At 73.2% G+C, this 41,216-nt stretch carries 43 protein-coding genes; 25 read left to right on the top strand and 18 right to left on the bottom strand.

Translation table 11 applies throughout. The annotated features are described in order from the left end of the window. Positions 1-7: 7 nt before the first annotated feature. The 3 genes from HF577_RS18555 to HF577_RS18545 all read right to left on the bottom strand — a co-directional run bounded on the left by HF577_RS18555 (position 8) and on the right by HF577_RS18545 (position 4,109). On the bottom strand, positions 8-1,399 hold the full coding sequence (locus HF577_RS18555; RefSeq protein ID WP_169397153.1) for a WS/DGAT/MGAT family O-acyltransferase: 1,392 nt from the start codon (positions 1,397-1,399) through the stop codon (positions 8-10). An 83-nt stretch (positions 1,400-1,482) separates the two neighbouring features. Further along, positions 1,483-2,712 carry a class I SAM-dependent methyltransferase gene (locus HF577_RS18550; protein ID WP_169397152.1) on the bottom strand — a complete coding sequence of 410 codons (1,230 nt, stop codon included), beginning with the start codon at positions 2,710-2,712 and terminating at the stop codon, positions 1,483-1,485. Beyond that, positions 2,712-4,109, bottom strand: coding sequence for an FAD-binding oxidoreductase (locus tag HF577_RS18545; RefSeq protein WP_169397148.1), 1,398 nt, complete (start codon positions 4,107-4,109; stop codon positions 2,712-2,714). Before HF577_RS18545 ends, HF577_RS18550 begins: the two co-directional genes overlap by 1 nt. Before the next feature lie 158 nt (positions 4,110-4,267). On the opposite strand from HF577_RS18545, the gene HF577_RS18540 reads away from it, so the two are divergent. The 4 genes from HF577_RS18540 to HF577_RS18525 are packed head-to-tail and all read left to right on the top strand — an operon-like array spanning position 4,268 to position 7,834. Further along, positions 4,268-4,963 (top strand): dienelactone hydrolase family protein, encoded by a 696-nt coding sequence (locus HF577_RS18540; protein ID WP_169397147.1) that lies wholly within the window; start codon positions 4,268-4,270, stop codon positions 4,961-4,963. A 57-nt stretch (positions 4,964-5,020) separates the two neighbouring features. Next, positions 5,021-6,166, top strand: a complete 1,146-nt coding sequence (locus tag HF577_RS18535; protein ID WP_169397146.1) for an acyl-CoA dehydrogenase family protein — start codon at positions 5,021-5,023, stop codon at positions 6,164-6,166. Positions 6,167-6,203: 37 nt separating this feature from the next. Further along, positions 6,204-6,839, top strand: a complete 636-nt coding sequence (locus HF577_RS18530; protein ID WP_169397145.1) for a DUF47 domain-containing protein — start codon at positions 6,204-6,206, stop codon at positions 6,837-6,839. Further along, on the top strand, positions 6,839-7,834 hold the full coding sequence (locus tag HF577_RS18525) for an inorganic phosphate transporter (RefSeq protein WP_169397144.1): 996 nt from the start codon (positions 6,839-6,841) through the stop codon (positions 7,832-7,834). The genes HF577_RS18530 and HF577_RS18525 overlap by 1 nt, the downstream gene beginning before the upstream one ends. A 47-nt stretch (positions 7,835-7,881) precedes the next feature. Here the strand turns inward: HF577_RS18525 and HF577_RS18520 are convergent, their stop codons facing one another. The 5 genes from HF577_RS18520 to HF577_RS18500 form a co-directional block, all read right to left on the bottom strand. Then, complete coding sequence (locus HF577_RS18520; protein WP_169397143.1) at positions 7,882-8,727, bottom strand: PPK2 family polyphosphate kinase; 846 nt, start codon at positions 8,725-8,727, stop codon at positions 7,882-7,884. 18 nt (positions 8,728-8,745) lie between these two features. Beyond that, on the bottom strand, positions 8,746-9,387 hold the full coding sequence (locus HF577_RS18515; RefSeq protein WP_169397142.1) for a Uma2 family endonuclease: 642 nt from the start codon (positions 9,385-9,387) through the stop codon (positions 8,746-8,748). 66 nt (positions 9,388-9,453) lie between these two features. Further along, entirely contained in the window at positions 9,454-10,296 is an 843-nt protein-coding gene (locus HF577_RS18510; protein ID WP_169397141.1) for an ABC transporter ATP-binding protein, read from the bottom strand. Then, positions 10,293-11,390, bottom strand: a complete 1,098-nt coding sequence (locus HF577_RS18505; protein ID WP_169397140.1) for a FecCD family ABC transporter permease — start codon at positions 11,388-11,390, stop codon at positions 10,293-10,295. Before HF577_RS18505 ends, HF577_RS18510 begins: the two co-directional genes overlap by 4 nt. Then, positions 11,390-12,439: a FecCD family ABC transporter permease gene (locus HF577_RS18500; protein WP_169397139.1), complete on the bottom strand. Its 1,050-nt coding sequence runs from the start codon at positions 12,437-12,439 to the stop codon at positions 11,390-11,392. Before HF577_RS18500 ends, HF577_RS18505 begins: the two co-directional genes overlap by 1 nt. Positions 12,440-12,750: 311 nt before the next feature. On the opposite strand from HF577_RS18500, the gene HF577_RS18495 reads away from it, so the two are divergent. The 9 genes from HF577_RS18495 to HF577_RS18455 all read left to right on the top strand — a co-directional run bounded on the left by HF577_RS18495 (position 12,751) and on the right by HF577_RS18455 (position 18,159). After that, complete coding sequence (locus HF577_RS18495; protein ID WP_312859218.1) at positions 12,751-13,491, top strand: pyrimidine reductase family protein; 741 nt, start codon at positions 12,751-12,753, stop codon at positions 13,489-13,491. A gap of 75 nt (positions 13,492-13,566) precedes the next feature. Further along, the gene (locus HF577_RS18490) at positions 13,567-14,049 is read left to right on the top strand and encodes an Asp23/Gls24 family envelope stress response protein (protein WP_169397137.1); all 483 of its coding nucleotides are present in this window, start codon (positions 13,567-13,569) and stop codon (positions 14,047-14,049) included. A gap of 44 nt (positions 14,050-14,093) precedes the next feature. Further along, entirely contained in the window at positions 14,094-14,420 is a 327-nt protein-coding gene (locus HF577_RS18485; protein WP_169397136.1) for a hypothetical protein, read from the top strand. After that, positions 14,417-14,686, top strand: coding sequence for a hypothetical protein (locus HF577_RS18480; protein WP_169397135.1), 270 nt, complete (start codon positions 14,417-14,419; stop codon positions 14,684-14,686). The genes HF577_RS18485 and HF577_RS18480 overlap by 4 nt, the downstream gene beginning before the upstream one ends. A 22-nt stretch (positions 14,687-14,708) precedes the next feature. Beyond that, a complete protein-coding gene (locus HF577_RS18475; protein ID WP_169397134.1) occupies positions 14,709-14,888 on the top strand; it encodes a hypothetical protein in 180 nt (59 codons plus the stop codon). Further along, positions 14,885-15,259, top strand: a complete 375-nt coding sequence (locus tag HF577_RS18470; protein ID WP_169397133.1) for an Asp23/Gls24 family envelope stress response protein — start codon at positions 14,885-14,887, stop codon at positions 15,257-15,259. Before HF577_RS18475 ends, HF577_RS18470 begins: the two co-directional genes overlap by 4 nt. A 50-nt stretch (positions 15,260-15,309) precedes the next feature. Beyond that, the gene (locus HF577_RS18465; RefSeq protein WP_169397132.1) at positions 15,310-15,849 is read left to right on the top strand and encodes a DUF6286 domain-containing protein; all 540 of its coding nucleotides are present in this window, start codon (positions 15,310-15,312) and stop codon (positions 15,847-15,849) included. Then, positions 15,846-16,505, top strand: a complete 660-nt coding sequence (locus HF577_RS18460; RefSeq protein WP_246266592.1) for an alkaline shock response membrane anchor protein AmaP — start codon at positions 15,846-15,848, stop codon at positions 16,503-16,505. Before HF577_RS18465 ends, HF577_RS18460 begins: the two co-directional genes overlap by 4 nt. 76 nt (positions 16,506-16,581) lie before the next feature. After that, positions 16,582-18,159, top strand: coding sequence for an alpha/beta fold hydrolase (locus tag HF577_RS18455; RefSeq protein ID WP_169397131.1), 1,578 nt, complete (start codon positions 16,582-16,584; stop codon positions 18,157-18,159). 10 nt (positions 18,160-18,169) lie between these two features. On the opposite strand, the gene HF577_RS39770 is transcribed toward HF577_RS18455, so the two are convergent. The 3 genes from HF577_RS39770 to HF577_RS18440 form a co-directional block, all read right to left on the bottom strand. Continuing rightward, a complete protein-coding gene (locus HF577_RS39770; protein WP_169397130.1) occupies positions 18,170-19,399 on the bottom strand; it encodes a DUF732 domain-containing protein in 1,230 nt (409 codons plus the stop codon). A 300-nt stretch (positions 19,400-19,699) separates the two neighbouring features. Next, on the bottom strand, positions 19,700-20,947 hold the full coding sequence (locus HF577_RS18445; RefSeq protein ID WP_169397129.1) for an aminotransferase family protein: 1,248 nt from the start codon (positions 20,945-20,947) through the stop codon (positions 19,700-19,702). A 52-nt stretch (positions 20,948-20,999) separates the two neighbouring features. Beyond that, on the bottom strand, positions 21,000-21,419 hold the full coding sequence (locus HF577_RS18440; protein WP_169397128.1) for a VOC family protein: 420 nt from the start codon (positions 21,417-21,419) through the stop codon (positions 21,000-21,002). Positions 21,420-21,599: 180 nt separating this feature from the next. Between HF577_RS18440 and HF577_RS18435 the strand changes: the two genes are divergently transcribed. Next, the gene (locus HF577_RS18435) at positions 21,600-22,298 is read left to right on the top strand and encodes a class II aldolase/adducin family protein (RefSeq protein ID WP_169397127.1); all 699 of its coding nucleotides are present in this window, start codon (positions 21,600-21,602) and stop codon (positions 22,296-22,298) included. A 7-nt stretch (positions 22,299-22,305) separates the two neighbouring features. Here the strand turns inward: HF577_RS18435 and HF577_RS18430 are convergent, their stop codons facing one another. Next, positions 22,306-23,499: a zinc-dependent alcohol dehydrogenase gene (locus tag HF577_RS18430; protein ID WP_169397126.1), complete on the bottom strand. Its 1,194-nt coding sequence runs from the start codon at positions 23,497-23,499 to the stop codon at positions 22,306-22,308. A gap of 101 nt (positions 23,500-23,600) precedes the next feature. On the opposite strand from HF577_RS18430, the gene HF577_RS18425 reads away from it, so the two are divergent. Then, positions 23,601-24,401, top strand: a complete 801-nt coding sequence (locus HF577_RS18425; protein ID WP_169397125.1) for an SDR family NAD(P)-dependent oxidoreductase — start codon at positions 23,601-23,603, stop codon at positions 24,399-24,401. A gap of 87 nt (positions 24,402-24,488) precedes the next feature. Here the strand turns inward: HF577_RS18425 and HF577_RS18420 are convergent, their stop codons facing one another. Both HF577_RS18420 and HF577_RS18415 read right to left on the bottom strand, forming a co-directional pair. Continuing rightward, positions 24,489-25,949: a dihydroorotase gene (locus HF577_RS18420; protein ID WP_169397124.1), complete on the bottom strand. Its 1,461-nt coding sequence runs from the start codon at positions 25,947-25,949 to the stop codon at positions 24,489-24,491. 43 nt (positions 25,950-25,992) lie between these two features. After that, positions 25,993-27,348, bottom strand: coding sequence for an FAD-dependent oxidoreductase (locus tag HF577_RS18415; RefSeq protein WP_169397123.1), 1,356 nt, complete (start codon positions 27,346-27,348; stop codon positions 25,993-25,995). Between the two features lie 172 nt (positions 27,349-27,520). Here HF577_RS18415 and HF577_RS18410 point away from each other — a divergent pair, with 172 nt between their 5' ends. The 6 genes from HF577_RS18410 (at position 27,521) to HF577_RS18385 (ending at position 34,182) form a co-directional block, all read left to right on the top strand. Next, entirely contained in the window at positions 27,521-28,360 is an 840-nt protein-coding gene (locus tag HF577_RS18410; RefSeq protein WP_211174466.1) for an IclR family transcriptional regulator, read from the top strand. Next, positions 28,360-29,568, top strand: a complete 1,209-nt coding sequence (locus HF577_RS18405) for a CaiB/BaiF CoA transferase family protein (RefSeq protein ID WP_312859219.1) — start codon at positions 28,360-28,362, stop codon at positions 29,566-29,568. Before HF577_RS18410 ends, HF577_RS18405 begins: the two co-directional genes overlap by 1 nt. Then, a complete protein-coding gene (locus HF577_RS18400; protein ID WP_169397120.1) occupies positions 29,565-30,443 on the top strand; it encodes an HpcH/HpaI aldolase/citrate lyase family protein in 879 nt (292 codons plus the stop codon). The genes HF577_RS18405 and HF577_RS18400 overlap by 4 nt, the downstream gene beginning before the upstream one ends. Next, positions 30,440-31,288: a cyclase family protein gene (locus HF577_RS18395; protein ID WP_169397119.1), complete on the top strand. Its 849-nt coding sequence runs from the start codon at positions 30,440-30,442 to the stop codon at positions 31,286-31,288. Before HF577_RS18400 ends, HF577_RS18395 begins: the two co-directional genes overlap by 4 nt. Then, a complete protein-coding gene (locus HF577_RS18390) occupies positions 31,285-32,727 on the top strand; it encodes an MmgE/PrpD family protein (protein WP_169397118.1) in 1,443 nt (480 codons plus the stop codon). Before HF577_RS18395 ends, HF577_RS18390 begins: the two co-directional genes overlap by 4 nt. Positions 32,728-32,901: 174 nt before the next feature. After that, positions 32,902-34,182, top strand: coding sequence for an MFS transporter (locus HF577_RS18385; RefSeq protein WP_246266589.1), 1,281 nt, complete (start codon positions 32,902-32,904; stop codon positions 34,180-34,182). Between the two features lie 15 nt (positions 34,183-34,197). On the opposite strand, the gene ligD is transcribed toward HF577_RS18385, so the two are convergent. Further along, complete coding sequence (gene ligD, locus HF577_RS18380) at positions 34,198-35,229, bottom strand: non-homologous end-joining DNA ligase (RefSeq protein ID WP_169397117.1); 1,032 nt, start codon at positions 35,227-35,229, stop codon at positions 34,198-34,200. Positions 35,230-35,260: 31 nt separating this feature from the next. Between ligD and HF577_RS18375 the strand changes: the two genes are divergently transcribed. From HF577_RS18375 to HF577_RS18365, 3 genes are all read left to right on the top strand, one after another. Next, positions 35,261-35,566, top strand: a complete 306-nt coding sequence (locus HF577_RS18375) for a hypothetical protein (protein WP_169397116.1) — start codon at positions 35,261-35,263, stop codon at positions 35,564-35,566. Between the two features lie 68 nt (positions 35,567-35,634). Beyond that, entirely contained in the window at positions 35,635-36,078 is a 444-nt protein-coding gene (msrB, locus tag HF577_RS18370; protein ID WP_169397115.1) for a peptide-methionine (R)-S-oxide reductase MsrB, read from the top strand. A gap of 78 nt (positions 36,079-36,156) precedes the next feature. Beyond that, positions 36,157-37,521, top strand: coding sequence for an alpha/beta hydrolase family protein (locus HF577_RS18365; protein ID WP_169397114.1), 1,365 nt, complete (start codon positions 36,157-36,159; stop codon positions 37,519-37,521). A 9-nt stretch (positions 37,522-37,530) separates the two neighbouring features. Here HF577_RS18365 and hemQ read toward each other — a convergent pair whose 3' ends face one another. From hemQ to hemE, 3 genes are read right to left on the bottom strand one after another with little or no spacing between them, the layout of a single operon-like run. Next, a complete protein-coding gene (gene hemQ, locus HF577_RS18360) occupies positions 37,531-38,226 on the bottom strand; it encodes a hydrogen peroxide-dependent heme synthase (protein ID WP_169397113.1) in 696 nt (231 codons plus the stop codon). After that, positions 38,199-39,710, bottom strand: coding sequence for a protoporphyrinogen oxidase (gene hemG, locus HF577_RS18355; protein ID WP_312859217.1), 1,512 nt, complete (start codon positions 39,708-39,710; stop codon positions 38,199-38,201). The genes hemQ and hemG overlap by 28 nt, the downstream gene beginning before the upstream one ends. Further along, entirely contained in the window at positions 39,707-40,777 is a 1,071-nt protein-coding gene (hemE, locus tag HF577_RS18350) for a uroporphyrinogen decarboxylase (RefSeq protein ID WP_169397112.1), read from the bottom strand. Before hemE ends, hemG begins: the two co-directional genes overlap by 4 nt. 114 nt (positions 40,778-40,891) lie before the next feature. Between hemE and HF577_RS18345 the strand changes: the two genes are divergently transcribed. Continuing rightward, a partial coding sequence (locus HF577_RS18345) for a DUF3000 family protein (RefSeq protein WP_169397111.1) occupies positions 40,892-41,216 on the top strand: 325 nt, incomplete at its 3' end.

Below are 41,216 nucleotides of genomic sequence, written 5' to 3'. Positions count from 1 at the left end.
GGGTGGGTCAGGAGTACGCCAGCAGTTCCGCCAGCGACTCGCTCATGGCGCCGGCGAGCACGTCGACGTCGGGGAGGGCGTCGCGGTCGGCGGTGAGGCCGTAGTGCATCCCGCCGTCGTAGGAGGTGACGCCGATGGCGACGGCCTGGCCACCGGCCAGGGGCACCACCGGGTACATGTCGCGCATCCGGGCGCCCATCGCGTAGAGGGGGCGTGGGGGGCCGGGGACGTTGGTGACGAGCACGTTGTAGAGGCGGCTGGAGAACTGGCTGGCCAGCCGCGCGCCGAGGCTGTGCAGGATCGGTGGGGCGAGCCCGGCGAGCCCGACCAGCGCCGCCGCACCGACGGCCTGGCCACTCCGCTTGTGGATCTCCATGGCGTCGCGCACGGCGGCGAGGCGCAGCAACGGGCACGGCTCGGCGACCGGCAGGTCCACGAGGTAGGCGGAGATGCTGTTGCCCGAGCCCTCGCTGCGGGTGCGTGCCCGGACGCTCACCGGCACCATCGCGCGCACGGTGGTGCCTTCGGTGAGGGGCTCGCCCCGGCTGATCAGCCAGCGGCGCAGCCCACCGGCGACCACGGCGAGCACGACGTCGTTGACGGTGCCGCCCTGGCTCTTCCGGACGTCGCGGTGGTCGGCCAGCGACGTGCGCTCCATGCCGTAGCGCCGTTGCTCCCCGGTGGCCCGGTTCAGCGGCTGGACCGGGCGCGTGGCCGCGGCGGTGCGCCCGGCCGCGAGGACGGCCTCCACGGTGCGCCCGACGACCGTGGCCGCCTCCCGGACGTCGGCGACGGCCCGGCCGGCGACGTCGAGCGCGGCGCGCGGGCGGCGCAGGGAGTGTGCGGCGGCCATGGCCGCGAGCTCCAGTGCCGAGGGTTCCGGCGCGGGGCGCCAGTCGTCGGGCGGGGTCTCCCGCGGCTGCGGCGTGAGGTCGAGCAGCGCGGCCCCGATGTCCATGGACGCCAGCCCGTCGACCATGGCGTGGTGGGTCTTGGTGACCACGGCGAAGCGCCCGGCCGCCAGGCCCTCCACCAGGTAGACCTCCCAGAGCGGGCGGGACCGGTCGAGCTGGCGGGCCAGCAGCCTGCCGACGAGGTCACGCAGGACGTCGTCGGTGCCCGGTCCGGGCAGCGCCGAGCGCCGGACGTGGAAGCGGAGGTCGAAGTCCGGGTCGTCCACCCACACCGGCAGCCCGAGCCGGCCCGGAACGTCGCGGACCTTCTGCCGGTACCGCGGGACGAGCGCGAGCCTGCTGCCGATGAGCTCGGTGAACGCGTCGGCGTCGAACGGTCCCTGCTCCGGTGGGTCGAAGGTCATCACCGCACCGACGTGCATCGCTGCCGTGCGGTGTTCCGCGAAGAGGAACGACGCATCGAGCGGGGAGAGGCGGTCCGGCACGGTGCCCATTGTCTCCGACCTGCACGATCGTGTGCCGATACGGGTGCGAAGAGCACCCGTATCGGCGTGCGGGTGTGGAGCGGTTACCAGCCGCGCAGGGGGAAGCCCGACCGTCCCTGATCGAGCAGCTTGACCCCGAGCACCTGGTGCAGCTGGATGTTGTTGCGCTCGAACCCGAGCCGGGACGCGGCCATGTAGAGCCGCCACACCCGGGCCCGGCCGAGGCCGACCTCGGCGACGGCCTCGTCCCAGTGCTCCTCGAGGTTGTTGCACCACCCGGTGAGGGTCATGGCGTAGTGCTCGCGCAGGTTCTCCTCGTGCCGGACCTCGAAGCCCGCGTCGTTCATGACGGAGATGAGGTGCCCGACCGGCTCCAGCTGGCCGTCCGGGAAGACGTAGCGGGCGATGAACGGGTCGAGCTTGCGGGCCAGCGGCGTGCGGGGCTGGGTGATGCAGTGGTTGAGCAGCCGCCCGCCCGGGCGCAGCCGCTCGTAGAGGGACCGGAAGTAGTTCGGGAGCTGGTCCTTGCCGATGTGCTCGGTGAGGCCGATCGAGCTGATCGCGTCGAACTCGGACTCCGGCGCGTCGCGGTAGTCGAGGTGGCGCACCTCGGCGAGGTCGCCCAGGCCGCGGCGGGCGATCTCGGCCTGCGCCCACTCGGCCTGGTTGGCCGAGAGGGTGACCCCGAGCGCCTTGACGCCGTGCTCGGCGGCGGCGTGCATGACCATGCCGCCCCAGCCACAGCCGACGTCCAGCAGCCGCATGCCGGGCTGCAGCCCCAGCTTCTGGGACACCAGCTCGAACTTGGCGGCCTGCGCCTCCTCCAGCGTGGAGGTGGCCGTGGGGTAGACCGCGCAGGTGTAGGCCATCGACGGGCCGAGCACCCACTCGTAGAACTTGTTGGAGACGTCGTAGTGGTGCGAGATCGCCTTCTCGTCGCGCGCCTTGGAGTGCAGACGGCCCGGCGGGCGGTACTCGAGGGCGGGCGGCGGCTGGCGGTGCCGCAGCCACAGCGGCAGCAGGCGCCGGGCCAGCCGTGCCTGCTCGGCCCGCGAGAGGTCGTGCAGCGTGAGGTCGGCCATCGCGTCGAGCACTTCGTAGACGTCGCCCTCGACCTCGATCTCGCCGGTGACGTACGCCCTAGCGAGGCCCAGCGTTCCCGGTGCCGTGACGAGCCGGGCCAGCGCCCGCGGCGACAGGATGCGCAGGGCCACGTCGGAGCTGTCCGGTCCGGCCTTGCTGCCGTCGTAAGCCACGACGCGGACCGGGACGTCCTCGCCGAGGACCTCCGATATGAGTTGAGCGACCTGCATCATGCCCTCCCTGCTCCGGTGACCTTGAAGAAGAGGTCGGGCAGCCGGCCGTGCGGGTCGTAGCGCTCCTTGAGCGCACGGTAGGCGGGCCCGTTGTAGTGCTTCCAGAACTCACCCTCGTCGTAGTGCACTGTGGAGTACAGCGACTTGTGTCCGCCGAGGTCAGCGACGAGCTCTTCCACCCGGCGGTTGTGCGCGTCCGGCCGTCCGGGTACCTCGGGGACGGCCGACCAGAACCCGACGTTGACATAGAGCTCGTTCGGCTCCATCGGATACAGCGGCCAGCGCTGCTGCCCCCGCAGGCGCAGCGGGCACAGCCACACGGGGGTGATCCCGATGTCGGTGTGGAACGCCTCGAGGAACTCCGCCAGCCGGTCGACGGGGATCTCGACGTCCTGGATCACCGGCTCCTCCTGCGGAGTGCGGGTGAGGCGGTGGATCCGGCTGCTGAGCCCGATGCGCCGGTCGAGGGCGACGAGCCTGCGGTACACGTCGGACCGGCGGTAGCGGCGCGGCCACAGCCTGCGCACGGCCGGGTTCTGCACACCGAGCGCCCGCGAGCACCAGAACCAGTCGGTGTCCCAGCGCCAGATGTAGTCGTGCACCGTCAGGTGGTCGACCGTCCGTTCCCGGACGGACCGGTAGAAGATCTCCTGGCCGGTGTAGTCGCTGGGCCCGGGGCCGGGGTCGTCGGTGAAGGTCCCGACCGTGAGGTACTGCTCGCCCGGGGTGAACACCGTGCCGTCGACGAAGTCCGGGCCGTCCACGGCGTCGAGGTCGCACAGCTGCGTGATCGTCGAGGCGAGCTCGGACGACGCCACGCGCCGGTGCTCGAGGCGCACGTACGGGGCCACCGGCTGCAGCTCGATCTTCAGGCGGAGCGCGTAGCCGAGCGTGCCGTAGGAGTTGGGGAAGCCGTGGAAGAGATCGGCGTGCTCCCCGTCCGGCGTGGCCGTGACGATCTCCCCGCCGGGGGTGAGCACGTCCATCTCGAGCACCGACTCGTGCGGCAGGCCGTGGCGGAACGACGTGGACTCGATGCCGAGCCCCGTGACCGCTCCCCCGAGCGTGATGGTCTTCAGCTGCGGGACGACCAGCGGCATCAGCCCGTGCGCGAGCGTGGCGGCGACGAGGTCCTCGTAGGTGGTCATGCCCTGCACCTCGGCGGTGCGGGTGGCGGTGTCGACCCCGATCACACCGGTGAGTGCGGCCGTGTCGAGCCGCGTCACGTCGTCCGGTCGACCACCGAACCGGAAGAGGTTGGACGATTTCTTCCCCAGGCGCACCCGGGCGCCCGGCGGCACGGCCCGGTACTTGCCGACGAGGTCGGCCACCGCGGCGGCGTGGGCCGCCGGTGACACCGGAGGTACGGACACGGGTGCTCCGGCCTCGCTCATGACCGGGAACGCTAGTCGGCCGCGCGATCCTGCCCAACCACTCGGATAGGGCTTTCGTCACAGGAGTCCGCCCAGAGCTTGCGAGTTGTCGGATTCGCCCGATCCACAGTGGCCGGCGGGCCGGGCGGGCGGCCCGTGGCCATGGTCTGATGTAGACCGTGACCGAGAACCCGATCCAGAACGTGACGTTCCCGTCCGGCGACGGAACGGCCCACGGCTACCTCGCCACCCCGCCTTCCGGCAGCGGCCCCGGTGTCGTGGTGATCCAGGAGTGGTGGGGCCTCACGAGCCATATCGCCGACGTGACCAACCGCCTCGCCGCGGAGGGGTTCGTCGCGCTCGCCCCCGACCTGTACGGCGGGTCGACCACGCACGACTCGGAGGAAGCCGGCCGGCTGATGGGTGAGCTGCCCGTGCAGGACGCGGCCCGCGACCTCGCCGGGGCCGTCGACTTCCTGCTGGGCCACGACGCCGTCACCTCGTCCACGGTCGGGGCGGTCGGCTTCTGCATGGGCGGCGGTTTCGTGCTCGTGCTGGCCGCGCAGCAGGGCGACAAGATCGGCGCCGCCGTGCCGTTCTACGGGGTGCTGAAGGAGGACTTCCCGGACTTCTCCGGGCTCACCGCTCCCCTGCTGGGCCACTTCGGCCGGCAGGACACGATGGCCGACCCCGACTCGGTGGAGGCGCTGGCCGCCCGGATCGAGGCGGAGTCCGGGGTGAAGCCGCAGTTCCACCAGTACCCGGCGGGCCACGCGTTCTTCAACGACGAGAACCACATGGGCACCTACGACAAGGAGCAGGCCGACCTCGCGTGGGCCCGCACGCTGGAGTTCCTGCGCACCAACGTGCGCTGAGCCGCGGGCGCCCGGCCGTCCCGGGTGATCGGTTGCGAACCGTGTGAGACTCGCCGCATGCAGCGGGACATCTTCGATGCCGATCATGACGCCTTCCGCGACCTGGCACGCACGTTCGTCGCCAAGGAGATCACGCCGTTCCACGACCAGTGGGAGCGTGACGGCCAGGTGAGCCGGGAGGTGTGGCTGGCCGCGGGTCGAGCCGGGCTCCTCGGCACGGACGTGCCCGAGGAGTACGGCGGCGGTGGCGTGGCGGACTTCCGCTACAACGCCGTGCTCCTCGAGGAGCTCACCACCGCGGGCGCGACCGGGATCGGCTTCCCGCTGCAGAACGACGTCGTCGCGCCCTACCTGCTGCGCCTGACGAACGACGAGCAGAAGCGGCGGTGGCTCCCCGGGTTCTGCTCCGGGGAGATCATCACCGCGATCGCGATGAGCGAACCCGGTGCGGGGTCGGACCTGCAGGGCATCCAGACCCATGCCCGGCGTGAGGAGGGCGGCGACTGGGTGCTGAACGGCGCGAAGACGTTCATCACCAACGGCATCCTCTCCGACCTGGTGATCGTCGTCGCCCGGACCGACCCGGACGCCGGCAGCCGGGGGTTCAGCCTGCTCGTCGTCGAGCGGGGAATGCCCGGGTTCGAGCGGGGCAGGCGGCTGGAGAAGGTCGGCATGAAGGCCCAGGACACCGCCGAGCTCTCGTTCAGCGACGTGCGGGTGCCCGCCGCGAACGTCCTCGGCGAGCCGGGTGGCGGGTTCGGCTACCTCATGCAGAACCTCGTGCAGGAACGGCTCTCGATCGCCGTGGGCAGCATCGCGGGAGCGGCGCGCGCACTGGCGCTGACGGTCGCCTACACGAAGGACCGCACGGCGTTCGGCCGTCCGATCGCCAACTTCCAGAACACCCGGTTCGAGCTGGCGGAGATGGACACCGAGGTGACCATCGCGCAGGTCTTCGTCGACAGGTGCATCACCGAGCACGTCGCGGGCAGGCTCTCGGTCACCGACGCCGCGAAGGCCAAGTGGTGGACGAGCGACCTGCAGAAACGGGTGGTGGACCGCTGCGTCCAGCTGCACGGCGGCTACGGGTACATGCTGGAGTACCCGATCGCCAAGGCGTTCGTCGACTCCCGGGTGCAGGCCATCTACGGGGGCACCAACGAGATCATGAAGGAGATCATCGGACGCGCCGTGGTGGGCTGAACGGGGCGCTCCAGCGCATCTAGGGTAGAACCGCCCGATGGCCTTCAGGTTGACGCCACATGAACGCGGTTTCTACCCGCTGTTCACCCGGGCCGCGGAGAACATCGTCCGCGCGGCCGACGATCTCGCGGAGCTGGTGGCCGCGGACCCCGCCGATCGTGCCGAGCCCGCCCGGCGGGTGAAGGACGCCGAGAACGCGGGCGACGTCCTGACCCACGAGATCATGGTCAAGCTGAACTCCACGTTCGTCACCCCTTTCGACCGGGAGGACATCTACCGGCTGACGTCCTCGCTCGACGACGTGGTCGACACGATGGAGGAGGCCGCCGACCGGATCGTGCTGTACCGGCTCGGCACGCTCCCGGCCGGGATCACCGCCCAGGTCGAGATCCTGCGCCGTGCCGCCGCGGCCACCGCGGAGGCGATGCCCCGGCTGACGACGATGTCGGAGCTGCGCGAGTACTGGGTGCACGTGAACTCCCTCGAGGACGAGGCCGACTCCGTGTACCGGGCCCTGCTCGTCGACCTGCTCGCCCCGCCCGACGACGCACCTCCCGGCGATGTCCTCACGATCCTGAAGATCAAGGAGGTCGTGGAGGTCCTCGAGGAGGCCGCGGACGCGTTCGAGACGGTGGCCAACACCGTCGAGAGCATCGTGGTCAAGGAGTCCTAGTGGAGCTCGCCGCGATCGTCGTGGTGATCCTCGTGGCACTCGTATTCGACTACACGAACGGCTTTCACGACGCCGCCAACGCGATCGCGACCTCCGTCGCCACCCGCGCGCTCGCGCCCCGCACCGCACTCGCGCTGGCGGCGGTGATGAACCTCGTCGGGGCGTTCCTCGGCACCGAGGTGGCCTCGACGGTCGGCAGCGGCATCATCGAGGAGCCACAGGGCTCGTCCGGGCTGCTGGTGGTGCTGGCTGCGCTGGTCGGCGCGATCGTGTGGAACCTGATCACGTGGCGGCTGGGCCTGCCGTCCTCGTCGTCGCACGCCCTGATCGGCGGGCTCGTCGGAGCCGCGCTCGCGTCGTCGGGTGGCGTGCAGTGGGGCGGGGTGATCGAGAAGGTCGTCATCCCGATGGTGCTGTCGCCGGTGGTGGGGTTCCTCCTGGCCGGGCTGCTGATGCTGGCGATCCTCTGGCTCTTCCGCCGGGGCAGGCCGCAGCGGCTGTCGCGCGGGTTCCGGCACGCGCAGACGGTGTCGGCCGCGGCGATGGCGCTGGGCCACGGCCTGCAGGACGCCCAGAAGACGATGGGCGTGATCGTCCTGGCCCTGGTGGTCGGCGGCTACCACGAGGGTTTCGAGATCCCCTGGTGGGTCGTCCTGCTCTCGGCCGGTGCCCTGTCGGCGGGCACGTACTCCGGCGGCTGGCGGATCATGCGGACGCTGGGCAGGCGGATCATCGACCTCGACCCACCCCGTGGTTTCGCCGCCGAGGCCACGGCGTCGGCGGTGCTGTACACGACCGCCTTCGTCTTCGCCGCGCCGATCTCCACCACGCAGACGATCACCTCGGCGATCCTCGGGGTGGGTGCCACGAAGCGGCTCTCGGCCGTGCGGTGGGGCGTTGCCGGCAACATTGCCGTCGCCTGGGTGCTCACGATCCCGATGGCGGCCCTCGCCGCCGCACTGGCGTTCTGGGCGCTGCGCCCGCTGGCCGGCTAGCGGGACACCCCTCACCCTCCGCCGCGACGACCCGGGCGCCGCCCGCGTCACACCAGCAGGCTCGCCGCGAGTCGGGCCCGCTCGGCGTCGACGTCGATGTTCGGCTGCGGGAACTGCGGGTCGAGCTCGGCGAGGGTCTCGGTGAGCAGCGAGGCGACGGCCCAGTTGCGGTACCACTTGCGGTCCGACGGCACGACGTACCAGGGCGCGGCGTCGGAGTCGGAGTACCGCAGTGCGTCGCTGTAGGCCCGCTGGTAGTCGCGCCACCTGGCGCGGGAGTCCAGGTCGCCCGGGTTGTACTTCCAGCGCTTGGTCGGGTCGTCCAGCCGGGCGAGCAGCCGCTCGGCCTGCTCATGGGGGGAGATGTGCAGCAAGCACTTCAGCACGGTGACGCCCCGCCCGACGAGCTCCGCCTCGAAGGCGTTGATCTCCTCGTAGCGATGCCGCAGGGCGTCGTCGGAGATCGAGCCCTCGACGCGCGGGACCAGTACGTCCTCGTAGTGCGAGCGGTCGAACAGCCCGATCAGTCCCGGGTGGGGCACCTGCTTGCGGACCCGCCACAGGAAGTCGTGCTCGAGCTCCTCGGGCGTCGGCTTCTTGAACGACGCGATGTGCAGGCCCTGCGGGTTGACCAGGCCGCCGACATGCCTGATCACACCACCCTTGCCCGAGGTGTCCATCCCCTGCAGGACGACGAGGACCGAGCGGCGCCCCGCACCGGTCGCCTCGGCGTACAGCGCCTCCTGCAGCCGGTCGAGCCGGGCGCCGAGGTCGGTCATGTCCTCCGCGGCGGCGCTCTTGTCCTTCGGCCCGATCGGCCGGTCGCGGGGGTCCACCACCGCGAGGTCGGGCTCGGCGGCCACCCGGAACGTCTCCCGCACCGACTTCCCCATGCGGCGAGAGTAGTGGGATCAGGCGCCGCGGCCGGCCAACCTCTCCGGGTCGGTCGTCGCGCGGGCGGGTGGATCCGCCCGGGACTGCTCCGCGCCGGGACGGGTGACGGTCGCCAGGTCGAGCTCGAGAACGAACGGCTCCTCGATGCGCAGCTGCTCCCCGTCCCCGGCACGCGCGTACTCGTGGTAGCGCCCGCTGATGATCATGTCGGCGACGGCGAACGGGCCGTCGTGGTCGATCACCAGCGAGTACGGGATGCCGCTGCGGGCGTAGAGCTGTGGCTTGAACGAGCGGTCGGTGACGCCGTGGTCGCTACCCACGACCTCGATCACCATCAGCGCCGCCGCGGCGTCGAGCACGTCGTCGGAGACCTCGGGCACGTCCTCCCCGTCCCCCGGCGCCGCGGTGACCACCAGGTCGGGCACGAGCACGCAGTCGGTGCCGAGGCGCAACGGCACCGGTCCCCGCACCTGCAGCCCCTCCGGCAACGCCGACCGCACCGCCGCACGCACGCGGCTCACCACCCGGGTGCGCTGCTCGGTGGCGCCCGGCCCGATGAGCAGGGTTCCGTCCACCACCTCGACTCGACCGTCACGGGGCAGCGCGAGGAACGCGCTCTCCGTCCACGGGCCTTCGTGGTCGAACACGGGATGGTCCACAGCCGCCACCTCTCGGTCGGTCACCGGTGCTCGGGCGCACATGGTGGCACGTCCGATCGGGGGAACCTAGGTTGACCGTGCGTGACCACCGATCGGGACGACCAGCGGCGTACCGGCCACCGGGTCCGAAATCACCCGTGCGGCGAGACCGAACACCTCCTCAAGCAGCGCCTCGGTGATCACCTCAGCGGGTCCGCCGGACGCCACGACCTGCCCGTCCCGCATGGCGACGAGCCGATCCGCGTACCGCGCGGCGAGGTTGAGATCGTGCAGCACCATCACGACGGTGCGGCCCGCCTCGGCGTGCAGCCGCCGCACGAGCTCGAGCACGTCCACCTGGTGGGCGAGGTCGAGGAACGTGGTGGGCTCGTCGAGCAGGAGCAGGTCGGTGCCCTGCGCGAGGGCCATGGAGATCCAGGCGCGCTGCCGCTGGCCACCGGAGAGCTCGTCGACGGGGCGCTCGGCGAGGTCGGCGATGCCGGTCCACTCCAGCGCCTGGGCGACGGCGTCCTCGTCGTCGGCCGACCACTGCCGGTACCAGGCCTGGTGGGGATGCCTGCCCCGGGCGACGAGATCGGCCACGGTGAGACCCTCTGGCGCGCTCGGGGCCTGCGGCAACAGCCCGAGGACCTTCGCGACCTCACGGGTCGGGGTGCGGTCGATCCGCTTGCCGTCGAGCAGCACCTGCCCTCCGGACGGCTTGAGCAGGCGGCCGAGCGCGCGCAGCAGCGTCGACTTGCCACAGCCGTTCGGCCCGATGACGGCGGTGATCGTGCCCGCGACGACGTCGAGGTCCAGCCCGTCGACGACGGTCCGGTCGCCGTAGCCCAGCCGTACCTGGTCCGCCCGCAGCCGGACGGTGGCGTCCCCCTGCACGGCGGGCGGCGACGGGTCATGCAGCTGGGTCATCCTCGGGCCTCCCGGCCGTAACGGGCGATCAGGAACAGCAGGTAGGGCGCTCCGAGGACGGCGGTGACGATGCCGACCGGCAGTTCGGTGGCGCCGAAGGCAGTGCGGGCGATCAGGTCGGCGACCACGGTGAGGGCGGCCCCGACGACGAGTGACACCGCGATCGGCGGCCGCGCCGACCCGACCAGGCGCTGGGAGATCTGCGGCGCCACGAGTGCCACGAACGCGATGGGGCCCGCCGAGGCCGTGGCCACCGACGCGAGCCCAACGGCCACGACCAGCAGCGCTGTGCGGGAGCGGTCGACCGGGATGCCGAGCCCGCGCGCCGTGTCGTCGCCGAACTGCAGGCCGCCGAGGACGTGCGCCAGCAGCAGCGCGGCCGGCACCAGTACGGCCAGCGCGATCGCGACCGGGACCACGTGGTCCCAGCCGCGGCCGTTCAGGCTGCCGTTGAGCCACACGTACGCGCGGGCGGCCTCGGTGATCCCCGCAACGACGAGCAGCCAGTGCACGACGGCGGTCAGCGTCACGTTGACCCCGATCCCCACCAGCACCAGCCGGAACCCGTGCACCCCGCGCCGCCAGGCCAGCCCGTAGATCGCGAAGGCACTGAGCAGCCCGCCGACGAGGGCGGCCACCGGCAGGCCCGCGGCACCGAGGAACTCCACCGCGCCCCCACCGAGCACGATCACGGCGACCGCAGCCGCACTCGCCCCCGCCGTGAAGCCGATCATGTCCGGGCTGGCGAGCGGGTTGCGGGCGATCGACTGGGTGATCGCCCCCGCCACCGCCAGCGCCGCGCCGACGAGCAGGCCGGTGAGCGACCGGGGCAGGCGCAGGTCCATGACGATGAACCGCTGCCCGGCGTCGCCGCCGCCGGCCAGCACCGAGAGGACCTCCCCGACGCTGATCGGGAAGTCACCACGGCCGATGTTCAGTGCCATGGCGAGCACCAGCACCGCCAGGCCGATCCCGAGCACGAGCACCGTGCGCGGCCGCCACACAACGGAGAACGGCCCGATCCGCACGGCCGGCCGGCCGGCCACCCGCGCCGCGGCCGGGCGGGGCGGCGAGGACTTGTCCAGCACGGCCATCAGACGGCCACCATCTTCCGGCGCCGCACCAGCCAGACGAAGAACGGGCCCCCCACGAGCGCCAGCACGATCCCGACCTGCAGCTCCCCCGGCCGCACCACCACCCGCCCGATGACGTCCGCCGCGAGCAGCAGGGTGGCTCCGGCGAGCGCCGACGCCGGGAGCAGCCAGCGGTAGTCGGGCCCGGTGACGGCCCGCACGACGTGCGGCACCACGAGCCCGACGAACGCGATGGGCCCGCACGCCGCCGTGGCGGAGCCGGCCAGCAGCGTGATCGCCACGATCCCGAACACCCGGGTGCGCAGCACCGAGTGGCCGAGCGAGCGGGCCACGTCGTCGCCGAGGGCCAGCGCGTTGAGCGCGGGGGCGCCGACCAGCCCGATCAGGAGCCCGGCGAGCAGGAACCACTGGACCTGGCCCACCACCGCGGTGTCGCGCCCGGCGATCGAACCGACGGCCCAGAACCGGTAGGCGTCGAGCGACTGGACGTCGATCAGGATCACCGACGAGGTGAGCGCGGCCAGCAGCGCCGACACCGCGGCCCCCGCGAGCGCCAGCGTCACCGGGGTGGGGCCGCCGCGCCCGACGGAACCGAGCACGAACACCGCGACGCTGGCCACGAGCGCCCCCGCGAACGCGAACCACACGTAGCCGACCAGGGTCGTGACACCGAAGGCGTAGATGCCGGTGACGACGAACAGCGCGGCCCCGTTGTTGATGCCGAGCAGGCCGGGGTCGGCGAGCGGGTTGCGGGTGTGGCCCTGGATCAGGGCTCCGGCCAGCCCGAGAGCGGCGCCGGCCAGCAGGCCGACCACGGTCCGCGGGATGCGCAGGGACCGGACGACGATGTCGTCCTCGGTGCCGGTGGGGTTGACGAGCGCGTGCCAGACACCCTCGAGCGGGATGGCCTTCGCCCCGACCGCGATGCTGGCGAGGCAGCACACCACGAGCACGGCGACCAGCAGCGCGAGACCCAGCAGCCGTCGTCGTCGCAGGGAACCGGGCACCGGGGGTGGCGCGACAGGAGTCAGCACGCCGTGCTCGGCCATGGATGGTCCTCCGCGGTCCGGTCCCTGCACCCGGGGTTCGGTGCGGCATCACCATAGGTGAGCCTCGCCTTGGCCGGACGGGCAGCGGTGCGCTGATCGTTCTGAGATGCGGGTGTCGGCCCCGGGGAGGGCGAACAGCGGAATCTCGCGACGATCATCGTGGGACGGGCGCGCGATCCGGGCGACTCGCGCGCCGGGAACGGGCGACTCGCGCGCGCGATCCGGGCGACTCGCGGGGGTTTGCGGGTGGTTCGCCGGGTGGTTGCGTGGGTCGGGCGGCTCCGGGGGGCGGGCCGTGCTGGGATGGCGGCGTGCATCCCCTTCTGCCGGTCCCGGGCGCCGGGCTCGACGACAGCGGGCTCGACGACGCCGGGCTCGTGGCGCACTACGCCTACCCCGAGGGGCTCACGGCGCCCTACGTGCGCGTCAACTTCGTGGCGAGCGCCGACGGCGCCGTCACGGTGGACGGCCGGTCGGGCGGGCTGGGCTCGGACGGCGACCGGCGGGTGTTCGGGGTGCTCCGCAGGCTCGCGGACGTCGTGCTCGCCGGCGCCGGGACGGTGCGCGCGGAGGACTACCGAGGCGCGCGCCTGCCCACCCTCGGCACGGACACACCGCCGCCCGTCGCCGTCGTGACGGGGTCGGCGGACCTCGACCCCGCGAGCAGGCTCTTCACCGACACCGCCGTGCCACCGATCATCCTCACCCTCGGCTCGGCCCCGGCCGCGCGCCGGGAGCAGCTCGCCGCGGCCGGAGGGCACGTCGTCGTGCTGGAGCGGCTCACCCCCGATCTCGTGCTGGCCGAGCTGAGCCGCCGCGGCCTGCACCGGGTGCTCTGCGAGGGCGGACCGGGGCTGTTCGGCCAGCTGGTCGCCGCCGACGCGGTCGACGAGCTCTGCCTCACCGTCGCGCCGCTGCTGGCCGGTGGCACCGCCGGCCGGATCAGCCGTGGCCCTGCGGGGGGCCATCCCCGCCGGCTGGAGCTCGTCGGCGTCCTGCACGAGGCAGGCGTCCTGCTGCTGCGGTACCACCGGGCTACCCCGATCGGGTGACTTCCCGTGAGGCGTGGCCGGGTACTCACGTCATAAGGGCGAACACTCCGCACAGCCGAGCTCGGAGGAACCACCGTGAGCGAGACAACACCAACACCCACCGTCAAGACACCCTCCAGCACCGTGTCCTCGCCGGCCCGGCTCGCCGACGACACCTCGCAGGGCCGCACCACGATCGCCGCCTCGGTCGTCCAGAAGATCGCCGGTATCGCCGCACGTGAGATCTCCGGCGTGTACTCGATGGGTGGCGGCGTGTCCCGGGCGTTCGGCGCCATCCGGGAGCGGATCCCCGGCGGGGGCACCGGGGGCGCCAACATCGCCGGCGTGCAGGTCGAGGTCGGGGAGAAGCAGGCCGCCGTCGATCTGGACATCGTCGTCGAGTACGGCGCGTCGATCGTCGAGCTGGCCAGGGCCGTACGCCGTAACGTGATCACGGCCGTCGAGCGGATGACCGGGCTCGAGGTGATCGAGGTGAACATCGCCGTCAACGACATCCACCTGCCCGACGCCGACAATGACGAGGAGATCCCGACGGTGCAGGCCGCGCGGGTGGAGTGACCCGGTCCCGACCGCCCGGACCAGCTCTGCAGGGAGAAACGCCCGTGACCGTCCCGACCGCCGCCGAGGCGCCGTCGCTCGCCGAGCGGATCGCCGCGGTCGTGACGTCGCACCCTTCGGTCGCCCGGCTGCACGGCGGGATCTTCGGTGACGTCGCCACCTACCTGCCGGGACGCCGGCTCACCGGGGTGCGCGTCGGAGAGGGCGACGAGCCGGTCGAGCTGGGCGTCGTGCTCCTCCTCGACCGGCCGATCCCGGAGGTCGTGCGGGATCTGCGCACCGCGGTGTCCGGGATGTGTGGCGGCGCGGCGGTCGACATCATCGTGGGCGACGTGGCCCTTCCCGGCGAGCCGGGACCGACGGATCGGTGAACGAGCAGGAGCGCTCGGAGTTCCGCGCGTTCGTCCGCGAACACCATCCGGACCGGGGTGGCGACCCGGAGGTCTTCGTGGCGGGGCTGGCCCGCTTCGGCACGGCGCGACCTGCCGCCGACGACGTCGACGGACCCGACCATGATCCATCGGACGCCCGCTACGACGCCCCCGTCGAGGTGGTCGGGCCACTGCCGTTCCCGGTCCGGGTGGGGGTCGCCCTGATCCGCACCTGGCACCGGCGACGCCATCGCCGCGTGGAGTAGCCACGCTCGTGAGGAGAACCAGATGAACAGCACCCAGACCGGCCTACTGGCGGGTCTCATCCTCGGCCTCGCCGGCGCCTTCGGTGGCTTCGGCATCTTCCTGATCGTCCTGGTCATGGGCGCGCTCGGCCTCGTCATCGGTTCCGTGATCGACGGCCGGCTCGACCTCAACGCGGTGCTCGGCCGGGGCCGGGACCGGTGAGCACCACCCTGCCCGCGGCGGAGGACCGGGGCCTGCTCGAGATCAACCCGGTCGTGCTGCGGAAGATCATCGAGCACGCCGCGGACCAGGTGCCGGGCACGCTGCGGCACGGACGGCGCCTCGCGGGGATCGACGTGGGCGAGGTCGGCGCCAGCGCGAAGGTCACGACCGGGTCCGGCGACCGGACCGCGGTGGACGTGCGGCTCGAGCTGCACCTGCAGTACCCCGCCGCCGTGCGGACGGTGGTGGACGCCGTCCGCGCCAGGGTGGGCGAGGAGCTCGACCACATCGCCGGCCACCGCGTGCGGTCCCTGACGGTGACGGTGGCCGGTCTACGCAGCCCGCACGCCACCGGGCCCCGGGTCCGGTAGGCCCGGCACCGACCCCACGTCAGCCCCCAGGTCGCCATCGGAGGAACGACATGCGCATGCTGCTCCGCCTGCTCGCCCCGCTGATCGGCCTGGCCATGGCCGCCGCGGGGGTGCTCATCGTGATCGAGGTCATCGCGGCCTGGCTGCGCCGCAACGTGGTGACCGGCCTCGTCGTGCCGTGGCACCACTGGCGCACCGCGATCGAGAACGTGACGTGGGAGGACCCTCCGGTGCCGGGCATCGCGATCGCCGTCGCCGTACTGGGGCTGTTGCTGGTGCTGGTCGGACTGCTGGCCCGGCGCTCCCACATCACCCTCGACGGGCCGGCCCCGGAGATCACCGTCGTCACCGCACCCCGCGTACTGGCCCGGCTCATCGGCAGGCGCGTGCGCTCCACCGAGGACATCTTCAGCGCGTCGGTCACCGTCTCCCCCCGCAAGGTGTCCGTGCTCGCGCAGGCGTTCGACGAGGCGCGACCAGAGCTGCGCGACACGGTCCACGGCCGCGTGGACGAAATGCTCGACGAGCTGCCGCTGCACCGCCGCCCGCGGGTGGCCGTGCACCTGCAGGAACGGCAGGGACCGCGATGACCACGCCGGTGACGCACGGCAGCAAGTCCGGCCGGCCGAAGATCCCGGAAGCGACGCTGCGCAAGCGGGCCAGGGCGGCACTGGCCCGCTCCGCAGCGGTCGACCGTGCTCTCGCTGTCCTGGTCGGGCTCGTGTTGCTGGCTGCGGGCACCCTCGTCGCGCTGCTGTCCTACGGCGTCTTCGGCACGGGCCGGGCCGCACGGCCGGTGCTCGACCCGCTGATCGTCGACGGGTTGCGCGCCCAGCCCGATGCATTCCGGCTGGTGTCCATCGCCGTGGGTGTCCTCCTGGTCATCGTCGGGCTGACGTGGGCCGCGCGGTCGCTGCGTCCGGAGCGCCACCCCGACCTCGTGCTCGACGGCGGACCGGACACGGCGATCGTGATCAGCTCGTCCGCCGCGGCCGACGCCGTCGCCGCGCAGGCGGGCGGCATCCCGGGCGTCCGCCGGGCCAGGGCGCGGATGGTCGGCACGGACGAGGTGCCCGCACTGCGCGTCACGCTCTGGCTCGCCGACGACGCCGACATCCGGGACGTCCTCACCCGGCTCGACGACGAGGTCCTCGCCGCCGCCCGCACCTCGCTCGGGCTCACCGCGCTGCCCGTGGCGGTGCGGCTGGAGCTCGACGTCTCGGCGCACCCACCACGGGTCGCCTGAGGCGTCCCCGCGTTCACCCTCCCCATACCGGGTGTGCGGCAGGCTGGGCTCTGACCAGCACGGATCGGGAGGGCACGTGGCACGACCACCGCGGCATGCGGTCGCCGCCGTGCTCGCCTGCCTGGCCGTTCTCGTCGCCGGCTGCACGGTCGGGCCGTCGCAACGTCCACCGGTGGCGGTGCGCGGGGACAACATGCCGGTGGCCCCCACCACCGACCCCGCGGCGCCTCCTTCCGACCAGGCGCTGCCGGAGCCGCAGGAGCAGCGCGCCTCGATGCCGTTCACCGAGTGCACCCAGGACACCCTCGAGACGCTGCCCACCCCACCGCCTGCCGACCGGCCGCTGCGGGTGGAGTGCGGCGAGCTCACGGTGCCCGCCGACCCCGACCAGCCCGGCCTCGGTGCGGCCTCGCTCGCCGTGCTGCGCGTCAGCCTGGCCTCCGCACCGGAGAACCAGCCGCCACTGCTCGTGCTGGGCGACACGACCCTCGAGCCGACGGCGCGCGACGCCGTGCTGCTCGCCGAGCGGGTGGCGCCGGAGGTGCTGCAGGAGTACACCCTGATCGGCCTGGACCGGCGCGGTTCGGGTGAGGACGTCCTCGACTGCGCGCCGGACGACGCCCGCGCCGCCATCGTCGACGCCGATCCCGGGCGGTCGAGCGAGTCGGACCTCGACGCGCTCCTGGAAGAGGCCCGGTCCGTGGTGCAGGAGTGCAACCTCGCCCTCGACGGCGGCCTCAGCGGCTACCGCACCGCCGCGACGGTGTCCGACATCGAGATCCTGCGCGCCGCACTCGGGGTCGCCCAGCTGTCTGCGATCGGCGTGGGTGACGGCGGCGCGGCCCTCGCCGACTGGGCGCGGACCGCCCCGACCGCGGTCGGCAGGCTCGTCCTCGACGGCCCGCCGAACCCCGCGCTCGACGAGCCCGACCTCAGCGAGAGCCGGGCGGGGGCGGCCGAGGCGGCCTTCGGGGCGTTCGCCGTGACCTGCACGGCACGCTCGGACTGCCCGCTCGGCCCGGACCCACGAGCCAGGGTGACCGCTCTCGTCGACCAGCTCCGCCGGCAGCCGCTCGCGGCCACCGACGGCAGGAGGCTCACCGCCGGCGCCACCATCACGGCGCTGCTGGCCGGGCTGGCCGAACCACGGGGCTGGCCCGGCCTCGCCACCGCACTGGCCGCGGCCGGTACCGGGAACCCGGATCCCCTGCTCACCCTGCTCGATCCGCTGGTCGGACCGAGAGGACGGTTCGACGGGATGCTCGCCACCAGCTGCAACGACGTCCACAGACGCCTGGCACCCGGCGAGATCGGCGATCTGGCGCAGCGCTGGCGCACGTCCTACCCCCTCTTCGGCAGTACGTTCGCCCTCCGGCTGCTGGCCTGCGCCCCGTGGCCCGCCGGTGGCCCGGCCCCCACCGCAGGGCAGGGCGAGGGGGCGCCGCCGATCCTCGTCATCGGCACTGCCGCCGATCCGCGTGGCCCGCAGGACGGCTCCCGGCGCACCGCCGACAGCCTCGCCACGGCCCGCTTCCTGGGCTGGCAGGGCGCCGGCACCGGCGCCTACCCGCGCACCCCCTGCGTCACCGCTGCGGTGGACGCGATGCTGGTGGGCGGGATCGCTCCGCAGGCCGGAACCCTCTGCCCCCCGTGACCGGGGTGCGTCAGCAGTACAGCTGAGCGGCGAGGTCGACGACCTCGGCCGCCTGCCGGCGCTCGACCGACGGGAGAGCGGCCGGAATCGTCCTGGCGATGGTGTCCGCCGAGGCTCCCTGGTCGAGCCGCAGGCAGATCATCGCGGCCGTCTGGGTCTCCGCGCGCCCGGACCGGCTGGTCGCGATGTCCGCCGCGCGCATCGCCCGCACGAAGCTCACGGCCTTGTCGCTCGTCGGGTCGATCTCCACGGCCGCGGGCTCCGGACCGGGCGGCGGGGGCGGAACCTGCGCCCCCGGAACCTCGGGCGCCACGGACGGAACCGGCGCAGGCGCCTCGGCGGGCGGACGATCCATCCCCCAGCCGACGATCGCGGCGAGCAGCGAGATGATGATCAGCACCACCCCGACCGCGACCACCACGAGCACCGGCCGCCTGCCGAAGCGCGACGTCGGCTGCTCGGCGTGCTTGCGGTCCAGCCGCCGCACGGGTGCTTCCTCGGCGTCTCCGTCGTACCCGGGGTCGTACTCCGGGTCGTACTCGGCGTCGTACTCCGGGTCGTAGTCCGCGTCGTACTCGGCCTCGTCCGCATCGGCGGGCGTGCGTTCCGCGCGGTCGACGGGGATCACCGTGGTCTCGGCCTCGGCGGCCTCGGCCGACCGGCGGCGGGCGGCGCGGCCGCCCGCCGCGGCGCCCTCGATGGTCGGGGTCTCGTCCGGCGGCAGGTCCCACGGCGCCCCGGGAGAATCCGGGTGCGCCGGGAACATCGTGGGCCACGACGACATGGCCCCGGATGCCAGGGGATGAGCGGGCGGCGCCCCGCCCATCCCCTGGGCTGCGCCCGGCACGACGGCCCACGAGCGCGCTGCGCCGTCACCGTCGGCCCCCCCTGCGAGCACCCACGCGCCGCGACCGGGTGCGCCCGGCCCCCCGGACCGGGCACCGGCCTGGTACGCGGCGCTGGTCCGCTCCTCCGCGGCGGCGGCCGCCGCCTCCTCGGCCGCGTGGGTGGCCGCATCGGCGGCCACCTCCGCTTCCTCCGCGGCCCTGGCCGCCGCCGCGATGGCGGCCGCCGCCCGCGCCGCCGCGGCGGCCGCATCGATCTCGGCGATCATCGCGGCCTGCTCCGCCGCGGCCCGCCGGTGGGCGAGCTCGTCGAACCCGTCCCCAGGGGCGCCCAGAAGGTCGCCCGGATACGGGCGGTCCTCGGTCAGCACGCTCTCACGAGCGTCGCTCGACACCCCACTCACGCCGTGACCAGCCACAGCGTGCCGGGCCATGGGTCGTCCACTTGCCACCTCACCGGCCATCGCACACTCCCCGATCTGCGGCCGCCATCCGGCCTGTCCTTACCCGGAGCAACGACCCGGTGACGACAAAGGGAGCGGGTACGGCCAAGAGGGTGCCTGGCTGAGTGAGTGCGGCCACGACCTGTGCCCGCCTAGGGCCCTGAATGGCCCATTTCGTTTACGGAACGTGACATCGGGCGCTCTACCGGGCCGCTTTCCCGGCGTGTCGCGTACTCCCGGTGACGAGCCCGATCATGCAACCGCGTCGAGCGCCCCGCGCACGGCGTCGGTGAGCAGGTCGAGATGCTCGTCGGCGAGGGTGAGGGGCGGGGAGAAACCGACCGAGCTGATCATCGGCCGGATCAGGACGCCCCGCTCGCGCGCACCGCGCGTGACGGCGGCAGGCAGGCCCGGGTCGGCTGCCACCCGGTCCGCGTCGAGCTCCAGCGCCCCGAGCACCCCGGTGCCGCCGCGGACCTCCGAGACGAGCGGATGGTCGGCCAGCGAACGCAGCGCCGCGTGCAACGTGAGCTCCAGCGACTCGGCGCGCTTGAGCAGGCCGTCGCCCTCCAGCAGGTCGAGGTTGGCCAGTGCGGCCGCGCAGGCCGTGGGATGCCCGGCGTAGGTGGCGCCGTGCCGGAACGCGGCCGCGCCCGGCTCCCAGAACGGCGCCGCCACGCGCTCGTGGGCGACGACCCCGCCCAGCGGCAGATACCCGCTGGTGACGCCCTTCGCGAAGACCACGAGGTCGGGGACGATGCCGAAGCGGTCGACGCCGAACCAGTCGCCGAGCCTGCCGAACCCGCAGATCACGCTGTCGATCACGAGGAGCACACCGTGCCGGGTGCAGATCTCCCGGACCCGCTCGACGTACCCCGGCGGTGGGGGCAGCACCCCACCCGCACCGATCACCGGTTCCACGAAGAACGCGGCCACCCGCTCCGGTCCGACCCGCAGCAGCTCGGCCTCCAGCGCCTCGGGGTCGTCGTAGGCGACGCGGACCACGTCCGGCACGAACGGCGCCGCGAGCCGGTTGGCCGGCATCCCGCCGAGCGACGTGCCGAAGCCGTGGGTGCCGTGGTAGCCGTTCTCCCGGCTGACGAGCACCGTCCGCTGCGGCTCGCCGGTGCGGACGAAGTACTCCCTGGCCATCTTGGCCGCCGTGTCGATGGCGTCACCGCCACCGCTGGCGAGGAAGATCTTCGCCCCCGGCACCGGCGCCAGCGCGGCGAGCCTGCGGGTGAGCTCCAGCGCCGGACGGTTCGTGAAGTCCCCGAACGTCTGGTAGGTGGCGAGCTCGCGCATCTGCGCCGCCACCGCCTCGACGATCTCGCGCCGCCCGTGCCCGACGTTGACGCACCACAGGCTCGCCGTGGCGTCCAGGTAGCGGCGCTCGGAGTCGTCCCAGAGCCAGACGTCCTCGCCGCGGGTGACCACGAACTCGGCGGTGCGTACCGCGCCCATCGCGGCGAACGGGTGCCAGAAGGCGGTGTCGCTCATGACGGCCGACACTACCCATCACCGGGCCTCCCGCAGCCCGGAAGATCTCCGGCTACTTCACGAACAGCTGCGACCGGTCCTTGAACGCCTTGAACTCCAGCGCGTTGCCCGCGGGGTCGAGCAGGAACATGGTCCACTGCTCGCCGGGCTCGCCCGCGAACCGCAGGTACGGCTCGATGACGAACGTCGTGCCGGCCGCGCGCAGGCGCTCGGCCATGTCCTGGAACCGCTCCACGGTGAGCACCAGCCCGAAGTGCGGGACCGGCACCCGGTGGCCGTCCACGTCGCTGTGCCCGACGGGGCCCGAGCCGGGCGCCCGGTGGGTGACGAACTGGTGCCCGTCGAGGTCCCAGTCCACCCAGTGTTCGTCGGAGCGGCCCTCGGCCAGGCCGAGCACACCGCCGTAGAACTCGCGGGCACGGCCGATGTCGTCGACGGGCACGGCCAGATGGAAGGGGGACAGCTCGGTCACGCTCGCTCCTCTGTCAGGGTCACTCCTCGTTCACTGTGCCAGGACGACCGGCCGTCCGAGCACCGTGCACATCTCCTGGCCACCGTGCACACGTCCTGACGTATGCACGGTGGCCACCACGTGTGCGCCCCGGATTCCGGGTATGCCCGTCCGACCGCCGCCCGAGGGAGACCGTCCGACATGCTGCTGCCGAACCACCGCGTCGAGATCGTGCAGTACTGCCGCCGCATGCAGGCCGACGGCCTGACGGTGGGCACGTCGGGCAACATCTCGGTGCGCTCCGGCGACCACATCGCGATCACGCCCACCGGTGTGGCCTACGAGAACCTGACGGCCGCGTCGATCTGCGTGGTCGACCTGGAGGGACGCCCGGTGGAGGAGGGGCTGATGCCCTCGTCCGAGGTCCCGATGCACACCAGCGTCTACGCGCAGACGGACGCCGTCGCGGTCGTGCACACCCATCCGCTCTACGCCACCGCGCTCTCCACGCTGGTGGACGAGCTGCCCGCCGTGCACTACATGGTCGCGCTGCTCGGCGGCCCGGTGCGGGTGGCGCCCTACGCGACCTACGGCAGCGTCGAGCTCGCGGACAACAGCGTGCGCGCGATGGAGGGCCGGTTCGGCGTGATCCTGCAGAACCACGGCGCCACCACCTACGGCGACAGCCTCGCCGCGGCCTACACCCGCAGCATCTACCTGGAGTGGCTCTGCCGCCTCTACCACCAGGCGCGCCTGCTCGGGGAGCCCCACATCCTGCCGCCCGAGGAGATCGAGCGGGTGGGCCGGATGCTCGGCAGCTACGGACCGGCACCGGGACCCCCACCGGCGGTGCCCCGCCCCCGCGGTGAGGCGGCCGACGACCCGGCGGGGCACCGGTAGCCCGTTCTCAGCCGAGTCCCGGCTGCAGCAGCGTCTTCACCATCCCGTCCTTCTTCGCCTGGAACATCGCGTACGCCTCGGGTGCGGCGTCCAGCGGCAGCCGGTGGGTGGCGAAGTCCTCGACGCCGAGCGGGTCGCCGTCGGTCAGCAACGGGAGGATCTCGGGCACCCAGCGGTGGACGTTGGCCTGGCCCATCCGCAGCTGGATCTGCTTGTCGAAGATCGTGAGCATCGGCAGCGGGTCGGCCATCCCGCCGTACACGCCGCTGATCGAGATCGTGCCCCCGCGGCGCACCAGGTCGACCGCCGAGTGGAGCGCGCTCAGCCGGTCGGTGCCTGCCGTCTCCATCAGCTTCGCCGCCACGGCGTCCGGCAGCAGGCCTGTGAGCTGGTGGGCGAGCTTCCCGACCGGCGAGCCGTGCGCCTCCATCCCGACGGCCTCCACCACCGCGTCCGCGCCGCGTCCGCCGGTCAGCTCGCGGACGTAGTCGCCGAGGTGCTGGCCGTGGCCGGTGAGGTCCAGCGTCGTGACGCCCCGGGCCCTGGCCCGTTCCAGGCGCTCCGGGACGAGGTCGACGCCGATCACCTTCCCGACGCCGCGGTGGAGCGCGATCCGGGCCGCCATGTCGCCGATCGGCCCGAGCCCCAGCACCACCAGCGACCCACCCGGCGGCACCGCCGCGTACTCGACGGCCTGCCACGCCGTGGGCAGCACGTCGGAGAGGTAGACGAACCGGTCGTCCGGCGGCCCGTCGGGAACCGTGATCGGCAGCGTGTTGCCGAACGGGACCCGCAGGTACTCGGCCTGGCCGCCCGGCACCTGGCCGTACAGCTTCGTGTAGCCGAACAGGGAGCCGCCCTTGCCGTGCTCCCGGACCTGGGTGGTCTCGCACTGCGAGTGCAGGCCGTTGCCGCACATGAAGCACGTGCCGCAGGAGACGTTGAACGGGATCACGACCCGGTCGCCCGGACGCACCGCGGTGACCTCGGCTCCCACCTCCTCGACCACACCCATCGGTTCGTGACCGAGGATGTCGCCCTCGTCGAGGAACGGCCCGAGCACCTCGTACAGATGCAGGTCGGATCCGCAGATCCCCGTCGAGGTGATCTTCACGATCACGTCGGTCGGGTCCGTGATCGCCGGGTCGGGCACGGTGTCGACCCGGATGTCGCGCTTGCCGTGCCAGGTGACCGCTCGCATGGAGCCTCCTCGTCGTGCGCGTGATCGTCCGGTCCAGGCGTTCCCGTCTCCACGTCCGGGAAACCAGGGATAGTCCGGATCTCACGGGGTAGCCGATCGCCATGACCACTTCCGAGACCAGCCCCCTCGCCGTCGTCACCGGCGCGTCGAGCGGAATCGGCCGTGAGCTGGCGAAGCAGTTCGCCGAGAACGGCTTCGACCTCCTCGTCACCGCCGAGGACACCCGCATCGACGAGGCTGCCGCGCACCTGCGCGCCACCGGCGCCGACGTCCGGGCGGTGCGCGCCGACCTACGCACCGCCGACGGGGTGGAGGAGCTCTACAGGGCGATCACCGCCACCGGACGCCCGGTGGACGCCGCGGCCCTGAACGCGGGTGTCGGGCAGGGCGGCGCGTTCCTCGACACCGACCTGGCCGACGAGCTCGACATCATCGACCTGAACATCACCTCGACGGTGCGTCTCGCCAAGCGCCTGCTCCGGGACATGGCCGTGCGGGACGAGGGGCGGATCCTGATCACCTCCTCGATCGCCTCGACGATGCCGGGGTCGTTCCAGGCCGTCTACAACGCGTCGAAGTCCTTCCTGCAGTCGTTCGCGGAGGCACTTCAGAACGAGCTGAAGGACACCGGTATCACCATCACGTCACTGATGCCGGGCCCGACCGAGACCGACTTCTTCCACCGCGCCGACATGGACGACACGAAGGTGGGCGCCTCGTCGAAGGACGACCCCGCCCAGGTGGCCGAGCAGGGTTTCCGGGCGCTGATGAAGGGCGAGGCGAAGATCGTCGCCGGGTCGGTGGGCACGAAGGCCCAGGGCGTCGCCGGCAAGGTGCTGCCCGACAAGCTCAAGGCCGCCGCGCACCGGCAGATGGCCGAGCCCGGGTCGGCGGACCGGTAGGCGGGTCGCCGGGACGACCGGGCCACAGGCTCGCGGTACGGGCGACTCGCGGGTGGGAAAGGGGCGACTCGCGGGTGTGGGGGCCGGTCAGGGCGTCTGCGAGCGGTTCAGGTACTGCCCGGTCGGGGCTCCCAGCACGGATCCCTCGTGGAAGACGAGCTCACCGCGCAGGAACGTCGAGGTGACCGTGGAGCCGATCTCCAACCCGCGGAACGGGGTGTACTGCTGGGTCGACTCGGAGTGGGCCGGGTCCACGACGAAGGACGTGTCCGGGTCGACCAGTGCGATGTCGGCATCGAACCCGGGCGCGATGTCGCCCTTGGTCGGCAGCCCGAAACGCTGCGCCGGGTTCCACGCCGTCAGCTCCGCGATCCGCGACAGGGCCAGGCCGCGCTTGCGGCCCTCCCCCACCAGTCCGGGCAGCAGGTACTCCGTGCCGCCGAAGCCGGACTTCGCCGCGAACACGTCGGAGGGGTCCTCGCCGAACTTGGTCTCCTCCTTGCAGCAGGCGTGGTCGGACACCACCCAGCTGACGTTCCCGGCGAGCAGGTGCTCCCACAGCGCCTCCACGTCGGCACGCGGGCGCAGCGGCGGGTTGACCTTGCCGCCGATCCCGTCGGCCGTGGTGACGTCGGCGAGCAGGTGCCCGATCGTCACCTCCCGCCGGAAGTCCACGTGCGGGAACGTCCCCGCCATCAGCATCGCCGCCTCCATCGCCTTCGCCGACGAGAGGTGCAGCAGGTTGATCGTGGGCAGGCCGGTCTCGTGGGCGAGGTAGGACGCGATGGTGACGGCGAGGCCTTCCGAGTGCGCAGGCCGCGACGCGCTGTAGGCCTCCAGCCCGGACAGGTCACCGGCCTGCTCGACCATCCGCGTGTAGGCGGTCATGATCTCGGCGGTCTCGCAGTGCAGTGACAGCGAGATCCGGTCGGCGAGCTCAGGGTGGGCCTCCCGGGCGGCCTGCACCCCGCGCATCACGAACTCGAAGTGCGCGAGGTCGTAGCGCTCCCCCTCAGGGATCATGAGGAACGCGTTCTGGTCGGTCGAGCGGCCGTGCAGCCCGTGGCTGCCGTAGAACATGAAGATCTTGAACGACGTCACGCCGTGCTCGGCCACCAGCGCGGGGATCTCGTCGATGTGGGAGGCCTGCATCGGCGCGAGGTGGAAACCGTAGTCGACGTAGGAGCGGCCCCGCGCCGCGGCGAGCACCTCGGGGAAGACCTCCGCGTAGCTCCCGCCCCGGTTCAGGTAGTACTGGCCGGTGCGCATGTAGGTGAGCGACGTGGTGACCCCACCCTGCGCGCAGGCCCGGCTCTCGGACGCCGTGTCGTCGGCGAGCGGGTTGTAGATGCCCCAGTGCTGGTGGGCGTCGACGACGCCGGGGAACGCGAGGCGGCCACGGCCGTCGTGCACGGTGGTGCCGGGCCCGGGCTCGATGCGCGGGGCCACCTGCGTGATGCGCCCGCCGCTCACCGCGATGTCGGCGGTGTCGACGTCCTCGACGCCGGGACGGACCACCCGGACGTCACGGATGATGAGGTCGGTCATCGGTCACCTCTCGAGGGCGGTGTGCGGATCGGGTTGTCGCTGGTCATGCGGTGGCGGCCAGGTGGTCGGCCGCGAGATGGGCGAGGCCGAGCGCGGGCAGCAGCCCGTTGCCGGCCAGGTAGCCGGCGGCGCCGTGGCCGGACATGCCGACCGCCGCGCCGCCGGACGCGTAGAGCCCACCCAGCGGTGCGCCCCCGGTGTCGAGCACCTGGGCGTGCTGATCGACCAGCAGGCCGCCCTGGGTGTGGAACAAGGCGGGGACGACCTCGACGGCGTGGTACGGCGGGGCGAGGGGGGCCGCGACGTGGGTACGACCGTACTTGTCGAGCGCCTCTCCCCTCGCCACCGCCGCGATCGTGGTGACCTCGGCCGTCAGGACCGAGGCGGACATCCCCGTGCGCTCGGCGAGCTCGCCGAGGGTGTCGGCGGTACGCACGGCGCCGCTGTCGACGACGTCGCGGAAGTCGGTGAAGCTGCGGCAGAGCTCGTTGATGCGCTCGTCGAGCACGATCCAGCCGCACCCGCCGGGCCGGGCGGCGAGCAGCGCGGCGTACTCGGAGTAGCCGACGGTCTCGTCGCCGAAGCGCCGGCCCTCCCGGTCGACCACCAGCGCGCCCTGCATGACCGTCGTCCAGGTGACGAGCGTGCGCGCGGCGGCGGAGACGGCGGCGTGGCCCTGGTAGGCGTCGAGACAGCCGGTGGCCGCGCCGAGCGACTCGCCGATCCGCAGTGCGTCGCCGCGTGACTGCGCGCTGCCGTGGTAGTCGACGTCGGCGATCTCGGGGAGGTGGGAGCGGACGAGGTCGGGGTCGGCGCCGAAGCCGTTGGTGGCGAGCAGCACGGCCCGCGCGCTGATCTCCTCGCGCCGCCCGTCGGGGTACTCGACGACCGCGCTCCGGTCCCCTGCCCGGTCGATACCCACCGCGACGAGGCGGGCCGGCGCGAGCAGGTCGATGCGATCGTGCGTCCGCACGGCGTCGGCCAGGCCCTGCAGCAGCACCGACCCGTGCCGTCCGGGAAGGGTGTGCATCCGCCGCGCGCTGTGCCCGGGATAGTCCACGTCGCCTGCCAGCTCGATCGGCATCCCGACGTGGTCGGCGAGCCACTCCACGAGCTGTGCGCTGACGGTGGCGAGCGCGGTGGCGACCCGCGGATCGGCCTGCCCGCGGGTCTTGGCGGCGATGTCGGTGAGGAAGCGCTCCGGGGAGTCGTCGACGCCTGCGGCGCGTTGGTAGCGCGAACCGGCGCCCGGGATCATCGCCGTGGACATCGAGGTGTTGTTGGAGCGCAGGTGGTGCTCGTCGGCCTCGACCACCAGCACGTCCATCCCGAGCTGTGCCGCTCGGAGGGCGCCGGCGAGGCCGCCGCCCGCTCCGGCCACCACGAGGTCGACGTCCATTCGCCCCCCTCGTTCCGCTCATCGGAACAGATGTCGTCCGGCAGTGCCTCTTCATCTCTACCGCTCAGGCCTACGAAGGGCAATGCCTGCGGTGTCACTCCTTGACAGCCGACAACGGCAGGAGTCAGGCTCGTTCCGCCAAGCGATACGACGGACGGGCGGGAGAACAAGGGTGACGACCGGGGAGCCGAGCGGCGGCACCGAGAGCACCACGCGGGTCGCCGACGTTCTGTTGATGTTCACCGAGGGGCCGTCGGCGCTCGGTGTCTCGCGGATCGCGCGCGAGCTCGGCCTGAGCAAGGCCGTGGTGCACCGGATCCTGCAGTCGCTGGCCGGCCGGGAGCTCGTGGTGCTCGACCAGGCCACGAGGGAGTACCGGCTCGGACCGGCCGTGGCGGCGCTGGGGGCGAGGGCGCTGCGCGACTCCGACCTGCGCTCCGCCGCCCTCGCCCCGTTGCGGCAGCTGCGCGACGAGTTCGGCGAGACGGCCACCCTCAGCACGCCCGTGCCGCACGGCCGCGTCTACCTCGACCAGGTCACCGGCACCCACGAGATCACGATGTCCGTGGAGCTGGGGCGCCGGTTCCCGCTGCACGCCGGCAGCAGCGGCAAGTGCATGCTCGCGTTCGCCGAGCCCGCGGTGCTCGCCGGTGTCCTCGGCGCTCCGCTGGAGAAGCTCACCCCGGCCACGATCGTCGACCCGGACGTGCTGGCCGCCGACCTCGCCCTGGTCAGGGACCGCGGCTTCGCCACCTCGGCAGGCGAGCGGCAGGGCGACGCGGCGTCGGTCGCGGCCCCGGTCTTCGGGCTGTCGGACGAGGTGGTCGGCGCGATCTCGGTGTGCGGCCCGCGCTACCGGATGGACGAGGAGCTCGTCGGGCTGATCGCCCCGCGCGTCGTCGCGGTGGCCGAGCACATCTCGAGGCGCCTCGGTGCCACTCCCGGTGCCCGCAGGCGATCCGGCACCGGCACGACTGCGACCGCGCCCGCGGTCGCCACGGGAAGGACGTGATCACGACGCCGGACACAGTCACCGGCGACGCTCTGGCGGGCCTGCGGGTCCTCGACGTCGCCACCCTCTTCGCCGGGCCGCTGGCCGCCACCCTGCTCGGCGACCACGGCGCCGAGGTGATCAAGATCGAGCACCCGCGGGGCGGCGACCCGTCGCGCACCCACGGCGTGCAGCGCGACGGTGTCGGGCTGTGGTGGAAGATGCTCGGCCGCAACAAGAAGTCGGTCACCCTCAACCTCTCCACCTCCGACGGCCAGGAGCTCTTCCGGGCGCTGGCGGCCGACGCCGACGTCGTGATCGAGAACTTCCGGCCGGGGACGCTGGAGCGATGGGGCGTCGGCTGGGACGTGCTCAGCGCGCGGAACCCGCGCCTCGTGCTCGCGCGGGTCACCGGCTTCGGCCAGTTCGGGCCGTACGCGAACCGGCCCGGGTTCGGCACCCTCGCCGAGGCGATGAGCGGGTTCGCCGCGATCACCGGCGAGCCGGACGGCCCGCCCACGTTGCCGCCGTTCGGGCTCGCCGACGGTGTCGCCGCGCTGACCACCGCGTTCGGCATCATGACCGCGCTGCGCGCGCGTGACTCCACGGGCCGCGGCCAGGTGCTCGACATGGCGATCATCGAGCCGCTGCTCACGCTGCTCGGACCGCAGGTCATCGGGTACGACCAGCTCGGCGTGTTGCAGCAGCGCACCGGCAACCGCTCGGGCAACAACGCGCCGCGCAACACCTACCGCTGCGCCGACGGCCAGTGGGTCGCGGTCTCCACCAGCGCGCAGTCGATCGCCGAGCGGGTGCTGCACCTGGTCGGGCGGCCCGACCTGGCCGCGCAGCCGTGGTTCGCCTCGGGCCGGCAGCGCGCCGAGCACGCCGACGAGCTCGACGAGGCGGTGGGCGGCTGGATCGCCCAGCGCGACCGCGACGAGGTCATCGCCGAGTTCGAGAAGGCGCAGGCCGCCGTCGCCCCGATCTACACCGCGGCCGACGTGCTGGAGGACCCGCAGTTCCGGGCGCTGGGCAGCATCGTCTCGGTCGACGACGACGAGCTTGGCCCGATCCGGTTCCAGAACGTGCCGTTCCGGCTGTCGGAGACCCCGGGCCGGGTCCGGACGTCGGGCCCGCCGCTGGGCCGGCACACCGCCGAGGTGCTCGCCCGCTACGGCGTGGACGCCGCACGGCTGGAGCAGCTGCGCGCGGCGGGTGCGGTGTGACCGCCCCGGCCACCGCGCTCGGCCGGGCCCGCAGCTGGCTCTACGTCCCGGCCCATCGCACCGACCTCGTGGGCAAGGCCCTGACCGGCGCCGCCGACGCCGTGGTGCTCGACCTGGAGGACGCGGTACCGCCGCAGGCCAAGGACGCCGCGCGCGCCGCGGCCGTCGCCGCGCTGGAGGCGCCCCGGGCCATTCCGGTGTGGGTGCGGATGAACACCCTCGACGGCCCGTGGGGACGTGCCGACACCGACGCGCTGGCGAGCGCCCGTCCCGACGGGGTGCGCGTGCCCAAGGCAGCCGACGCCGGCGCGGTCGCGGAGCTCGCCGAGCGGCTCGCCGTGCCGGTGCACCTGCTGCTGGAGTCGGCGCTGGGCGTCGAGAACGCGTTCCTGCTGGCCCGCTGCCACCCCCTGGTCGCCGGGGTGTCACTCGGCGAGGCCGACCTGGCCGCCGACCTGCACGTCCGCGACCCCGCGGCGCTGCGGTGGGCCCGCCAGCGGGTGGTCGTGGCGAACCGGGCGGCCGGGCTCCCGAGCCCGGTGGCCGCGGTCTGGACCGACCTCTCCGACCTCGACGGACTCGCCGCCGACAGCATCGCCGCCCGTGACGAGGGCTTCTTCGGCCGTTCGGTGATCCATCCGGCCCAGCTCGAACCCGTGCACCGGGCGTTCACCCCGGCGCAGGCGGAGATCGACTCGGCACGCGCCCTGCTCGGCTCGCTGCAAGCCGCTTCCGAGCAGGGCACGAGCGCCTTCGTGGACGAACGCGGCCGGTTCGTCGACCCCGCTGTCGTCGCCGGCGCGCGCTGGCTGCTCGACCTCGCCCCCGGACCCGACGATCCGGCCGCTGCAACGGCCGGGAGGGATCGCTCATGACGAACGGCAGGACCACCACCTCCACCCACCCCACCACGGCCGCGCTGCTGGCCGCCGTCGCCGGCGGCGTGCGGACCGTCGAGCTCGGTCACCCGCTGGTCACGGGGATGTCGACCTCGCCGAACCACCCCGGGTTCCGGATGACGCTGATCCGTCGGCACGGCGACGTGGTTCGTCCCGACGGCGGTTCCGCCTCCAACGAGATCATCGTCACCGGCGGCCACGTCGGCACCCACATCGACGCGCTCTCCCACGTCAGCCAGGACGGGCGCCTGCACGGCGATGTCGACGCGGAGGCCGCTCAGCGCGGCGGGCAGCACACCGAGCACGGCGCGGAGCGGATCCCGGCGATGATCACCCGCGGGGTCCTGCTCGACGTGGCGGCGACGCACGGCGTCGAGGTGCTCGACGGCGGGCACCCGGTCACGGCGGCCGACCTCACCGCAGCCGCGCAGCGGGCGGGCGCCGAACCGGGCCGGGGCGACGTGGTGCTCGTGCGCACCGGATGGGCCCGGTACTTCGCCGACCCCACGGTCTACGTCGGCCACGACAGCGGCGTCCCCGGCGTCACCGAGGACGGTGCACGCTGGCTGGCCGACCGCGGGGTGGTCGCGGCGGGGGCCGACACCACCGCGTTCGAGCACATCGCGCCAGGAGCGGGCCACCGGGTGCTGCCCGTGCACCGGGTGCTGCTGGTCGAGAACGGCATCCACATCATCGAGCACCTGAACCTCGAGGATGCGGCGGAGCAGGGCCTCACCGAGTTCCTGTTCGTGCTGGCCCCGCTGCGGATCGTCGGGGGCACCGGGTCGCCGGTGCGTCCGGTGGCGGTGGTCGGGGCATGAGCGAGCTTGCGAGCGAATCATCGACACAGCGCACGCCCACCCCTGCACAGCAGGTGGGGGCGCTCGCCGAGCGCGTGGTCCGCGACGGCCTGCCCGCCTTCCTGCGCGACGATCTCGCCGGCCGCACGGTCGACGTGCTCGGCATCTGTCTCGCCGCCCGCGCCGAGGAGCCCGCCCGGATCGTCGACGCCGTCGTGCGCGAGTGGGGTGGCACGGGCGTCGCCACGGCCGTCGGGTCGCGCGACCGGCTGCCGGCACCGTCGGCCGCGCTCGTCAACGGCACCCTCGCGCACAGCCTGGACTTCGACGACACGCACCTGCCCTCCGTGCTGCACCCGTCCTCCGCCGTGCTGCCCGCCGCACTGGCCGTCGCCGAGCAGGTGGGGGCGTCCGGCACGGCGATGCTCGACGCCGCGGCCGTCGGCATCGAGGTGACCTGCCGGCTCGGGATGGCGGGCTACGACGAGGAGCTGGGCAACTCGGTGTTCTTCGAGCGCGGCCAGCACGCCACCGCGATCTGCGGGGCGATCGGGGCCGCCGTCGCGGCCGGGATGCTGCACCGGCTCGACGCCGACACGATCACCTCGGTGATCGGCATCGCGGCGAGCATGGGCGCGGGCATCATCGAGGCCAACCGCACCGGGGGCACGATCAAGCGCGTGCACTGCGGATGGGCCGCCCACGCCGGTGTGGCCGCCGCCGACCTCGCGCGCCACGGGCTCACCGGGCCACCGACCGTCCTGGAAGGCCGCTTCGGGTTCCTGCAGGCGTTCTGCGGCGACCGGGTGCACGTCGAGCGGGTCACCGACGGGCTCGGCGAGCAGTGGGAGACCCCCGGCATCTTCTTCAAGCCCTATCCGTGCAACCACTTCACCCACGCCGGGATCGACGCGGCGCTGGCGCTGCGGGCGTCGGGAGTGACGGCGGAGTCGGTGCGGAGCCTGACGCTCGGCGTGCCCGCTCCCGTGCTGCGCACCATCGCCGAGCCGCCGGAGGAGAAGGCGCGGCCCCGCTCGGGCTACCACGCCGCGTTCAGCGGTCCCTACACCGTCGCGGCGGCCCTGCTGGGCGGCGGCGGGCTCGGGCTCTTCCACGAGGACTTCACCGACGCGGCCGCGGCCGACCCCGCCCGGCTGGCGCTCGCGGCGCTGGTGCGGTGCGAGGCCGACGCGGAGTCCACCGCGATCTTCCCGCACCAGTTCCCTGCGGTGCTCACCGCCGAACTGGCCGACGGCCGCACGGTCACCGAACGGGTGCTGGCCAACCGCGGGGGGCCGCAGCGGCCGCTGTCGGACGCCGAGCTGTCGGTGAAGTTCACCGGCAACGCCGAGCGGTCGGTGAGCCCGGACGCGGCCCGCGAGCTCGCACAGGCCGTCTGGGACCTGCGCAGCGGCCGCGACGTCGCCGGCGTCACGGAGCTTCTCCGCCAGGCGTCGTGATGGCGTTCCCCTTGGCGGAACACTTGTAACGACCTTGTACAGACCAGCAATTCCGGGCTTCGCGCATTGACCGGAATCGCTGCCGAATGCCAGGCTCGACCGAACAAATGGTCGTGTTCCTACCAGCGGAACAGACTCGACGCGAGCCGTTTCAGCACACAGCGAGGTACGCCAATGAGGACCCGATTTCGCTGGGCGACGATCGCCCTGGTCGTCGCGCTGATCGTCATCAACTACATCGACCGCAGCGCGATCTCGTTCGCCGTCGCGCCGTTGGAGCGGGAGTTCGGGATCACCACGGCCCAGTACGGCGTCATCAGCAGCGCCTTCGCGGTCGGCTACATGGTGTTCGCCTTCCTGTCCGGCCCGCTGGTCGACCGCTTCGGCCCGCGCCGCGTGCTCCTGGTGGCGATCACGATCTTCTCGATCTCCGTGGCGCTCATCCCGGTGGCCGGAGGGTTCGCCGGGCTGCTGCTCCTGCGGATCCTCCTCGGCGCAGGCGAGGCACCGGCCTTCCCCGCCGCGACCCGGATCGTCAGCCGCTGGCTGCCGTCGGTCGAGCGGGGGTTCGCCCTGGCGCTCATCGGCGGCGTCGCGGTCTCCGGCAGCCTGCTCATCGCCGGTCCGCTGCTCACCCAGCTGATCGCCCTGATCGGCTGGCGCGGCACCTTCTGGCTGATGGCCGTGCTCGGGGTCGCCTGGGCGGTCGCCGCGATCGGCCTGCTCGCGAACGCCCCCGAGGAGTCCCGCCACGTCGGCGACCGCGAACTGGCCCACATCACTGCGGGCCGGGTGCCCGAGGAGGCGGCGAGCCGCAGTCGCGTCGACTGGAGGGCCCTGCTCACCAACCGCAACCTGTGGATCGTCGCCGCCGGCTACTTCGCCTGGGGCTTCATGTTCTGGGGCTTCCTCTACTGGCTGCCGCAGTACCTCTCGACCTTCGGGCTCAGCATCACGGCCGTGGGCGCCTTCTCGGTGGCCCCGTGGGCCGCGGGCGTGGTCGGCGCGCTGGTGGGAGGGTTCGTCGTCGACCGCTTCTACGCCCGCACGCAGAGCATCCGCAGCCGCTTCACGATCATGGGCGTCGCGCTGCTGCTGTCGGCCTGCTCACTCGTCCCGATCATCCTCCATCCCACCCTCACCGTCGCGCTGGTGTTCATCTCGCTCGGCGTCGGGCTCGGGTTCGTCACCGGCGGGATCTGGTGGGTCGCCTCGATCGACGCCGAGCCCGCCCAGCCGGCCAGCGCCGCCGGGTTCACCGACGCCGCCTTCGCGCTGTCCGGGATCGTGGCGCCGATCATCATGGGACTCATCGTCTCCGGCACCGGCACGTACACCAGCGGCTTCGTCCTCATGAGCGTGCTGGCCGCCGCCGGTGCGCTGCTCATGCTGTTCGGCCCGAAGGAACGCCGCGCCGCGCCGGCCGGCACCACGCAGGCGGCCTCGGCGTCGTGACCCGCCGTCGGCGGGTCACGCGTCGGTGGACCGTGCCCGGGAGGGCTGCACCCGCATCGGCTCGCCCGGCATCTTCGGGTACTCGGGCGGGTAGGGCATCTCCCCCAGCCCTCGGTCGCGCTCGTCGGCGGCGTACCAGTCCAGCGCGGTCTCGATCCCGCCGACGGCCTCGTCCATCCCGGCGTGGGGGTCGCCGCGTTCGGCGAGGAGGCCGGGCACGGTCCGCACGTCGAAGTCCTCCGGCTCGACGTCCGGCAGCGTCTCCCAGGTGAGCGGCATCGACACCGTGGCCCGCGGCCGCCCCCGCACCGACCACGCCGACGCGACCGTGCGGTCGCGCGCGGCCTGGTTGAAGTCGAGGAACACGCGCTCCCCGCGCTCCTCCTTCCACCAGTCGACGGTGGCCTTCTCCGGCAGCCGCTCCGCCACCCGGCGGGCGACCGCGATCACGGCGTGGCGGACGTCGATGAAGTCCCACTCGGGCCGGATCCGGCAGAACACGTGCAGGCCACGGCCGCCCGAGGTCTTGGGCCAGCCGACGAGGCCTGCCTCGTCGAGCACCCCGTGCAGCACCGCCGCCACCTCCTTCGCGTCGGCGAAGCCGGTGCCCGGCTGGGGGTCGAGGTCGATGCGGAGCTCGTCGGGGTGGTCGGTGTCGGCGCGGCGCACGGGCCACGGGTGGAAGTCGAAGGTGCCCATGTTCGCCGCCCACAGCAGCACCGCGGGCTCGGTGGGGCACAGGGAGTCGGCGACGCGGCCGCTGGGGAACGTCACCCGCGCCGTCTCCACGTAGTCCGGGGCGCCCTTCGGGAGCCGCTTGGAGTAGAACGGCTCACCGTCGACGCCGTCGGGGTAGCGCTTGAGGTTGGTGGGGCGCTCGCGCAGCACCCCCAGCAGTGGTTCGGCCACGGCGCGGTAGTACTCCACCACCTCGCCCTTGGTGATCCCCCGCTCCGGGAAGTACACCCTGTCCGCGCTGGTCAGCCGCACCTCTCGGGAGCCGTTCGGCCCGGGGACGGTGAGCAGCACCGCGCTCTTGCTCGCCACGCTGGCGCACGCTACCGGCTACCCTCGGCGGATGCCCGAACTTCACGAGCCGGACCGCTCGACCCGGTCACGGCAGTTCGACGGCGAGCTGGTCGGTATGGACCCCGACGACCCCGAGGCACAGGCGTTCGCCGCCCACCTCGACCGCATGCAGAACAACCGGCCCGCGTTCACGGTGGAGGGCTACCTCCACGGCGTGAGCGACTTCGCCGACTGCGCCAACCGCGCCGAGGGCGAGCGGCGCTGGGCCGCGGTGCTGGTGGTGCTGCTGCTGCTCGCCGTGGCGGCGCACCTGGTGTGGGACGTGCTGACGTTCGTGCTGGTCACCTGGCTGTAGAGCCGCCGTAATGACCCCGTCATGAGTGGATCTGCACGGTGGCGGGATCCGGACATACTCTGGAACGCATGGATCCCGTCCACGCTGACCACCAGCTCACCGAGCCCGAGCCGAAGGTCGTCAAGTCCGACGCCGAGTGGCGCGAGCAGCTCACCCCCGCCGAGTACCAGGTGCTGCGCAAGGCGGCCACCGAGCGCGCGTTCACCGGGGAGTACACCGACACGAAGACCTCGGGCGTCTACTCCTGCCGCGCCTGCGGGGCCGAGCTGTTCCGCTCCGACACCAAGTTCGAGTCGCACTGCGGGTGGCCGTCCTTCTTCACCCCGCTGGCGGGCGACGCCGTCATCGAGCGCACCGACGTCAGCCTGGGCATGAAGCGCGTCGAGGTGGTCTGCGCCACCTGCCACAGCCACCTCGGGCACGTCTTCGAGGGCGAGGGCTACGGCACGCCCACCGACCTGCGCTACTGCATCAACTCGATCTCGCTGCGCCTGGAACCCGACGCCCGATAATCCGCCGACCTCTGGCTTCCGGCGCGCGCGACCGGTAGGGATGATGATCGACCCTGTCGACGTCGCCGGAGGTTCTCGATGCCGCGTCCCCGTCCGCTGCTGATCCTGCTGGCCGGCCTCATCGGGTGCAGTGCCTCGACGGGAGCGGCAGCGCCGGCCGAACCGCCGGACGAGAGCCGGGCCCGGCCCGGCTACACCATCGTGCTCCCCGAGCTCGCCCCGCTTCCGGCGGGCGGCGGCGAGACCAGGGTGCTCACCGGCGTCCACCGGAACGCGGGGTACGCCGTCGAGGTGCCGCCGCAGTGGAACGGCGACCTCGTGCTGTGGGCGCACGGCTTCCGCGGCAACGGCCCCGAGCTCACCGTCGACGCGCCGCCGTACGGGCTGCGCGAGCGGTTCGTCGCGCAGGGGTACGCGTGGGCGTCGTCGTCGTACGACCGCAACGGCTACGACATCGCCTCCGGCGTGCGCTCCACCGCGGAGCTGGCAGCCGAGTTCGGCGAGCTGGTGGGTGTCCCGGAGCGGACGTACCTCGCGGGCGTCTCGATGGGCGGGCACGTCGTCGCGCGGGCACTGGAGGAGAGCCCGGGCGCCTACGACGGCGCGCTGCCGATGTGCGGCGTGCTCGGCGACCACGAGCTGTTCGACTACTTCCTCGACTTCCAGCTCGCGGCAGGTGCGCTCGCCGGGGTGCCGGCGTACCCGGCGGGTCCGGACTATGCCACCGCCGTGCTCCCGAAGATCTACGCGGGCCTGGGGCTCGCCCCGGGCAACCCGGCCGTCGGCACGCCGGCGGCCGAGCAGCTGCGCGCCGCCACCGTCCTCGACTCCGGCGGCCCGCGGCCCGGCGCCGACGCCGCGTTCGGCTACTGGAAGGACTTCCTGTTCGACCTCGGGGTGCCGGACACGGCCGAGTCCCCCGTCGACGGGGTGGCCGCCGACCCCGGGCTCGTGGCGGGCAACGAGGGCACCGACTACGCGCCGGACGAGCCCGTCGACCTCGACGCCGCCGTGCAGCGCGTTCCGGTGGCCGACGCGCGCACCCGCGAGTCCGACGACCTCACCCCCGTCGCGCAGGTGGCCGGCACACCCGACGTGCCGGTGCTGTCGCTGCACGGTCTCGGTGACCTGTTCGTGCCGTTCTCGATGGAACAGGTCTACGCGGCCGAGGTGGCCGACGCGGGCCGTTCCGAGCTCCTCGTGCAGCGGGCCGTCCGGGCCACCGGCCACTGCGAGTTCTCCCCCGCGGAGGCCGGTCAGGCCTGGGACGACCTGGTGACGTGGGTGACCGACGGCACGCGGCCCGGCGGGGACGACGTGACCGACCGCGCGGCCGTGGCGGACCCCGCCTTCGGCTGCCGCTTCTCCGACCCGGCCGCGTACGCCGCCGCGGGCGCGCCGTCGGAGAACGACACGCGCCGCCTGTTCGAGCCGTGCCCCTGACCCGACCGATCAGGGGAAGGTGGCGACGAGCTCGCCCGGCTGCACCCGCGGCCCGGTGAAGAAGGGCACCTCCTCGCGGACGTGCCGGCGGGCCTCGGTGGCGCGCAGGTGCCGCATGAGGTCGACGATCCGGTCGAGCTCGTCGGCCTCGAAGGCGAGGATCCACTCGTAGTCGCCGAGCGCGAACGCGGGCACGGTGTTGGCCCGCACATCCGGGTAGCCGCGAGCCTGCATGCCGTGGTCGGCGAGCATCTGGCGGCGCTCGTCGTCGGGCAGCAGGTACCACTCGAGCGAGCGCACGAACGGGTAGACGCAGACGTAGCGCTTCGGGTCCTCCCCCGCGATGAACGCGGGGAGGTGGCTCTTGTTGAACTCCGCCGGGCGGTGCAGCGCCACCTGGCTCCAGACCGGCGCGGTGGCGCGGCCGAGCGCGGTGGTGCGGCGCAGGTCGGCGTAGGCGGCCTGGAGCGCCTCGATGTTGTCGGCGTGCCACCAGATCATGAAGTCGGCGTCGGCGCGCAGCCCGGCGAGGTCGTACACGCCGCGAACGACCACACCCTTGTCGGCGAGCGCGTCGAGGAACTGCGTGAACTGGCCGGCGGCCTCGGTACGGTCCTCGCCCAGCCGTCCCGGCTCCACGCGGAACACGGACCACATGGTGTAGCGGATGGTGCTGTTCAGCTCGTTGTAGTCGAGGCGGGCCATGCACCCATCCTGCCACGGGGGCCCGGCGCATCCGCCTCGCGCCGCTGTGTCGTCAGATGCGCCACGAGCCGCTCGGCGGCCGCGCGCGCCGTGGCGACACAGGCCGGCACCCCGACGCCGTGCAGGGCCGAACCGGCCACGGCGAGCCCCGCCGGGAGCCCGTCCTCGATGGTCCGCACGCGGTCGAGGTGGCCCACCCCGTACTGCGGCAGGCCGCCGCCCCAGCGCTGGACGTGGGCCGCGACGGGCTCGGCGGTGATGCCGGTGAGCGCCGCGAGGTCGGCCCGGGCGCGGTGGACGAGCCCGGCGTCGTCGACCTGCAGGGTGGCGGCCTCCCCGAAGCGGCCGAGGCTGGCCCGCAGCCGGACCAGACCGTCGGGCGACAGGTGGGCCCACTTGTTCGTCGAGTGTGTGAAGGCCTTCACCGACAGCGGCTCCCCCGTGGCGACCAGCGCACCGGAGGTGGGCGGCAGGACGGCGGCGTCGGTGGGGCGGTAGGCGAGGGCGACGACGACCGAGGAGGCCAGCTCGATCTCGGCGGCGGCCCGGGCCGCGACCGGCGCCACCGCGGCGAGCAGCCGGGCCGCGGCGGGGGCGGGGACCGCGAGCACCACGGCGTCCACGTCGAGCGTCTCGGGTGCGGTGGTGGGGCCGAGCACGAGCCGCCAGCCGGTCTCGCGGCGCTGCAGGTCGCGGACGGTGGTGCCGAGCCGGACATCGGCAGCGGCGGCGTCGGACAGGGCGTCGAGGAGCGTGCGGTAGCCGCCGGCCAGCGCGCCGAACACCGGGGTGGGACGCGCGGGCGCCCCCTCGGACGACGGCGGCGGCTTCGGAGGCGGCACGGTGGCCGCGTCGGCCGCCGCCGTGAGCGACGGGGCTCCCGCGTCGAGGGCCGCGGCGAGAGCGGGGATCGTGGGCCGCAGGCCCAGCGTGTCGACCCGCCCCGCGTAGACCCCGCCCAGCAGCGGGTCGGCGAGCCGGTCGGCGATCTCGTCGCCGAACCGTTCGCGCAGCAGGCCGCCCAGCGCCGTGTCCGCCCCGGGCTCCCAGCGCAGCGGCCGGGCCGGCTCGGCCGCGACGGCGGCCAGGCCCGGTGCGGAGAGCAGCCCGTCCAGCCGCGCGGCGCTCGTCGGCACCCCGAGCAGGGTGGCGCCGGGCAGCGCGGTGGTGCGCCCGTTCACGCGCAGCGAGGCCGTGGCCCCCGTGGGGTGCACCTGCGCGCCGGCGAGACCGAGCTCGCCCAGCAGCAGCGGCATCTCCGGGCGCCGGGCCAGGAACGCCTCCGCGCCGACGTCGAAGGGCACGCCGGCCAGGTCGACGGTGTGCAGCACACCACCGACGCGGTCGCGCTGCTCGAGGACGGTGATCGTGGCGGCGGGGCCGACGCGGGCCCGCAGCCGGTGCGCCGCCGCGAGCCCCGAGACGCCGCCTCCGACGACGGCGACATGCGGGGCGGGCTGCGCGGGCACAGGTCGAACGGTCACGGCCGCAGGCTGTGCACCAGCTCGACGAGCCGGCTGAGGACGTCCGGATCGGTCTCGGGGAGCACCCCGTGGCCGAGGTTGAACACGTGCCCGGGGGTACGGCGGCCCTCGTCGACGATCCGGCGCGCCTCGGCCTCGATCGACTCGCGGTCGGCGAAGAGGACGGCCGGGTCGAGGTTGCCCTGGACCGGATGCGTGCCACCGGCCCGGCGGGCCGCGACGTCGAGCGGGATCCGCCAGTCGACGCCCACGACGTCGGCCCCGGCCTCGGCCATGGCGCCCAGCAGTTCGCCCGTGCCGACGCCGAAGTGGATCCGCGGCACGCCGGTGTCGGCGAGCCCCTCGAGCACGCGGGTGGAGTGCGGCAGGGCGTAGGTGCGGTAGTCGCGCTCCGAGAGCGCACCGGCCCACGAGTCGAACAGCTGGACGACGTCGACGCCCGCGTCGATCTGGGCGCGCAGGAACACCGAGCACGACTCGGCGAGGCGGGCCATCAGCGCGTGCCAGACCTCGGGCGCGGACCGCATGAGGGCCTTGGTGCGCTCGTGGTTGCGGCTGGGGCCGCCCTCCACGAGGTAGGAGGCGAGGGTGAAGGGGGCGCCCGCGAAGCCGATGAGGGGGGTGTCGCCCAGCTCACGCAGCAGCAGGCCGATCGCCGCGGCCACCGGGGCGGCCTGCTCGGCGTGCAGCGTCGGGATGCGCTCGACGTCGGCCATCGTGCGCACGGGGCGCGCGACCACCGGACCGGTGCCCGCAACGATGTCGACCGACACACCCGCGATGTAGAGCGGCACGACGATGTCGCTGAACAGGACAGCGGCGTCGACGCCGTGGCGGCGCACCGGCTGGAGCGTGATCTCGCACGCCAGATCCGGCGTCAGGCAGGACTGCAGCATCCCCGTGCCGGCGCGCAGGGCGCGGTACTCGGGCAGCGAGCGCCCGGCCTGCCGCATGAACCACACCGGGATGTGCGACGGCGTCTCTCCTCGCATCGCCGCGAGCAGCGGCGCGGCACGCAGGTCCCGCCGCCCGGTACGCGAGAACCCGCTCGCGGAGTCGAGCTTCATGACCTCATCGTCGCACGCCCCCCGAATGGATCACCCGACCGTGCACGGTCGGGCGTGCGATCACGCGGCGCGCCTCGTCACCCGAACACGGAGAGCGACCTAGAGTCAGCACTCGTGCCCGCAACGACCACGCCACCGCCAGAGTTCCTGGAGGCGGTCGCCTCGCTGCGCGCCATCCGGCCGAGACCGGAGCTGATCGTGGCCGCGCTCGATGCACCGCCCCGGCTCGCCCCCTACACGTGGGCCTTCAGCGTCGAGGCCGACGCCGGCCGCAGCCCGGGGGAGGAACTGGACGAACCGGATACCTCGGGCAGGTTGATCCTTCTGCACGATCCCGCAGGCCAGGACGCCTGGGAGGGCACCTTCCGGCTGGTCTGCTTCGTGCAGGCCCGCCTCGATCCGGAGCAGCTCGGCGACGAGATGCTGCCGGTGGTCGGAT

The organism is Pseudonocardia xinjiangensis (assembly GCF_012911925.1).
Classification (GTDB): Bacteria; Actinomycetota; Actinomycetes; order Mycobacteriales; family Pseudonocardiaceae; genus Pseudonocardia; species Pseudonocardia xinjiangensis.
Note: the sequence above shows the minus strand (reverse complement) of the source record. Positions and strands in the feature narration are given on the sequence as shown.

What these genes read in the sequence shown, in the direction of transcription:
- msrB (WP_169397115.1), top strand. Translation starts at nt 35,635, where the DNA reads ATGGATCCCGTCCACGCTGACCACCAGCTCACCGAGCCCGAGCCGAAG.
- HF577_RS18460 (WP_246266592.1), top strand. Translation starts at nt 15,846, where the DNA reads ATGACCACGCCGGTGACGCACGGCAGCAAGTCCGGCCGGCCGAAGATC.
- HF577_RS18415 (WP_169397123.1), bottom strand. Translation starts at nt 27,348, where the DNA reads ATGGACGTCGACCTCGTGGTGGCCGGAGCGGGCGGCGGCCTCGCCGGC.
- HF577_RS18365 (WP_169397114.1), top strand. Translation starts at nt 36,157, where the DNA reads ATGCCGCGTCCCCGTCCGCTGCTGATCCTGCTGGCCGGCCTCATCGGG.
- HF577_RS18420 (WP_169397124.1), bottom strand. Translation starts at nt 25,949, where the DNA reads ATGACCGACCTCATCATCCGTGACGTCCGGGTGGTCCGTCCCGGCGTC.
- HF577_RS18395 (WP_169397119.1), top strand. Translation starts at nt 30,440, where the DNA reads ATGACGAACGGCAGGACCACCACCTCCACCCACCCCACCACGGCCGCG.
- HF577_RS18435 (WP_169397127.1), top strand. Translation starts at nt 21,600, where the DNA reads ATGCTGCTGCCGAACCACCGCGTCGAGATCGTGCAGTACTGCCGCCGC.
- HF577_RS18530 (WP_169397145.1), top strand. Translation starts at nt 6,204, where the DNA reads ATGGCCTTCAGGTTGACGCCACATGAACGCGGTTTCTACCCGCTGTTC.
- HF577_RS18430 (WP_169397126.1), bottom strand. Translation starts at nt 23,499, where the DNA reads ATGCGAGCGGTCACCTGGCACGGCAAGCGCGACATCCGGGTCGACACC.
- hemQ (WP_169397113.1), bottom strand. Translation starts at nt 38,226, where the DNA reads ATGGCCCGCCTCGACTACAACGAGCTGAACAGCACCATCCGCTACACC.
- HF577_RS18375 (WP_169397116.1), top strand. Translation starts at nt 35,261, where the DNA reads ATGCCCGAACTTCACGAGCCGGACCGCTCGACCCGGTCACGGCAGTTC.
- HF577_RS18545 (WP_169397148.1), bottom strand. Translation starts at nt 4,109, where the DNA reads ATGAGCGAGGCCGGAGCACCCGTGTCCGTACCTCCGGTGTCACCGGCG.
- HF577_RS18510 (WP_169397141.1), bottom strand. Translation starts at nt 10,296, where the DNA reads ATGACCCAGCTGCATGACCCGTCGCCGCCCGCCGTGCAGGGGGACGCC.
- HF577_RS18425 (WP_169397125.1), top strand. Translation starts at nt 23,601, where the DNA reads ATGACCACTTCCGAGACCAGCCCCCTCGCCGTCGTCACCGGCGCGTCG.
- HF577_RS18505 (WP_169397140.1), bottom strand. Translation starts at nt 11,390, where the DNA reads ATGGCCGTGCTGGACAAGTCCTCGCCGCCCCGCCCGGCCGCGGCGCGG.
- HF577_RS18550 (WP_169397152.1), bottom strand. Translation starts at nt 2,712, where the DNA reads ATGCAGGTCGCTCAACTCATATCGGAGGTCCTCGGCGAGGACGTCCCG.
- HF577_RS18390 (WP_169397118.1), top strand. Translation starts at nt 31,285, where the DNA reads ATGAGCGAGCTTGCGAGCGAATCATCGACACAGCGCACGCCCACCCCT.
- HF577_RS18445 (WP_169397129.1), bottom strand. Translation starts at nt 20,947, where the DNA reads ATGAGCGACACCGCCTTCTGGCACCCGTTCGCCGCGATGGGCGCGGTA.
- HF577_RS18465 (WP_169397132.1), top strand. Translation starts at nt 15,310, where the DNA reads ATGCGCATGCTGCTCCGCCTGCTCGCCCCGCTGATCGGCCTGGCCATG.
- HF577_RS18385 (WP_246266589.1), top strand. Translation starts at nt 32,902, where the DNA reads ATGAGGACCCGATTTCGCTGGGCGACGATCGCCCTGGTCGTCGCGCTG.
- HF577_RS18520 (WP_169397143.1), bottom strand. Translation starts at nt 8,727, where the DNA reads ATGGGGAAGTCGGTGCGGGAGACGTTCCGGGTGGCCGCCGAGCCCGAC.
- HF577_RS18500 (WP_169397139.1), bottom strand. Translation starts at nt 12,439, where the DNA reads ATGGCCGAGCACGGCGTGCTGACTCCTGTCGCGCCACCCCCGGTGCCC.
- hemE (WP_169397112.1), bottom strand. Translation starts at nt 40,777, where the DNA reads ATGAAGCTCGACTCCGCGAGCGGGTTCTCGCGTACCGGGCGGCGGGAC.
- HF577_RS18535 (WP_169397146.1), top strand. Translation starts at nt 5,021, where the DNA reads ATGCAGCGGGACATCTTCGATGCCGATCATGACGCCTTCCGCGACCTG.
- HF577_RS18475 (WP_169397134.1), top strand. Translation starts at nt 14,709, where the DNA reads ATGAACAGCACCCAGACCGGCCTACTGGCGGGTCTCATCCTCGGCCTC.